Origin of the sequence: Actinopolymorpha alba DSM 45243, assembly GCF_000373925.1 — a bacterium.
Lineage (GTDB): Bacteria > Actinomycetota > Actinomycetes > Propionibacteriales > Actinopolymorphaceae > Actinopolymorpha > Actinopolymorpha alba.
On sequence record NZ_KB892746.1, the window covers coordinates 230,553 to 284,073 of the forward strand.

Genomic DNA, 53,521 nt, shown 5'->3' on the forward strand with positions numbered 1-53,521 from the left:
CACCGAGTGCGACGTTCGACGCCGGGCACACCTCCAGCGGCACGCCCCGCGCGGCGATCTGGTCCATCAGCGCGGGATCCTCCGCCGACCGGACGCCGTGACCCACCCGGGTGGCGCCCAGCGCGTCGAGGCAGCCCCGCACGCTGTCGGGTCCGCACAGCTCCCCACCGTGCGGCATGCTCCCGAGGCCGGCTCGCGCGGCGATCGTGAACGCCCGGGCGAACTCCTCCGGTCGCCCGCGGCGTTCGTCGTTCGACAGCCCGAATCCGACTACGCCGCGACCGGCGTACTGCGCCGCGAGCCGGGCCAGCGTGCGGGCGTCCAGGGGGTGCCGCGTGCGGTTCGCCGCGATGACGACGGCCACGCCCACACCCGTCCGTTCGGAGGCTTCCCGCGTCGCGTCGAGGACGAGATCGGTGAACGCCGTGATCCCGCCGAACCGCCCGCCGTATCCGGAGGGGTCGACCTGGATCTCCAGCCAGTCGGACCCCTCGGCCGCCTCGTCCTCGACGGTCTCGCGCACCAGCCGGCGTACGTCCGACTCGCCGCGCAGGACGGATCGGGCGACGTCGTACAACCGCTGGAAGCGGAACCACCCCTTCTCGTCGGTCGCGAGCAGGTGCGGCGGCCAGTGGTCGCGCAGCGCGTCGGGCAGGCGTACGCCGTGCAGGTCGGCGAGTTCGACCAGCGTCTCGTGCCGCATCGACCCGGTGAAGTGCAGGTGCAGGTGCGCCTTCGGCAGGGTCTCGACCGGCCGGATCGGTGACTTCGGGTGCGGCGCCGAGCCGTCCGGGTTCGCGGTCACGGCTCTCACGACCGGCTTCCCCGGGCCCGCCCGGAGATGACGCGGGGTCCCCGGATTCCCCAGAACTTCCTCGGCATCAGCCGACCCTAGAGGTCTCCCAGAACGACGCGTCGCCGGGGTCGGACGCCGTGTGACGGCGGCCCGGCCCCGGCGAGCGAGCGAACCTTCCTCAGAGGTCGCGTGACCTCTCAGCTCTGCGCCTCCGAGAGCAGCTTCTGGATCCGGGTGATCCCCTCGACCAGGTCGTCGTCGCCCAGCGCGTAGGAGAACCGCAGGTAGCCCGGAGTCCCGAACGCCTCGCCCGGAACGGCGGCGACCTCGGCCTCCTCGAGGATCAACTCGGCCAGCTCGGCGGAGGTCGCCGGCCGGCGGCCACGGATGAGCCGGCCGAGCGCGCCCTTCACCGAGGGGTAGGCGTAGAAGGCGCCCTGAGGCGTGGGGCAGGTGAACCCCGGCACGTCGGAGAGGAGCCGCACGATGGTCTTGCGCCGCCGGTCGAACGCCTCCCGCATCGTGGCCGCCGCCGACAGGTCACCCGACACCGCGGCGATCGCGGCCCGCTGGGCGACATTGCTGACGTTGCCGGTCGCGTGCGACTGCAGGTTGGCGCCGGCCTTCACGACGTCGGCGGGGCCGATCAGCCAGCCGACCCGCCAGCCGGTCATGGCGTAGGTCTTGGCGACGCCGTTGACGACGATGCACCGGTCGGCGATCTCGGGCACCTCGACGGGGATCGACGCGGACTTCACGCCGTCGTAGGTGAGGTGCTCGTAGATCTCGTCGGTGATGATCCACAGGCCGTTGTCGTACGCCCAGCGGCCGATCTCGCGGAGCCGCTCGGCGGGGTAGACCGAGCCGGTCGGGTTGGACGGCGAGCACATCAGGAGCACCTTGGTCCGCGGCGTCCGCGCGGCCTCGAGCTGCTCGATGGTCACCAGGTAGTTCTGTGCCTCGTCGGTGACCACCGGCACCGACACGCCGCCGGCGAGGGCGATCGACTCGGGGTAGGTCGTCCAGTACGGCGCGGGAAGCAGCACCTCGTCGCCTGGGTCGAGCAGCACCGCGAAGGCTTCGTAGACCGCCTGCTTGCCGCCGTTGGTGACGAGGACCTGGCTCGCCTTCACGGCGTACCCGGAGTCGCGCGCGGTCTTGGCGGCGATCGCCTCCCGCAGCTCGGGCAGGCCGCCCGCGGGGGTGTAGCGGTGGTTGCGCGGGTCGCGGCAGGCTTCGACCGCGGCCTCGACGATGTAGTCGGGGGTCGGGAAGTCGGGCTCACCCGCGCCGAAGCCGATGACCGGGCGCCCGGCGGCCTTCAGCGCCTTCGCCTTCGCATCGACCGCGAGCGTCGCGGATTCGGCAATCGCGCCGATCCGGGCGGAGATGCGAGCCCGGTCGACCTGGGTGGGAGCGTCGGGGGAGGCGTCTGCGGCCGGCTGGAGGGGGCCGCCGTCGGTGCTGGTCATGACGCTTATCGTGGCACTTGTCTGGCCTTCGGGGCCGCGCGCCCCCCGCACTCCAGCGCGCCCACGAGGTTGGGGCGGTTCGACCACCTTGCCTATGACCCCGTACACTCATGCTTCTGGTGGTCGTAGGACCTCTCCGAGGTGTGCCCGGCGTGCGTTCCACGCGGGGGATATGGGAGGGTTTCTCGGGCCTCCGGAGGGCAGTGGCTCAATTGGTAGAGCACCGGTCTCCAAAACCGGCGGTTGGGGGTTCGAGTCCCTCCTGCCCTGCTGATTTCGGCCTGACGGTCGGAGTCGCGTGCGTCGCCCGAGGCGGGCGATGTGCGAGAAGCCGCACTGACGGGGACGCTCGTTCGTTCTTCCTTCAGGTGCGACCTCTCAGCCCGGCGGAGTGTCCGGCCGGGTCCGAAGACCGGTGAGGACGAACAGTGACGGAGACGCGCGGATCGACCGCGACCCCGGAGCGTGCTCGCCCGGCGAGGAAGGGTGAAGCCGGCGGGCCACTTGCGCGTGCCAGCCTCTTCTATCGCCAGGTCGTCGCCGAGCTGCGCAAGGTCATCTGGCCGACCCGCGAGCAGCTCACGACGTACTGGCTTGTCGTGCTCGTCTTCGTGCTGGTAGTGATCGCGATCGTCTCCCTTCTCGACCTGGGGATCGGCTGGGCGATGTTCAAGGTCTTCGGCTGACACCCGACCCGGCTTGATCGGACCCGATACCGACGGGGCGCCGCCAGAGGTCAGTGCCGTACGACCACAATGGATGTACGACCACATAGAACTGCTGCGAGAGAGAAGACGGAGTGCCAATAGTGTCCGACCTCGACGACGAGATCCGCGGCTCGCACGGCGCGGAGTCGGAGCAGGCGGCTGACGTGCCTGCCCACGAGGCCTCCGCTGACGATGCCGGTGACGTCGAGGAGGCCGGCGCGGAATCCGCCGCGCCAGGGGACCTCGACGACACCGAAGGTGCCGCCGACACCACGACCGCCGATGCCGACGAGACCGCCGGCGAGCCTGACGAAGAGTCGGCCGGCGAGCCTGACGAAGAGTCGGCCGAGGGTGACGACATCCTCGCCGAGTTCCGCGCCACGCTGCGGTCCAAGCCTGGCGACTGGTACGTCATCCACACCTACTCAGGTATGGAAAACCGGGTCAAAGCCAACCTCGAGAACCGCATCCAGTCCCTCAACATGGAGGACTACATCTTCGAGGTGGTCGTCCCTCAGGAAGAGGTCGCGGAGATCAAGAACGGCCAGCGCCGGATGGTCCGGCGTACCGTCCTGCCCGGTTATGTACTCGTCCGGATGGATCTCACCGACGAGTCCTGGGCCGCCGTACGCCACACGCCGTCGGTGACCGGATTCGTCGGCCACGCCCACCAGCCGGTCCCGCTCAGCCTCGACGAGGTCGAGAAGATGTTGGCGCCTGTGGTCGTCGAGGCCAAGGAGCCCGACAAGAAGAAGAAGGCCGAGGTCGTCGACTTCGAGGTGGGCGACTCGGTCATGGTGGTCGACGGACCGTTCGCGACGTTGCACGCCACGATCACCGAGCTCAACCCCGACGCTCAGAGGGTCAAGGCCCTCGTCGAGATCTTCGGCCGGGAGACCCCCGTGGAGCTGTCGTTCACGCAGATCCAGAAGGTCTGATCGGCCCGCCGACTCACCTTTCCACCCGCCCAGAGGACCCGAAGAATGCCTCCTAAGAAGAAGATCGCCTCCGTTCTCAAGCTCCAGCTGCAGGCTGGTGCCGCGACGCCCGCCCCGCCCGTGGGTACGGTGCTCGGCCCGACCGGCATCAACATCATGGAGTTCACGAAGGCCTACAACGCCGCGACCGAGTCGATGCGGGGCAACGTCATTCCCGCTGAGATCACGATCTACGAAGACCGGTCGTTCAGCTTCGTCACCAAGACGCCGCCGGCGGTCGAGCTGATCAAGAAGGCCGCTGGCCTCAGCAAGGGCTCGCCGACGCCGCACTCGGCCAAGGTCGCCTCGATTTCCCGTGACCAGGTGCGCGAGATCGCCCATGTCAAGATGCCCGACCTCAACGCCAACGACGTCGATGCCGCGATGAAGATCGTCGAGGGCACCGCGCGTTCGATGGGCGTCACCGTCAACGACTAGTACGTCAGGCCTGGTGCGCAGCCGCGCACCAGCCGTGGAAGGGCCACGCGCTGGCCCGCACCACAACTCCCATCCACACCGAGGAGAACCATGAAGCGCAGCAAGTCCTACCGCGCGGCAGCGGAAAAGATCGACCAGGCGAGCGTCTACGCTCCGCTCGAGGCGATCCAGATGGCGAAGCAGAGCGCCAGCAAGAAGTTCGACGAGACCGTCGACGTCGCCATCCGGCTCGGAGTCGACCCCCGCAAGGCTGACCAGATGGTCCGCGGCACCGTCAACCTCCCACACGGCACCGGCAAGACCGCACGGGTCCTGGTCTTCGCCACCGGCCAGAAGGCTGACGATGCTCGCGCCGCCGGCGCCGACTTCGTGGGGTCAGACGACCTGATCGAACGCATCAACGGCGGCTGGCTCGACTTCGACGCCGTAGTCGCGACGCCCGACCTGATGGGTAAGGTCGGCCGGCTCGGCCGGGTCCTGGGCCCGCGCGGCCTCATGCCGAACCCCAAGACCGGCACCGTCACCCCTGACGTCACCAAGGCCGTGACCGACATCAAGGGCGGCAAGATCGAGTTCCGTGTCGACCGGCACGCGAACCTCCACTTCATCATCGGCAAGGCGTCGTTCAGCGAGCAGCAGCTGACCGAAAACTACGGCGCGGCGCTCGACGAGGTGCTCCGGCTCAAGCCGTCGTCCTCGAAGGGGCGCTACGTTCGCCGCGTGACGGTCTCGACCACGATGGGCCCCGGCATTCCGGTCGACCCCAACAAGGTGGTCGTGACCGCCGACGCCGCGAGCTGATCGGGCAACCCCAGCCAGGCTCACAACCGAACGCCCCCGACGCACACAGCGCTCGGGGGCGTTCGGCATTTGTTTGTCCGGACGTTCGTACGAAGCAACCGTGGCCGTCGGTGTGGCGTCCTAAGCTACGAGATCGGCGCTTTCGGGTGTCGGTCACGTTCTGTTAGCGTAGGCCAGCTTTGTCTCTGGGGCGGAGACATGCGATCGCCATTGGGGGTTCGAGGTCGTGCGGGTAACGGTGGGGCGCGCCGTGGCGGCAGCCGTGGCACTGGGATTGGCATTGTCAGCGTGTGGGACCGGCTCGCCCGAGCCGACCTCGCTTCAGACGTCATCCGAAAGCGCGACCGCCACCCCCTCGCCGACACCAACTCCCACCCCGACCGCTTCCGCCAGCACCACCAAACCCGGTCGGGTCGAAATCACCAAGGGGCCAGGACCCACCGGGCCGGACGTCGAGGCGGTCAAGGCGTTCGTGGCTGGCTATTTCAGTGGAATCAACAAGGCCATCGAGACCGGTAAGGTCGGCGGCGTCCGTTCGATGTACACCAGCGGATGCCTCGACTGCGTACAACTTGTCTCGAGTATTCGATCCACTTACGGCAGCGGCGGCAAGTTTGTCGGCGGGCTCTACACGCAGAACCAGATCGACGTCGTTGCGCTATCTGGGAAGACCTACATCGTGCACGTCACGTCGCTCGCGACCGCCTGGAAGCAGTACAACCGGGCCGGAAGTGTCGTCAACCAGGGCCCAGCCGAGAGGGTTACCTATTCCTACGGCGTTCAGAAGATCAACAACCGCTGGCAGTTGACAGCCGGAGGGAAGCGATGAGACGCGTCGTTGGTGTCGCTGTGAGTGGGCTCGTGCTCGCGGGCTTCGGCCTGTTGGCGCCGATCGCGCGAGCGGAAGTCCCACGCGGCAGCGTGGGCTGGCAGTACAGCGAATCGGGGAGGGGTTATTACCAGCCTCCGCAGGGCGAACCAGCTCCGTCGCAGCCGCCTGGTCCGAATGACTGGGTCGAGCAGGTGCTCATCAACCAGCCAGAGTGGGATTGCCAAGGTGCTGGGATTGGTAACTGCGACCCCCTTTCCATCTGGTGCAACCCAGACCTGACGCCCGACGTCCGCCAACCGATCTATGTGCGATCCGTGCTCCGCTATCAGTGGAAGGATCGCGACGACCGCGCGAAGTGGCAGGGGACCGCGGACTGCTACCCGACCCCTGAATGGGTGCCCATCGAGCAGATCAGCTACGACTTCAAGTACGAGATCCAGCGAGAGCTCCCCGCGCCGACAATTGAGCTTCGCCCTAACCCAAAGACGTTCGTCAACCTGCCGACCATTGTGTCGGCGCCTGATCCAGGGCCTCAGGATTTCGAGATTGTCGTGCCACCATCGCAAGGCCGGACCTTCCCGTTGCGTGGGCAGATCCACGCCGAACCCGACTACACCTGGACCTTCGAGGGCGGTAAGACTGTGAAGGGCCCAGGCAGGCCGTTCGACGGCACGCTTCCAGAGGATCGGCCCGGCTACTACGTGACGAACACGTTCAGCACGACTGGCCAAAAGAATGTTCATCTGCGAGTTCGGTGGACCGGTACGGTAACCGTGGACACTCTCCCACCCGAGCCAATCCTGCCGGTCGAATTCGAGGCCAACACGACGATCGACGTCGTTGAAGCCAAGTCGGTGCTGGAGCGCTAGGTCCCACTGAACGTACGCGAAAGCACTTACGCCTGGACGGCGCCCTGTTTCTCTACGCGCGCAGGTCTTTGGTCACGGACGGTGGCCTGTCACGAACCCTCGGTGGGGTGCCGGCTGCCGTCGTACCGGCCGCTAGGATGCGCGGACGTGCCATGGCGGCCGGTCATCCCCGTAGCCCACTGAACGCCACGGCATCGGTGTAGCTCAGCTGGGAGGGGACGACGCGGTAACGCTCGTCCAGGGCTGATTCCTTGTGTTGTCCATCGGGGGCTAGCACGACAATCGGAGGTTTCTCGAATGGATCTGCGGCGCTTTGCCGTAAGCGCGGGCGCGCTTTCCCTGGCGTTCACCATGGCGGCCTGCGGTGGGGGTGACTCCACTGAGGGCACCGCCACCACGAAGCCCGACACGAGCGCGGCGGCCAGCGCGAGCCCGACGAAGTCCCCGGCGGACGACTCGACGCAGGGTAATGGCTCCGACAACGCGGCGAGCCCAGCCAAGGGTACGAAGGTTGATGCCACTGCCCTCACCACCACGATGCTGGCCGCCGCTGAGGCGAAGAAGACCGCCAAGATCAAGTCGGGTTCGGCGGGTACGCCGATGGGCGACCTCACTGGCGAGGTGCGCATGGGCGGGGCCTCGAACGTCGCGGCAAAGCTGGAGATGGGCTCCGGAGCCACCAAGACTGGCATGATCATCCTGCCGGACGCGCTTTACATGAAGACTCCGGGAATGACCACGGATCCCCAGAAGCCGTGGGTCAACCTCGAGGCCGCCGGCGACAGCCCAAGCGCGAAGATGCTCGCGACCTCGATGGCCCAGATGCGCCAGAACATGGACCCGACCTCGCAGTTCGAGGTCATCAAGTACGCGACCATCACCTCGGAAGGCCCTGACCAGGTGGAGGGATCGGCCGCCACGAAGTACGCCGTGTCGGTGAACGTCAGCGACGTCGCGAAAGCGCAGCCTGACCTCAAGGAGGCCTACCAACTCCTGGAGTCGCAGGGCATCAAGGAAATCAAGTACAGCCTCTGGCTCGACGACGAATCGCTGCCGGTGCGGGTGAGCATGCAGCTCCCGGGCGCTGCCGGCGGCATGGACCTCGTCTACTACGACTGGGGAAAGCCGGTCGACATCTCGGCACCGCCGGCCAGCCAGGTCGGGAAGCTCAAGGACACCAATCAGTGACGCTGACGGCCTAACTTGAAAGGGCCCTGGACCAGCCACTGGTCCAGGGCCCTTTGGTTCGACGCAGTGGTCTGCCGGTCTGCCCGCGATATGAGAAGGGCGCGTCCCTGGCGATGCTCGCCGCGGTCCCCAACCCGTCCGGTTCGCGAGGCAAGCTGGCCACCGCGGGAACCCCGGCGCGGAGCGATGGCGTTGTGAGCATGCCGCATGGGGAAATGCTCCACTGCCTTGCCCGACCGGGGCAGTCGTCGCGACACTCACCCGCCAGCTCCACACGACTCCGGCGTGCCACCCCTCGCGCCGAGGTGCCGGTTTGGCTGGGGCGTACGCCATCCCGTATGCTGGCCGCTGCCGAAGACCGCTGGTCGCTACCTCTCGGGGTGGTCGAAGGTCCCACAGTGTGGGCGGCCCGCGCAGGCGTGACGAGGTAGCTCTACCGGTGACCTTGGGCGTACACCCCAGGAATGTCCGGATTCGGAGTGGTTCGCCCCGTGCGTCTGCACGGGGCTTTTCGCATGTGGGGTCCCTTTCAGGCCGGTACGGTCCCAGGCCTTTCAGAGTGGAAGGAGACCCATGGCGAGGCCGGACAAGGCAACCGCCGTCGCAGAGCTCACGGACCAGTTCCGCGACTCGACCGGCGCGGTCCTGACCGAGTACCGCGGGCTCACCGTGAAGCAGATGCGCGAACTGCGCCGCTCGCTCGGTGAGAACGCCAGCTACGCCGTGGTGAAGAACACGCTGACCAAGATCGCGGCGAAGGACGCGGGTGTCGATCTGCCTGACGACATGTTCGTCGGCCCTTCGGCCATCGCGTTCATCAGCGGCGACCCGGTCGAGGTCGCCAAGGGTCTGCGTGACTTCGCCAAGGCCAACCCGAATCTCGTCATCAAGGGCGGCGTGCTCGAGGGCAAGTCCCTCGCCGTCGACGAGATCACCAAGCTCGCTGACCTCGAGTCGCGTGAGGTTCTCCTCGCCAAGCTCGCCGGGGCGATGCAGGCATCCCTCGCGAACGCCGCGTCGCTGTTCCAGGCGCCGCTTTCGCAGGCTGCCCGGCTCGCCGAGGCGCTGCGCAAGAAGGTCGAGGAGGAGGGCCCGGCGGCCGCAACCGCCGAAGCCACCTCCGACGCCGGCGCGGAGGCAGCGGCCGAGGAATCGAACGCCGACGCGTCGAACGCCGACGAGTCCAGCGAGTCCTGACGTAGGACAACCGGTCACCACAGCATCACACACGGAAGGTAAGTGCCACTCATGGCGAAGCTCAGCACTGACGAGCTGCTCGACGCGTTCAAGGAGATGACGCTTCTCGAGCTCAGCGAGTTCGTCAAGCAGTTCGAGGACACCTTCGGCGTGACCGCGGCCGCTCCGGTCGCCGTTGCCGCTGCTCCCGCGGTCGGCGGTGCCGGCGCCGCGGCCGAGGCCGAGGAGGAGAAGGACGAGTTCGACGTCATCCTCGAGTCCGCTGGCGACAAGAAGATCCAGGTCATCAAGGAGGTTCGCGCCCTCACCAGCCTCGGCCTCAAGGAGGCCAAGGACCTCGTCGAGGGCGCCCCGAAGCCGGTCCTCGAGAAGGTCAACAAGGAGGCCGCCGAGAAGGCCAAGGAAGCCCTCGAGGGCGTCGGCGCCAAGGTCACCCTCAAGTAAGTAAGTACGACGGCGAACGCGACGAGAGTCGCGAGAACGCCCGTACTGCCCAAGGGCGGTCACCCCAGACGGGGTGGCCGCCCTTCAGCGTTCGAGGGCTCGCAAAGGAGCGGGCCCTTAACTCCCACGTAACCTCGCGCCACGCTGATCGTTGGGTGTGGTCGGGGGAGTGCTGGCAGCGGTCGACAGGGAAAACGCCCAGGCGGTCGTCGCGCGCCTCCCTGAATTCGAGGCCGTGCGACCAGCATTCCGTGGGAGTGGAGTCATATGGGCGTCGAGATCCGGGTGGAGGGGCTCACCAAATCCTTTGGTGGGCAGGTGATCTGGCGCGACGTCACGCTCACCCTTCCCTCCGGCGAGATCAACGTCATGCTCGGCCCCTCCGGCACCGGCAAGTCTGTCTTTCTCAAATGCCTGGTTGGCCTACTCAAGCCTGACCGCGGTCATATTTATATCGAGAGTCACGATCTTGCGACGTGCGGTGAGCGGGAGCTGTACGAGGTTCGCAAGTTGTTCGGGGTGCTTTTCCAGGATGGTGCGCTCTTCGGGTCGATGAACCTCTACGACAATGTGGCGTTCCCGCTCCGCGAGCACACCCGCCGGTCCGAAAGCGAGATCCGCTCCATTGTCATGGAGAAGATCGAGCTGGTCGGTCTCCTTGGCGCCGAACGCAAGCTGCCCGGTGAGATCTCCGGTGGCATGCGCAAGCGTGCCGGTCTGGCCCGTGCCCTCGTCCTCGACCCGCAGATCATGCTCTTCGACGAGCCCGACTCCGGCCTGGATCCGGTGCGTACGGCGTACCTCAACCAACTCATCGTCGACCTCAACCAACAGACCGGCGCGACGTTCCTCATCGTCACCCACGACATCAACACCGCGCGGACCGTCCCCGACAACATCGGGTTGCTCTATCACCGCCATCTTGCGATGTTCGGTCCGCGCGAGATGTGCCTGTGTTCGGAGGAACCCGTCGTCAGGCAGTTCCTGAACGCCCAGCGCATCGGCCCGATCGGGATGGCCGAGGAGAAGGACGCCGACGAACTCGCGGCCGAGGCCGCGTCGGGTGCCGCTCTGCCGCCGCTCCCGCCGATTCCGTTGCAGTTGGAGCCCTCGAACGGTCTACCGAGGTACACCCAGCGCCCAGCGGGCCAGTGGTGCCTCGCGCATGGTGTGAAGCCGCCGCCCGGATCGTTCCAGCCCAACGTCTCCACCGCGCCGGGCGCGGCATTCGCGGCGGAGCGAGGACGCGCATGAGCGAGCGCAGCGAGCGAGTCATTCAACACAGCGCTTTGGGTGCCTCATGCGTGTCCGCGGCGGAGCGAGGATGCGCATGAGCGAGCGGAGCAGCTGGCAGCCGACCGCGCCGCTGCGGGCGACCGGAAACCTTTTCGGGTTCGCGCTCGACGTGTTCCGGGCGCTGCCCCGCCGTCCTTTCCAGTGGCGGGAGTTCCTCCAGCAGGCGTGGTTCCTCGCCAGCGTGACGATCGTGCCGACCGCGTTGGTGGCGATTCCGTTCGGTGCGGTGATCGCGCTGCAGGTCGGTGGCCTGATCAAGCAGTTCGGGGCGCAGTCGTTCGCGGGCGCGGCGATGGTCCTCGCGGTGGTGCGGGAGGCGGCGCCGATCGCGACCGCTCTCCTGATCGCCGGCGCGGGCGGATCCGCGATCTGCGCCGACCTCGGCTCGCGCAAGATCCGCGAGGAGCTGGACGCCATGCGGGTGCTCGGCATCGACCCGCTGCATCGGCTGGTGGTCCCGCGGGTGCTGGGCGCGATGTTCGTCGCGTTCTTCCTCAACGGCCTGGTCAGTGTCGTCGGGGTGATCGGCGGCTACATCTTCAACGTCATCCTGCAGGGCGGCACCCCCGGCGCTTACCTCGCGTCGTTCACCGCACTCGCGCAGTTGCCGGACCTGTGGGCAGGTGAGATCAAGGCGCTGGTCTTCGGCCTGATCGCGGGGATTGTCGCGTCGTACAAGGGGATGAACGCCGGTGGTGGACCCAAGGGTGTCGGCGATGCCGTCAACCAGTCCGTGGTCATCACGTTCATGCTGCTGTTCTTCGCCAACTTCGTCATGCAGGCGATCTACTTCCAGGTCGTCCCGCCGAAGGGGGCTTGACCGGGATGGCACAGGTCGACGGCACCCGAGCCGGCGTGGTGATGCGGACCGCCGGGCGTCCGCTCCGGGCGCTTGACGCTCTGGGTGGTCAACTCGCCTTCTACCTAAGGGCGATCGCCTGGACGCCGCGCACCATCCGGAGATACCGCCGGGAAGTTCTCCGCCTGCTCGCCGAGGTCAGCTTTGGCACGGGCGCGCTGGCCGTTGTCGGCGGCACCGTCGGTGTCATCGCGTTCCTGGCGTTCTTCACGGGTACGGAAGTGGGCCTGCAGGGGTACGCCGCACTCAACCAGCTGGGCACCTCTGCCTACACCGGCTTCGTTTCTGCGTACTTCAACACCAGGGAAATCGCGCCCCTTATCGCGGGTATCGCCCTCGCGGCCACGGTGGGATGTGGCTTCACCGCACAGTTGGGCGCGATGCGGATCAGCGAGGAGGTCGACGCGCTGGAAGTCATGGCGGTGCCGTCGTTGCCGTTCCTCGTGACCTCGCGCATCATCGCTGGCCTGATCGCAGTTACCCCGCTCTATGTGATCGGCCTGTTCTCGTCCTATTTCGCGACCCGGCTGATCGCGACCGGCTATTACGGCCAGAGTGCCGGCACCTACGACCACTATTTCCAGCTGTTCCTGCCACCGCACGACGTGCTCTGGTCGTTCGGGAAGGTGCTGGTCTTCGCGGTCGTGATCATCCTGATCCACTGCTATTACGGCTACCACGCGTCGGGCGGACCGGCGGGTGTGGGCGTGGCGGTAGGCCGGGCCGTGCGGACGTCGATCGTCGCGGTCAACGTGGTCGACCTGCTGCTGTCGATGGCGGTGTGGGGTGCCACCACCACGGTGCGGTTGGCGGGGTAGCGGGCGATGGCTGGACGTCCTTCGGTCAGGAGAGCCGCCGGTGTGGCCGGGCGGCGGACGCTCGGCGTCGTATTCCTCGTCACACTGGTCTTCTTCGGCTGGTTGACGTACGCCTTCTTTTCCAAGGCGTTCATCCGCACCGCCGATGTGACGCTCGAAACCTCACACGTCGGCCTGCAGCTCAGCAAACAGGCAGACGTCAAGCTGCGCGGCCTGATCGTCGGTGAGGTACGCGGTGTGACGTCCGACGGCACCACCGCCCGGGTCGAGCTCGCACTCAAACCAGACGCGATCGGGTCGATACCCGCCAACGTCACGGCCCGGATCCTGCCCAAGACGTTGTTCGGTGAGAAGTACGTCGACCTCGTGGTGCCGCCCAGGCCGTCGCCCCGTCCACTCGCCGCGGGCGACGTCATCAGCCGGGACCGGTCCAGCGTCGGGATCGAACTCGAAGCCGTGCTGGACGACGTGTATCCGTTGCTCCGCACCCTGAAGCCGGCCGACCTCAACACGACCCTGTCCGCGCTCTCGACCGCACTCGAAGGGCGCGGCGAGGAGATCGGTGCCAACCTCGAACGCCTGAACGCCTATCTCGCCGAGCTCAACCCCCACCTGCCGGCTCTGACACACGACGTGTCCGCTCTGGCGGACGTCGCCGACACTTACGACGACGTGACACCCGACCTTGCCCGGCTGCTGGCCAACGCCACCCGGACCGGTGACACCGTGGTGCTCAAGCAGCAGGTCCTCGAGGATTTCCTCACCGACCTCGCTGGGACGAGCGCGACCGCCCGGGAGTTTCTTGATGACAACGAGGCCGCCCTCATCCAGGTGGGGGAGGTGAGCCGGCCCACGCTCGACCTGCTCGCGACGTACTCGCCCGAATACTCCTGTCTCCTCGAAGGAATGGCGAAGTGGGTGCCGCGGTTCTCCGATGCCTTCGGTGGCGGCCAGCACGTCCGGGGCAGCGCCCCGGCTCTGCACCTCACGCTGGAAATCGTCAACCAGAACCGCGGCTACACCAGGGACGACCGGCCGGCGTTCCTCGACGATCGTGGTCCGGGTTGCCGGACGCTGCCGAACCCGCCGTACTCACAGGAGAATCCCGCGCCGGCCAGCAAGGTCCGCGACGGTGTGGGCAACCAGCCGGGGCCGGGTTCGCGGGTGCCGTCGGCCACCGAGCGGCGGCCGGTGTTCGACGTCACGAGTGGGTACGCCGGCACGGCCGCTGAGCAAGAGGTGGTTGACGCGCTCGTCGGTCCGGTCATGAAGACGTCCCCGCGCGACGTTCCGGATATCGCCACCCTGCTGTTCGGGCCGCTCGCCCGCGGAACTGAGGTGAGCGTGAAATGACCGGCGCGGAGAAGGTGGGTGCGCGATGAGTCCGCGTTCGCTCGACCGGCCCACCATCGCGGCCGGCTTCAAGCTGACGGTCTTCGTCGCCGTGACGACGGTGGCGACAACCTTGCTCGCGCTCACGATCGCCAATGTCGGGCTCGGCCGGACCCAGGAATACCACGCCATCTTCACCGACGTCACCGGCGTCGAGAAGGGCGACGACGTGCGGATCGCCGGTGTGCGGGTGGGTGAGGTACGCCGGATCCGGGTCGTCGAAGGACCTGGCGGCGGCTCCGCCCGCGGCGAAGGCGAAGGCACGCTGCTCGCCGAACTGACGTTCACCGTCGATGCCGACCAGACGCTCGCGCGGAGCACGCATGCCGCGATCCGCTTCCGCAACCTGGTCGGCCAGCGCTACCTCGCCCTCACCGAGGCCCCTGGTGCCCCCGAATCCCTTCCCGCCGGTGGCACCATTCCAGTCACGCAGACCCAACCCGCACTGGATCTCACGGTGTTGTTCAACGGGTTCAAGCCGTTGTTCGCCGCGCTGTCGCCGCAGGACGTCAACAAACTGGCGTACGAAATCATTCAGGTACTCCAGGGCGAGGCCGGCACTGTCGAAAGCCTCCTCGCCCGCACGGCTTCGCTCACCAACACCCTGGCTGACAAGGACAAGGTGATCGGTGACCTGATCGACAACCTCACGACGGTGTTGACCACAGTCGCCCAGCGCGACCGGCGCCTGTCGGAGCTCGTGGTGGAGCTGCAGCGGTTCATCTCCGGGCTCTCGGCGGACCGCAAGGCGATCGGTGACTCGCTCGGCTCCATCGTCGCGCTCAACCAGCAGACCGCCGACCTCCTCGAGGATGGCCGCGGTGATCTCAAAACCGACATCGCCGAGCTCGGTAAGGTCGCCGGCACGCTGGACGACAACGCCTCGATCGTCGAACGCACGCTGCGCACCATGCCGCCCAAGCTCACGACGCTCACCCGCACGGCGTCGTACGGCTCGTGGTTCAACTTCTACCTCTGCGACTTCGACGGCCGGATCGTTCTGCCCACCGGACAGGAGCTGCCGCGGGCCGCGCTCCATGTGACCGACGCGAGGTGCCAGCGATGAGGCGCCAGAGCTGGAGGCGGGCATGAGCCGCCGCCGCGAACGCAATCCCGTCACCGTCGGCGCGGTCGGGCTGATCCTGCTCGCCGGTCTCCTGTACGCCGCCTTCAACGCCTCCGACCTGCCGCTGATCGGCGGTGGCACGACCTACGCCGCGCGGTTCAGCGAGGCCGGCGGCCTCCGGGTCGCCGACGAAGTACGCGTCGCCGGGGTCAAGGTCGGCGAGGTACGCGCGGTGGAGCTGGCCGGCGACCACGTCCGCGTGGAGTTCCGGGTCGACGGCGACGGGCCACGGTTGGGCGAACGCACCGGCGCGGCGATCCGGATCAGGACCCTGCTCGGCCGCAAGTACCTCTCGCTCGAACCAGCCGGACCGGGCCGACTCGATCCCGCGACCGAGATCCCGCTGTCCCGCACGGTCGCGCCGTACGACGTGGTCGAGGCGTTCAGCGACCTCACCACCACCACCGAACGGATCGACACGGCCCAGCTGGCCAAGGCCCTCGACACCCTGAGCGCGACGTTCGCCAACACCCCGGAGGAGGTCCGCGGCTCCCTGGAGGGCCTGTCCCGGCTGTCGCGCACGATCGCATCCCGCGACGCGCAGCTCCGCACCCTGCTCGCCCGGGCCAACACCGTCTCGAAGGTGCTCTCTGACCGCGACCAGGAGCTGGTCAAGCTGCTCCGCGACGGCGACCTTCTGCTCAAGGAGATCCGGGCCCGGCGCGAGCTGATCCACCAGCTGCTCGTCACGACACAGGAACTGTCCACCCAGGTGTCCGCGTTGGTCGCCGACAACCGCGCCCAGCTCGAACCCGCGCTCAAGCGGCTGGCGTCGGTGGTCGCGCTACTCCGCGACAACCAGGAGAGCCTCGACAAGAGCATCGAGCTGCTGGCGCCATTCGTGCGGGTTTTCGCCAACACCCTCGGCACCGGCCCGTGGTTCGACACCTACATCCCCAACCTGGTGCCCCTGCCGGCGACACCGCGACTGCCCGCGTCGCCCGACTCCTCGCGCCAGACCGGTGGTGGCCGATGACGCCGCACCTCACCCTCACGTCCGGCTCAGCGGTGCTCGCCCGGGTCGCGCGCGGCACCCGCGTCCTCGCCCTGCTCGTGGCGCTGTCGGTGATCGCGACCACGACGTACGCCCTGTGGCCCGACCCGCCGCGCAAGACCCTTGTCGCGTCGTTCCCGCGCACGATCGGCCTTTACGTGGGGTCCGACGTCCGCGTCCTCGGCGTACCCATCGGGCGGGTCGACCGCATCACCCCGCAGGGCACGTCGGTGCGGGTCGAGATGTCGTACGACGCCGAGCAGAAGGTGCCTGCTGGTGCCAAGGCGGTGGTGGCGGCGCCGTCCATCGTCGCCGACCGGTACGTCCAGCTCACGCCCGTCTACACGAGCGGTCCGGTGCTCGCGGACGGCGCCGAACTCACCCTCGAGCGGACGGCGGTGCCAGTGGAGCTCGACCGCATCTACGAAAGCCTCGACGACCTCGCGGTCGCGCTCGGCCCGCACGGCGCCAACCAGGACGGCGCGCTGTCCCGGCTGCTCAGGACCGGCGCGGACAACCTCGACGGGCAGGGCGGGCGGCTGCACGACACCGTCGGCGAGCTGGCCGACGCCTCGGAGACGCTCGCCGGTGGGCGTGAGGACCTCTTCGCGACGGTACGCCAGCTGCAGGCGTTCACCAGCACGCTCGCGGCCAGCGACGCGCAGGTCCGGGAGTTCAACACCGACCTCGCGAGCGTCGCCGACCAGCTGGCGGGGGAGCGGGCCGACCTGCAGAAGGCGCTCGACAACCTGGCGGTGGCCCTGACGGACATCTCGTCGTTCGTACGCGACAACCGCGAAGAGGTGCGGGCCAACGTCGACGGGCTCACCGAGCTCTCCAAGACGCTCGTGAAGCAGCAGGACGCCCTGCGCGAGGTGCTCGACACCGCCCCGGTCGCACTCGCGAACCTCGACCGCACCTACAACCCTCGGACCGGCACCCTCGACACCCGCGACAACTTCGCCCAACTTGACGACCCGGGTCTCTACCTCTGCTCGCTCCTCCTGCAGGCCGGCCAGCCGCAGTCGGTGTGCGACGAGCTGCGGCAGGTGCTCGACGACCTGCCGCTCCCGCAGCTTCCTGGTGGTCCTGCCGGCGCGTCACCGAGCCGCGACCTCACTCTGGGCGGGATCCTGCGATGAGGAACCCTGGTCACGTCGTACGCCTCGTACGCCTCGTACGCCTGATCGCCGCCGTCGCGGCGGTGGCGAGCGTCCTCGCCGGCTGCGGCTTCTCCGTGTACGCCCTGCCCCTGCCCGGTGGTGCGGGTGCGGGCGCGGACAACTACCGCGTCATCGCGGAGTTCCGTGACGTCCTCGACCTGGTGCCGCGCTCGTCGGTCAAGGTCAACGACGTGAACGTCGGCGAGGTCGAGAAGGTCTGGCTGGACGGCTTCACCGCGAAGGTCCGCCTTCGGCTCGACCGGTCAGTCAGGCTCCCCGACAACGCGACGGCACAGATCCGCCAGACCAGCCTGCTCGGCGAGAAGTTCGTCTCCCTCGCCGCCCCGGGTGGCGGTCAGCGCGGCTACGGTCGCCTCTCCGACGGCGACGTGATCCCGCTCATTCGCACGGGCCGCAGCGTCGAGGTCGAGGAGGTCCTCTCCGCGCTCTCGCTGCTCCTGAACGGCGGCGGCGTGGCCCAGCTCAAGACGATCAACGTCGAGCTCACCAAGGCCCTGGACGGGCGCGAGACCGACGTCCGCGAACTCCTCGGCCGGCTCGAGACCTTCGTCGGGGAGCTGGACCAGCACAAGCGCGAGATCACCCGCGCGATCGAGAGCCTCGACCGGCTCTCGGCGTCCCTGGTGAAGCAGAAGCAGACGATCGCGACCACGGTCGAGCGACTCCCGGCGGCCCTGGCCGTGCTGGCGGACCAGCGGGAGAACCTCACAAAGATGCTGGTGGAGCTGTCCAAGCTCGGGAAGGTCGGCGCCGAGGTCATCGAGGCGACGAAGGCGGACCTGCTGGCCAACCTGCGGACGCTCGCACCGATCCTCACCGAGCTCGCAAAGGCCGGTGACAACCTGCCCAAGTCGCTCGAGGTGCTCTTCACCTATCCGTTCGCCGACTCGGCGGCGAACGCGGTCCGCGGCGACTACACCAACCTGCAGCTCACGCTCGATCTCGACCTGCGGGGCCTGTTGGACGGGCAGACTCCACCGCCCCTTCCGCTGCCCACGCTCCCGCCGCTCCCGACCTCGCTGCCGACGCTGCCCACGGCGCTCCCGACTGTGCGGCTACCGACCGCCCTGCCGTCCGTGCCGCTGCCGACTCTGCCGCCGCTTCCACTGCCGACGGGTGGCTCGTCGCCCGGCCTCCCGACGCTCTGCCTGCCCCCGCTGACCTGCGCGGATAGTGCATCGGGGGCGCAGAGCGGGTCGCCGGCGCGGAGTCCTGGGCGGGTCGCATACGACCCGGACCTCGCCGTCCTCCTGATGGGAGGCCTTCGATGATCACGCGTACGATCCGCGTCCAGCTGGTGATCTTCGTGGCGCTGACGCTGGTGGGGGTGACGGTCGCGGGCGTGCGGTACGCCGGCCTCGGACGGCTGCTGTTCGGTGACGGCTACACGGTCCGGGCCAACTTCGCCGATGCCGGCGGGATCTTCGAGGGGGCCGAGGTCACCTATCGCGGGGTGGCTGCCGGCCGGGTCGAGCGGCTGACGCCGACCAAGGACGGTGTCGAGGTCCGGCTGGCTCTCGAGGAGGACACGCGCATCCCCGCCGACACCCTCGCCGTGGTCGCCAACCGTTCGGCCATCGGGGAGCAGTACGTCGACCTCCAGCCACGCCGTTCCACCGGCCCATACCTTCGGGACGGCTCCACCATCGCCCGCGCCCACACCCGCACCCCGCTGCCGACGACAACGCTGCTCCTCGACCTTGACCGGCTCGTCGACTCCGTACCCCAGCAGGACCTGGTGACCGTGCTCGACGAGTTGGGTACGGCGTTCCGGGGGTCGGGCCGCGACCTGTCCCGCCTCATCGACTCCGGGAACGTCCTGATCGAGAGCGCCGACGCCAACCTGCGGCAGACGATCGACCTCATCGAGGATGGCCGGACGGTCCTCGACACCCAACGCGCCTCCGGTGGTGCGATCCGGAGCTTCGCGTCTGATCTTGCGGACCTCTCCGACACGCTCGTCGCGGCTGACCCTGACCTGCGGACCGTCCTCGACTCCGGGGTCGTGACCGCCGAGCAGCTGCGGGGCCTGATCGACGAGAACGCCGGCGACGTCCCCGTACTCCTCGCCAACCTGGTGACCAGCGGCCAGATCGTGCGGGCCCGGCTCAGGGGCGTCCAGCAGGTCCTGATCCTCTACCCCTACGTCGTACGCGGTGGTTACACCGTGATCGCACCCGATCCCAAGACCGGGCACTACACCGCGCACTTCGGGCTGCAGTTGGCGCTCGAACCCGGGTCGTGCCGGAAGGGCTACGAGGGGACCCGACGACGGGCGCCGCAGCAGGTCGCGCCCACACCAGCCAACACCGCCGCGAAGTGCGCGGACCGTACGACGACGATGCGCGGCGCCCAGAACGCACCCGGCCCGGCGCCCCCTCGGGACACGGCGGCCGGGTCGGCTGCGTATGACCCGAGCAGCGGTGAGGTCCGGCTTCCGGACGGCGGCTCGGCGCGGCTCGGCTCGCTCGGTGGACAGCAACGGGCATTCGGAGAGGACTCGTGGAAGTGGCTACTGATCGGTCCGTTGACACAGTGAACAGCCCTGTCGAAGCAGCGGAGAGCCCTGTCGACAAGGCGGAGAGCCCCGTCGACATGCCGGCGAACGCGGGGGCCGGCTACCCGCCCGCGGCCCGCGATCCCGGGGAGGCGCCGCTGTCGCGCCGGGCCCGCGGCTACCTGGTCGCCGCGCTCCTGGTGGTGCTCGTGGCGGCGGTCGTCGCCTCAGTCTTCCTCGCTGTCGAGGTGACGCGGGCGAGCGCCGAGGAGCGGCTCCGCGGCGAGGCGTTGCGCACCGCGCGGCAGCTCGTCCTCAACTTCACCACTGTCGACTACCGGGCGTTCGACCGGAGCCGGTCGGGGGTGCTCGCGCTCTCCTCGGGCGACTTCCGCGAGCAGTACTCCCGAGCCATGAAGGACCTCGAGAACCTCGTGAAACAAAACGAAACCGTCTCTCGGGGCAAGATTCTCGACGCGGGGATCGTGAGCTTCGACGGCGACTCCGCGCAGGTCCTGGTCGCGGCCGACGCCGACGTGACCAACGTCGCGGCGAAGACGCCGGCCCTCCGGACGTACCGCCTGCAACTCGACCTTGCCCGCGACAGTCGTGGCTGGCGCGTGGTCGAGCTTCAGTTCGTGGGGTGATCACTCGTGACCCGGGTGGGAGTGGAGCAACGATGACTGACACGGACACGCGACCGGGATCCTCGGAGCGCGGGCCTGAGCCGGCGGCGGCTCGTTTCGGAGGTGGCCGCACGATGGTCGCCGTGCTCGGGGGCTTCCTGGTCGTCGCCCTGGTGACGGTCGCCGCGCTGGGGTACCGCGCGTACGCCATCCGTCCGGTCGAGGCGGCGCGCTCGCAGGCCCTGAGCACCGCTCGTACGACGGCCTCGGTGCTCCTCGCGTACGACTACCGGCACCTCGACCGCGACTTCGCCCGGAGCGAGAAGCTGCTGACGGGTGACTTCCGGACGAAGTATCTCGAGACCACCAAGAGCGTGATCAAACCCTCCGCCACCCAGACCCGGGCGGTGGTGGTCGCCGATGTCCGCGCCGCCTCGGTGATCTCGGCGACGCCGGAGCGCGCGGTGACGCTGCTCTTCGTCAATCAGACGACCACGAGCAATCGCGCGAGCCAGCCGAGAACCGACCTGAACCGCGTCCGGATGACGCTCGAGCGGGTCGGCGACCAGTGGCTCGTGAGCAAGGTCGAGGCCCTCTGAGGGATCGTCGACCCCGGCGTACTCCCCACTCAGATGGGTGTCGATCCTTCGGACACGTCTACGATTGGCTCAGTTCAGGGGGTTCGGAACGGCATGAATCGGGGCAAAACCAGACAGGAATCCGCCTTTACGGCGGGCCATTCACTCGGAAAGATGGGCGAACTGTCGAACGGATGCTTGACTCGGCCTCCGACTGGGGCCATGCTCCTGGAAGGTCGTGTGGGGACCGCCAAGAAGCGCTGTACCCCGCTGGTGGCGACGAGGCCGCGGCGGTGGGATCCACAGAATCCGACGGGACTAGACAGCAGTGGGCCCTACGGCTACACTGTCGCTTTGCCCTGCCTTCCGACCGCGCCTGGGAGCTTCTTAGGTCGGTCCGGCATGTGAGAGACGAGTCCGCAAGCCTCGGAAGGACCCCTCTTGGCCGCCTCGCGCACCATTGCGTCCACCACGTCCACCCGCCCGTCCGACTCCAACCGCGTCGCACCACCGCGCCGCGTGTCGTTCGCCAAGATCAAGGAGCCTGCCGAAGTTCCCGACCTGCTCGCGTTGCAGGTTGACAGCTTCGACATCCTTGTCGGCAACGAGCGCTGGAAAGCGCGTGTGGAGAAAGCCCTCGAAGAGGGCCGGACGGATGTTCCCGACAAGTCAGGTCTCGAGGAGATCTTCGAAGAGATCTCCCCGATCGAGGACTTCTCGGGGACGATGTCCCTCTCGTTCCGTGATCACCGGTTCGAGCCTCCGAAAAACTCCGTTGACGAGTGCAAGGACCGCGACTTCACCTACGCCGCTCCCTTGTTCGTCACCGCGGAGTTCATGAACAACGAGACTGGCGAGATCAAGTCCCAGACCGTGTTCATGGGCGACTTCCCGCTCATGACCGACAAGGGGACGTTCGTGATCAACGGCACCGAGCGTGTCGTGGTCAGCCAGCTCGTGCGTTCGCCTGGCGTCTACTTCGAACGATCGCTCGACAAGGCGACCGACAAGGACGTCTTCACCGCCAAGATGATCCCCTCGCGGGGCGCTTGGCTGGAGTTCGAGGTCGACAAGCGCGACCTCGTGGGCGTCCGCCTCGACCGTAAGCGCAAGCAGCACGTCACGGTTCTCCTCAAGGCGCTCGGCTGGACCGACGCGCAGATCCTCGAGGAGTTCGGTGAGTACGAATCCATGCGTCTGACCCTGGAGAAGGACCACACCTCCGGGCAGGACGACGCGCTGCTCGACATCTATCGCAAGCTCCGCCCCGGCGAGCCGCCCACCCGGGAGGCCGCCCAGGCGCTGCTGGAGAACTACTACTTCAACCCGAAGCGGTACGACCTCGCCAAGGTCGGTCGCTACAAGATCAACAAGAAGCTCGGGTTGACGCTCCCGCACAATCAGTCGGTTCTCACGATCGATGACATCGTGGCGACGATCCGCTACATCGTTGCCCTCCACGAAGGCCGGACGGAGCTCGAGGCTCCGCAGGGCCAGATCGTGGTCGAAGAGGACGACATCGATCACTTCGGCAACCGTCGCCTGCGCACGGTCGGCGAGCTGATCCAGAACCAACTCCGCACCGGCCTCGCCCGGATGGAGCGGGTGGTCCGCGAGCGGATGACGACCCAGGACGTCGAGGCGATCACGCCCCAGACCCTGATCAACATCCGGCCCGTGGTGGCGGCGCTGAAGGAGTTCTTCGGCACGTCCCAGCTCAGCCAGTTCATGGACCAGACCAACCCGGTCGCCGGCCTGACGCACAAGCGGCGTCTGAACGCGCTCGGCCCCGGTGGTCTGTCCCGTGACCGGGCCGGCATGGAGGTCCGTGACGTCCACCACTCGCACTACGGCCGGATGTGTCCGGTGGAGACGCCGGAAGGGCCGAACATCGGTCTGATCGGCTCGCTCGCCACCTACGGCCGGGTCAACCCGTTCGGGTTCGTTGAGACGCCCTACCGCAAGGTCGTCGAGGGCCGGGTCGCCGACCAGGTCGACTACCTCACGGCCGACGAGGAGGACCGTTACGTCATCGCGCAGGCGAACGCCCTGCTCAACGCCGACGGCACGTTCGCCGAAGACCGGGTGCTGGTCCGTAAGCGGCACGGTGAGGTCGACGCCATTGCTGCCGCCGACGTCGACTACATGGACGTCTCGCCGCGACAGATGGTCTCGGTCGCGACCGCGATGATCCCGTTCCTCGAGCACGACGACGCCAACCGCGCGTTGATGGGTTCCAACATGCAGCGCCAGGCGGTGCCGCTGATCCGTTCGGAGTCCCCGCTGGTGGGCACCGGGATGGAATACCGCGCCGCCGTCGACGCCGGTGACGTCGTGACCGCGGAGAAGCCAGGTGTGGTCCGGGAGGCCTGCGCCGACTTCGTCGAGGTCGCGTGCGACGACGGTACGTACCAGACGTACCGCCTGGCTAAGTTCCGTCGTTCCAACGCCGGCACCAGCATCAACCAGCGGCCGCTGGTCTCCGAGGGGGACCGGGTCGAGGTCGGTACGGTCATCGCCGACGGTCCCTGCACCGACAACGGCGAGATGGCGCTCGGCCGCAACCTGCTGGTCGCGTTCATGTCGTGGGAAGGCCACAACTACGAGGACGCGATCATCCTGTCCCAGCGGATCGTCCAGGAGGACGTCCTCAGCTCGATCCACATCGATCGGCACGAGACGGACGCCCGTGACACCAAGCTGGGTCCGGAGGAGATCACCCGGGACATCCCGAACGTCGCCGAGGAGATGCTCGCCGACCTCGACGAGCGCGGGATCATCCGGATCGGCGCCGAGGTGGTGCCGGGCGACATCCTCGTCGGCAAGGTGACCCCCAAGGGTGAGACCGAGCTGACACCGGAGGAGCGCCTGCTCCGCGCGATCTTCGGCGAGAAGGCCCGGGAGGTCCGCGACACCTCGCTCAAGGTTCCCCACGGCGAGAGCGGCACCGTGATCGGTGTTCGCGTCTTCGACCGCGAGGAAGGCGACGAGCTGCCGCCGGGTGTCAACCAGCTGGTCCGCGTCGACGTCGCCCAGAAGCGGAAGGTCCAGGACGGTGACAAGCTCGCCGGCCGGCACGGCAACAAGGGCGTCATCGCCAAGATCCTCCCGGTCGAGGACATGCCATTCCTCGAGGACGGCACGCCGGTCGACATCATCCTCAACCCGCTCGGTGTTCCGGGCCGGATGAACGTCGGCCAGGTCCTGGAGACCCACCTCGGGTGGGTGGCCAAGGCCGGCTGGAAGATCGAGGGCGACGACGAGGAGTGGAAGACCCGACTCACGGTCATCGGGGCCGATGAGGCGGAGCCCGGCACCAACGTCGCGACGCCGGTCTTCGACGGTGCCCGCGAGGAGGAGATCACGGGTCTCCTGGCGTCGACCTACCCCAACCGCGACGGCGACCGCATGGTCGGCCAGGACGGCAAGGCCATGCTGCTCGACGGGCGCACCGGCGAGCCGTTCCCCAAGCCGGTGGCGGTGGGCTACATCTACATGTTGAAGCTCAATCACCTGGTCGACGACAAGATCCACGCGCGTTCCACCGGTCCGTACTCCATGATCACCCAGCAGCCGCTGGGTGGTAAGGCTCAGTTCGGTGGTCAGCGTTTCGGTGAGATGGAGGTGTGGGCGCTCGAGGCCTACGGCGCGGCCTATGCGCTCCAGGAGCTCCTCACCATCAAGTCCGACGACGTCACAGGCCGGGTCAAGGTCTATGAGGCCGTTGTCAAGGGCGAGAACATCCCTGAACCCGGCATTCCGGAGTCGTTCAAGGTCCTCGTCAAGGAAATGCAGGCGCTCTGTCTCAACGTCGAGGTCCTCTCCAGCGACGGCATGGCCGTGGAGATGCGGGACAGCGACGAGGACGTCTTCCGCGCCGCAGAAGAGCTCGGGATCGACCTGTCCCGGCGCCCAGGTGAGGGCGTGAGCAGCGTCGAGGAGGTCTGACGCAGGGTCCGGGCGGGTCGCCGCACCCATGGGCGCGGCAGCCCGTCCGGACCCCGCTACCGCCAACCCAGCCAGTGACAACATTTGGGGAAGAGAACACGTGCTCGACGTCAACTTCTTCGACGAGCTTCGCATCGGCCTCGCGACGGTCGACGACATCCGGCAGTGGTCACACGGTGAGGTAAAGAAGCCGGAGACCATCAACTACCGCACCCTCAAGCCCGAGAAGGACGGCCTCTTCTGCGAGAAGATCTTCGGGCCGACCCGGGACTGGGAGTGCTACTGCGGTAAGTACAAGCGCGTCCGCTTCAAGGGCATCATCTGCGAGCGGTGCGGCGTCGAGGTGACTCGCGCCAAGGTACGCCGGGAGCGGATGGGTCACATCGAGCTGGCCGCGCCGGTCACTCACATCTGGTACTTCAAGGGCGTGCCGAGCCGGCTCGGTTACCTGCTCGACCTCGCTCCGAAGGACCTCGAGAAGGTCATCTACTTCGCGGCGTACATGATCACGAACGTCGACGACGAGGCACGCACGCGCGACCTGCCGTCGCTCGAGGCGCGGATCGACGTCGAGCGCAAGCAGATCGAGCAGCGTCGTGACAACGACGTCGAGCAGCGGATGAAGAAGCTCGAGGAGGACCTCGCGCAGCTCGAGGCCGAGGGTGCCAAGGCCGACGCGCGGCGCAAGGTCAAGGAGTCCTCGGAGCGGGAGATCCGACAGCTCCGCGACCGTGCCCAGCGCGAGCTCGACCGGCTCGAGGAGGTCTGGACCCGGTTCAAGAACCTCAAGGTCCAAGACCTCGAGGGCGACGAGATTCTCTACCGCGAGATGCGGTCCCGCTTCGGCAAGTACTTCACCGGCGACATGGGTGCTGCCGCGATCAAGCAGCGCCTCGAGTCGTTCGACCTCCGGGCCGAGGCGACGAACCTCCGCGACATCATCCGCAACGGCAAGGGCCAGAAGAAGACCCGCGCGCTCAAGCGGCTGAAGGTTGTGTCGGCGTTCCTCACGACCAGCAACAGCCCGCTCGGCATGGTGCTCGACTGTGTGCCGGTCATCCCGCCGGACCTGCGCCCGATGGTGCAGCTCGACGGTGGTCGGTTCGCGACGAGCGACCTGAACGACCTCTACCGCCGGGTGATCAACCGGAACAACCGGCTCAAGAGGCTGCTCGACCTGGGCGCGCCCGAGATCATCGTCAACAACGAGAAGCGGATGCTGCAGGAGGCCGTCGACGCACTGTTCGACAACGGTCGCCGCGGCCGTCCGGTCACCGGACCGGGCAACCGTCCGCTCAAGTCGCTGTCCGACATGCTCAAGGGCAAGCAGGGTCGGTTCCGCCAGAACCTCCTCGGTAAGCGGGTCGACTACTCCGGCCGTTCGGTCATCGTCGTCGGTCCGCAGCTCAAGCTGCACCAGTGTGGTCTGCCGAAGGGCATGGCGATCGAGCTGTTCAAGCCGTTCGTCATGAAGCGTCTGGTCGACCTCAACCACGCCCAGAACATCAAGTCCGCCAAGCGGATGGTCGAGCGTGCTCGACCGGTGGTCTGGGACGTGCTCGAAGAGGTCATCGCCGAGCACCCGGTGCTGCTCAACCGCGCACCGACGCTGCACCGCCTCGGTATCCAGGCGTTCGAGCCGCAGCTGATCGAGGGTAAGGCGATCCAGATCCACCCGCTCGTGTGTACGGCGTTCAACGCCGACTTCGACGGTGACCAGATGGCGGTGCACCTGCCGCTGTCGGCCGAGGCGCAGGCCGAGGCCCGGATCCTGATGCTCTCGACCAACAACATCCTCAAGCCGGCCGATGGCCGTCCGGTGACGATGCCGACGCAGGACATGATCATCGGCATCTTCTTCCTCACCATGCAGCGCGATGGTCTGCTCGGTGAGGGTCGGGCGTTCAGCTCGGCGGCCGAGGCGCTGATGGCGTTCGAGCGGCACGAGATCGAGATGCAGAGCCGGATCAAGATCCGGTTCAAGGACATAGTCCCGCCTGCCGGTTGGACGGCTCCCGAAGGTTGGGAGTCAGGTCAGCCGGTGATGCTCGACACCACCCTGGGTCTGGCGCTGTTCAACGAGGTCCTGCCGGCCGACTACGCCTACGTCGACTACGAGGTGGGCAAGAAGCAGCTCGGTGTGATCGTCAACGACCTCGCTGAGCGCTACCCCAAGGTCGAGGTCGCGGCCTGCCTCGACGGCCTCAAGGACGTCGGGTTCCGCTGGGCGACCCGTTCTGGTGTGACGATCTCCATCGGTGACGTCATCACGCCGGCGCGCAAGCCCGAGATCCTCGCGGGTTACGAGGAGAAGGACGCCAAGGTCCAGAAGCAGTTCGACCGTGGTCTGATCACTGACGAGGAGCGCCGCCAGGAGCTCATCGAGATCTGGACGCAGGCGAAGGCTGAGGTCGTCAAGGAGATGGAGGATGGTTTCACCAAGACCAACCCGATCTACATGATGGTCCACTCCGGCGCCCGCGGAAACATGATGCAGGTCAGCCAGATCGCCGCTATGCGTGGTCTGGTGGCCAACCCGAAGGGTGAGATCATCCCGCGGCCGATCAAGTCCAACTACCGCGAAGGCCTGTCCGTGGTCGAGTTCTTCATCGCGACCCACGGTGCCCGTAAGGGTCTGGCCGACACGGCTCTGCGGACCGCCGACTCGGGTTACCTCACCCGGCGGCTCGTCGACGTCAGCCAGGACGTCATCGTCCGCGAGGAGGACTGCGGCAGCGAGCGCGGGCTGATCAAGCGGATCGCGGTCCGGCAGCCGGACGGCACGCTGCGCAAGGCGGACAACGTCGAGACGGCGGCGTACGCCCGGGTGCTGGCCGAGGAGGTCCGCGGCGCCAACGGCGAGGTCGCCGCCCCGGCCGGGACCGACCTCGGCGACGTGGTGATCGACCAGTTGGTCGTCGCGGGGGTCGAGGAGATCCGGGTCCGCAGCGTTCTCACCTGTGACTCGCGGGTCGGTGCCTGCGCCGCGTGCTACGGCCGTTCGCTGGCGACCGGCAAGCTGGTCGACGTCGGTGAGGCGGTCGGCATCATCGCGGCCCAGTCCATCGGTGAGCCTGGTACGCAGCTGACGATGCGTACCTTCCACACCGGTGGTGTCGCGGGCGAGGACATCACCCACGGTCTGCCTCGTGTCCAGGAGATCTTCGAGGCTCGCCAACCCAAGGGGAAGGCGCCCATCGCCGAGTCCGCGGGCCGGGTCCGGATCGAGGATTCGGAGAAGAGCCGCAAGATCGTGGTCATCCCCGACGACGGCAGCGAGGAGATGGGCTACCCCGTCTCCAAGCGGTCCCGGTTGCTGGTTGAGGAAGGCACCCACGTCGAGGTCGGCCAGCAGCTCACCCACGGCACTCCGGACCCGCAGGACGTTCTCCGCGTCCTCGGTGTCCGGAAGGTCCAGGAGCACCTGGTCGACGAGGTGCAGGAGGTCTACCGCTCCCAGGGCGTGGCGATCCACGACAAGCACATCGAGACGATCGTGCGGCAGATGCTGCGCCGGGTCACCGTCATCGAGTCGGGCGACTCGGAGCTGCTGCCGGGCGAGCTCGTCGAACGGATGCGGTTCGAGGAGGAGAACCGCCGGGTCGTCGCCGAAGGCGGCACCCCGGCCTCCGGGCGTCCAGTGCTGATGGGGATCACCAAGGCCTCGCTGGCCACCGAGTCGTGGCTGTCGGCCGCGTCCTTCCAGGAGACCACGAAGGTCCTCACGGAGGCCGCGATCAACGGCAAGAGCGACTCGCTGCGGGGTCTGAAGGAGAACGTCATCATCGGGAAGCTCATCCCGGCTGGTACCGGCGTGGACCGTTACCGCAACATCCGGGTCGAGCCGACCGAGGAGGCGAAGGCCGCGATGTACTCCATGGTGGGGTACGAGGGCTACGACGCCGACTACTCGTTCGGCGCCGGGTCCGGCGAGGCCGTCCGTCTGGAGGACTTCGACTTCGGCGGCTACACCAGCTGATCGCATCGCGTGACGCGCGAGGCGGCGGCTACCCCTCACGGGGTGGCCGCCGCCTCCGTCGTACGGGCGCGCCGGAGGCGGCGGCGTTGGCGCGAACGCATGGAAACCCGGCATACGGAGCGCCCGGAAGCCTGCTGGCCCGAGCGTTGTGGCGTACCCACCCAGTTGTGGCGTATCCAGCCAGCGGCCAATTCCTCGCGAAGGGGGCGGGCAGCCGGCGCCGCACTGGCGCTACCAGCCAGGGGGTATGGTGGTGGGCCCGGGAGTATCCGTATCCGTTTTGACCTTAGCCGGACGGACGGGTAAGGTTCGACGTCGTGCCCGGCCGTGGCTGGGCATTCACGTGTGCCGCTTCCCGGATGCACGTGAGGGTCTTCAGACTCCGTGGTTCGAGCTCAAAGCTCGGCGATCGGACCCCGTGGCGACACACCCGACCGCGGGGGCCGTGCGGTGGAGCCTAAGGGACGCTACCGCCTCGAAGACAGTCACACCGGAGAGATAGTCCACCGAAGAGATAAGGGAACGACGCGGTGCCCACGATCCAGCAGTTGGTCCGCAAGGGCCGCAAGGACAAGGTGTCCAAAAACAAGACGCCTGCGCTCAAGGGGTCGCCCCAGCGGCGCGGTGTGTGCACGCGCGTTTACACCACAACTCCTCGTAAGCCCAACTCCGCGCTTCGCAAGGTGGCCCGCGTCCGCCTGACGAGCCAGATCGAGGTGACGGCTTACATCCCCGGCGTCGGCCACAATCTCCAGGAGCACTCGATGGTGCTCGTGCGCGGTGGCCGGGTGGCGGACCTCCCCGGTGTCCGTTACAAGATCGTCCGCGGCTCCCTCGACACCCAGGGTGTCAAGGGACGCAAGCAGGCGCGCAGCCGTTACGGCGCGAAGAAGGAGAAGAGCTAATGCCGCGCAAGGGCCCAGCTCCGAAGCGTCAGCCGATCGTGGACCCCGTCTACGCGTCGCCGCTGGTGAGTCAGCTGATCAGCAAGGTGCTCCGGAGCGGTAAGAAGCAGCTCGCTCAGCGGATTGTTTACACCGCGCTCGAGGGTTGCCGTGACAAGACCGGCACTGACCCGGTGATCACGCTGAAGCGTGCGCTCGACAACGTCAAGCCGACCCTCGAGGTTCGCAGCCGGCGAGTCGGTGGCGCGACCTACCAGGTCCCGGTCGAGGTTCGCCCGTCCCGGTCGACCACCCTGGCCCTGCGGTGGCTGGTGAGCTACGCCCAGTCGCGGCGGGAGAAGGCCATGGCCGAGCGGCTGATGAACGAAATCCTGGACGCCTCCAACGGTCTCGGCGCGAGTGTGAAGCGGCGCGAGGACACCCACAAGATGGCGGAGTCCAACAAGGCGTTCGCGCACTACCGCTGGTAGGCCTGACGCATACGCCAAGGGCAGGAGAGCCGCCCCGCCGGCCGAGCACCCTGCGCCAATCTGCCAACTGCCGAGAACCCACGAAAGACCGACTAGCCTGATGGCGACCGACCTTCGCACCGTCGACCTGGCCAAGGTCCGCAACATCGGAATCATGGCCCACATCGACGCGGGCAAGACCACGACGACCGAACGCATCCTGTTCTACACCGGCATCACCTACAAGATCGGTGAGGTCCATGAGGGCGCGGCCACCATGGACTGGATGGAGCAGGAGCAGGAACGCGGTATCACGATCACCTCGGCCGCGACGACCGTCCACTGGAAAGACCACCAGATCAACATCATCGACACCCCCGGCCACGTCGACTTCACGGTCGAGGTGGAGCGCAACCTCCGGGTGCTCGACGGTGCGGTGGCAGTGTTCGACGGCGTCGCTGGCGTCGAGCCGCAGTCGGAGACCGTGTGGCGGCAGGCCGAGAGGTATGGCGTGCCGCGGATGTGTTTCGTCAACAAGATGGACCGTGTGGGCGCCGAGTTCCACCGCTGCGTCGACATGATCTCGGACCGGCTGGGTGCTACTCCGCTCGTGGTGCAGATCCCTCTGGGCGCCGAGGCCGACTACATCGGCGTCGTCGACCTGGTACGCATGCGGGCGCTGACCTGGCGTGGCGAAACCAAGAAGGGCGAGGACTACGCCGTCGAGGAGATCCCCGCGACCCACGCGGAGGTCGCTCAGGAGTGGCGTGACCGGCTCTTCGAGACGTTGGCCGAGGCCGACGACGAGATCATGGAGCTCTACCTCGAGGGCATTGAGCCGACCGTCGAGCAGCTCGATGCGGGTATCCGCCGGGCGACGATCGCTAACAAGCTGACGCCCGTCCTCAACGGCACGGCGTTCAAGAACAAGGGCGTCCAGCCGCTCCTCGACGCGGTCCTGGCCTACCTCCCGTCGCCGCTCGACATCGGCAACGTCAAGGGTCTCTCGATGCGTAACGAGGAGGAGATCCTCGAGCGTGCTCCCGAGGAGGACGCGCCGCTCTCGGCCCTGGCGTTCAAGATCATGAGCGACCCCCACCTCGGCAAGTTGACCTACCTCCGGATCTACTCCGGCACGCTCACCGCCGGCACCCAGGTGCTCAACAGCACCAAGGACCGCAAGGAACGGATCGGCAAGATCTACCGCATGCACGCCAACAAGCGTGAGGAGATCGAGAAGGCTTCGGCCGGACAGATCGTCGCCGTCATGGGCCTCAAGCAGACCACGACGGGTGAGACGCTGTGCGGGCCCGAGGCGCCGATCATCCTGGAGTCGATGAACTTCCCGGCGCCGGTCATCTCGGTCGCGATCGAGCCCAAGACCAAGAGCGACCAGGAGAAGCTCTCTGGCGCCATTCAGCGGCTCGCCGAGGAAGACCCGACGTTCCAGGTGCGCACCGACCAGGAGACCGGTCAGACGATCATCTCCGGTATGGGCGAGCTGCACCTTGACATCCTGGTCGACCGGATGAAGCGGGAGTTCCGGGTCGAGGCGAATGTCGGTAAGCCGCAGGTCGCCTACCGCGAGACAATCCGCAAGAAGGTCGAGAAGGTCGAATACACCCACAAGAAGCAGACGGGTGGTTCGGGCCAGTTCGGCCGCGTCATCATCGACCTGGAGCCGACCGGCGGCGAGGGCGACGGCGGGTACGAGTTCGTCAACGCCGTCAGCGGTGGTCGAATCCCGAAGGAATACATTCCGGCGGTCGATGAGGGCATCCAGGAGGCCATGGAGTTCGGCGTCCTCGCCGGCTACCCGATGGTCGATGTCAAGGTGACCTTGAAGGACGGCGCCTACCACGATGTCGACTCCTCAGAGCTGGCCTTCAAGATCGCCGGTTCGATGGCGTTCAAGGAAGCGGCCCGCCGCGCGGGCCCGACCTTGCTCGAGCCGATCATGAAGGTTGAGGTCACGACGCCCGATGACTATCTGGGTGATGTGATCGGTGATATCAACAGCCGCCGGGGCCACGTCCAGAAGATGGACGAGGCAGCTGGTAACCGCGTCGTCACCGCCCTGGTGCCGTTGTCGGAGACCTTCGGGTACGTTGGCGACTTGCGAAGCAAGACACAGGGTCGTGCCGTACCCCACATGGAGTTCCACTCGTACGCCGAGGTTCCGAGAACCGTCGCCGACGAGATCGTTAAGAAGGCACGGGGCGAATAAGCACCCGAGCCGTTAGTCCCGTAAAAAGTTCCGCGCCTAATCTGTACGGCGTAGATAGCAAGAAACCAGGAGGAGCCCGAAGTGGCGAAGGCGAAGTTCGAGCGCACTAAGCCGCACGTCAACATCGGCACCATTGGGCACATCGACCACGGCAAGACGACGCTCACCGCGGCGATCACCAAGGTGCTGCACGAGAAGATGCCGGATGTGAACCCCTTCTACGCCTTCGACCAGATCGACAAGGCGCCGGAAGAGAAGCAGCGCGGTATCACGATCACGATCGCGCACGTCGAGTACCAAACGGAGAAGCGCCACTACGCGCACGTCGACTGCCCGGGTCACGCCGACTACATCAAGAACATGATCACCGGTGCGGCCCAGATGGACGGCGCGATTCTCGTGGTCGCCGCCACCGACGGGCCGATGCCGCAGACGCGTGAGCACGTCCTGCTCGCCCGTCAGGTCGGCGTTCCCTATATCGTCGTTGCCCTCAACAAGTCCGACATGGTTGACGACGAGGAGATCCTCGAGCTGGTCGAGCTCGAGGTTCGGGAGCTGCTCACGTCGCAGGAGTTCCCCGGCGATGACGCTCCGGTGGTCCGGGTCTCGGCTCTCAAGGCTCTCGAGGGTGACCCCGAGTGGGCCGAGAAGATCATGGAGCTGATGAACGCGGTCGACGAGTTCGTGCCGGAGCCGGTGCGTGAGATCGAGAAGCCGTTCCTCATGCCGGTTGAGGACGTCTTCACGATCACTGGTCGAGGCACCGTTGTCACCGGCCGCGTCGAGCGTGGCGTCCTCAAGGTCAACGAGGAGGTCGAGCTCGTCGGTATCCGTACCGGCCCGGCGCCCAAGACGACCGTCACCGCGGTCGAGATGTTCCGCAAGATCCTCGACGAGGCTCGCGCGGGTGAGAACGTCGGCCTGCTGCTTCGTGGCATCAAGCGCGAGGACGTCGAGCGTGGCATGGTCATCGTCAAGCCGGGCTCGAACACCCCGCACACGGAGTTCGAGTCGCAGGTCTACGTGCTGTCCAAGGAGGAGGGTGGCCGTCACAAGCCCTTCTTCAACAACTACCGCCCGCAGTTCTACTTCCGCACCACGGACGTCACCGGTGTCGTGCACCTGCCGGAGGGGACCGAGATGGTCATGCCGGGCGACAACACCGAGATGCGGGTCGAGCTGATCCAGCCGATCGCGATGGAGGATGGCCTCAAGTTCGCGATCCGCGAGGGTGGCCGCACCGTTGGTGCGGGCCGGGTCATCAAGATCCTCAAGTAAGTTCCAGTGCAGGCGGGGTGGGCCGCGTCATCGCGGCCCACCCCGCCTGGCTGAGAGGGCCCGGATTGGTCAAGAACCGGGCACTCTGGCATACTGGCGCAGTTGCCTACGGCGGGCCGCCGAGGCGTGCGCGCGTGGAAGTTCGTCTTCCGCCAGCACCGCCGATCCGGAGACCCCGCCCTGTTCCCGGGATGACCCCGAGAGGCTGGACCGAGACTGGTCGGGCCTTTGGGGCGAATCACGGGACAACTTCGCGCTCGGCTTGGCCGGGCCTCTGATCTCCCTCGTGGATTCCAGAACATGGGATTCATGCGGCCTGGGTATGCGACACACCCGACCGCGGGGGTCGGAGACCGCAGTCGAACGTGAACTCGCGGGGCTCCACCCGGAGCCTCACGAGCCATCCGGGCCGCGGCCATCCGGAAGCTTCCGGGCGGCACTCGGGGGCCGACCAGCTCCCGGCGTACGAGAGAAGGACGCGAAACAGCCATGGCGGGACAGAAGATCCGCATCAGGCTCAAGGCCTACGACCACCAGGTCATCGACACCTCGGCGCGCAAGATCGTCGACACGGTGACCCGGACGGGCGCGAAAATCGCCGGGCCGGTGCCGCTGCCCACCGAAAAGAACGTCTTCTGCGTCATCCGCTCGCCGCACAAGCACAAGGACAGCCGCGAGCACTTTGAGATGCGGACGCACAAGCGACTCATCGACATCATTGACCCCACGCCCAAGACAGTCGACTCGCTCATGCGGCTCGACCTGCCGGCGGGTGTCGACATCGAGATCAAGCTCTGAGGGACGCACCTATGAGCAGCGTGAAGAGTGTGCAAGGCGCGGCGCGCGAGGTACGCGGCCTGCTGGGCGAAAAGGTCGGCATGACGCAGGTCTGGGACGACCAGAACCGCCTCATCCCGGTGACCGTCGTCAAGGCGGGCCCCTGTGTCGTCACCCAGGTACGCACGCCCGCGAGGGACGGCTACTCGGCGGTCCAGATCGCCTTCGGCGCCATCGACCCTCGCAAGGTCAACAAGCCCGACCAGGGGCACTTCGCCAAGGCAGGCGTGACGCCTCGCCGCCACGTGGTTGAGCTCCGGACGGCCGACGCGGCCTCCTACACCGCGGGCCAGGAGATCACCGCTGAGGTGTTCGAGGTCGGCGAGAAGGTCGACGTGACGGCGACGAGCAAGGGCCACGGATTCGCGGGCGTCATGAAGCGCCACGGCTTCCACGGCCTGCGGGCGAGCCACGGTGTGGAGCGCAAGCACCGCTCCCCGGGCTCCATCGGCGCGTGCGCCACCCCAGGCCGGGTGTTCAAGGGCCTGAAGATGGCCGGCCGGATGGGCGGCGTCCGGGTGACGACGCAGAACGTCACGGTGCAGGCGGTGGACGCTGAGAAGGGCCTCGTCCTGCTCAAGGGCGCGGTTCCGGGTGCCCGCGGTGGCCTGGTGCTCATCCGCAACGCGGTGAAGGGATAGGCCAAAGTGACAGCGAGCATCGACGTACTCGACAACGCCGGCGCCAAGGCTGGCAGTCTCGAGCTCCCGGCGGACATCTTCGACGTCCAGGTCAACGTGCCGCTCATCCACCAGGTCGTCGTTGGTCAGCTGGCGGCAGCCCGTCAGGGCACGCACGCCACCAAGAGCCGCGGCCAGGTGTCCGGCGGCGGCGCGAAGCCTTACCGCCAGAAGGGCACCGGTCGGGCCCGGCAGGGTTCGCGGCGGGCGCCGCAGTTCGCCGGCGGTGGCATAGTGCACGGCCCGCAGCCGCGCTCCTACAACCAGCGGACGCCCAAAAAGATGAAGGCGGCGGCACTTCGCGGCGCACTTTCTGACCGTGCTCGCCACGGACGGGTGCACGTGGTGACGTCCCTCATCGAGGGCGACGTCCCATCGACCAAGCAGGCGTTGGCGGTCCTGCGCAAGGTGTCGTCCAGCAGCCACGTGCTGGTCGTTCTCGAGCGGGGCGACGAGCTGACCTGGCTGAGCCTGCGCAACGCTCCGGAGGTCCACCTCCTCGTCGCTGACCAGCTCAACACCTACGACGTGTTGACGTCCGACGAGGTGATCTTCACGACCGGGGCGTACGCGGCCTTCACGGGTGCCGAGGCGGACAGCGGCGCCGCAGAGGCGAAGAAGTCGACAGACGCAGGGGAGGCTGACGCATGAGCAACCTTCACAAGGACCACCGCGACGTCCTCGTCGCGCCGGTGATCAGCGAGAAGAGCTACGGCCTCCTCGACCAGAACAAGTACACCTTCCTGGTGGCGCCGGGCGCCAACAAGACCGAGATCAAGATCGCGGTCGAGAAGGTGTTCAACGTCAAGGTCACGGGTGTCAACACGCTCAACCGTCAAGGCAAGCGCCGCCGTACCCGCTATGGCTGGGGCCAGCGTGCGGCCACCAAGCGGGCGGTCGTGACCGTGGCTGACGGTCAGCGGATCGACATCTTCGGCGGACCGGTTTCGTAGGGCTAAGGACTGACGAATGGCAATCCGTAAGTACAAGCCGACGACGCCGGGCCGTCGTGGCGCGAGCGTCTCGGACTTCGCAGAGATCACGCGAACGAGTCCCGAGAAGTCGCTGCTGCGTCCCCTTCCCAAGAAGGGCGGCCGTAACAACCACGGTCGGGTGACGACGCGGCACCAGGGCGGCGGTCACAAGCGGGCCTACCGCCTGATCGACTTCCGTCGGTACGACAAGGACGGCGTTCCGGCCAAGGTCGCTCACATCGAGTACGACCCCAACCGCACGGCGCGGATCGCGCTGCTCCACTACGTGGACGGCGAGAAGCGCTACATCATCGCGCCGGCGCGGCTCAACCAGGGCCAGCGGGTCGAGAGCGGTCCGGGTGCCGACATCAAGCCGGGTAACAACCTGCCGCTGCGCAACATCCCGGTCGGCACCACCGTGCACGCGATCGAGCTCCGTCCCGGTGGCGGCGCCAAGATCGGCCGGTCGGCGGGTGCGAGCGTCCAGCTGGTCGCCAAGGAGGGCGCGATGGCGTCGCTCCGGATGCCTTCCGGTGAGATCCGGATGGTCGACGTCCGGTGCCGCGCGACCGTCGGCGAGGTCGGGAATGCCGAGCAGAGCAACATCTCGCTCGGCAAGGCCGGCCGGGCCCGCTGGAAGGGCAAGCGGCCGTCGGTCCGAGGCGTCGCGATGAACCCCGTCGACCACCCGCTCGGTGGTGGCGAGGGTAAGTCCTCCGGTGGTCGCCACCCGGTGTCGCCGTGGGGTAAGCCCGAGGGTCGTACCCGCCGGCGTAAGCCAAGTGATCGACTGATCGTCCGTCGTCGCAAGAGCGGCAAGCAGCGGTAGAAGGAGCCTGAACGATGCCACGCAGCCTCAAGAAGGGCCCCTTCGTGGATGACCACCTGATCAAGAAGGTGCTCGTCCAGAACGACAAGGGGACCAAGCAGGTCATCAAGACCTGGTCGCGCCGCTCGATGATCGTGCCAGCCATGCTCGGCCACACGATCGCCGTTCACGATGGGCGCAAGCACGTACCAGTCTTCGTGACCGAAGCGATGGTCGGGCACAAGCTCGGCGAGTTCGCGCCGACCCGGACCTTCCGTGGCCACGAGAAGGATGACCGAAGGAGCCGGCGCCGGTGACCGCGACAGTCAGGAGTGACGAGATGGAAGCGGCCGTGGAAGCACGCGCCGTGGCTCGGTTCGTCCGTATGACGCCCAGCAAGGTGCGACGGGTGGTCGACCTTATTCGCGGCCTGCGGGCCGAGGAGGCGGTGAACCTCCTGAGGTTCGCACCCCAGGCGGCCAGCGAGCCGGTTCGCAAGGTGCTCGAGAGCGCCATGGCGAACGCCCAGAACAACCTCCAGCTCAACCAGAGCACGCTGCGGGTCGCTCGGGCGTACGTCGACGAGGGCCCGACCATGAAGCGCTGGCGGGCGCGCGCGCAGGGCCGACCGGGCCCGCTGCAGATGCGCACCTGCCACATCACGGTGGTCGTCGAGCCCGGTGAGGACCAGGCGCCTGCCACCCAGAAGAGGAACAGGAGGGCCCGATAGTGGGACAGAAGGTCAACCCGCACGGGTACCGCCTCGGTATCACCACCGACCACAAGAGCCGGTGGTACGCCGACAAGCTCTACAAGGACTACGTCGCCGAGGACGTCAAGATCCGGCGCCTGCTCACCAAGGGCATGGACCGGGCCGGCATCTCCAAGGTGGAGATCGAGCGCACCCGCGAGCGGGTCCGCGTCGACATCTACACCGCGCGTCCGGGCATCGTGATCGGCCGGCGCGGCGTCGAGGCTGACCGCATCCGCGGCGAGCTGGAGAAGCTCACCGGCAAGCAGGTGCAGATGAACGTCCTCGAGGTGAAGAACCCCGAGGTCGACGCGCAGCTGGTCGCCCAGGGCGTGGCCGAGCAGCTGGCCAGCCGGGTGGCGTTCCGTCGTGCCATGCGTAAGGCGCTGCAGAGCGCGAACAAGGCCGGCGCGCTGGGGATCAAGGTCCAGTGCTCGGGTCGCCTAGGTGGCGCCGAGATGTCGCGGTCGGAGTTCTACCGCGAGGGCCGGGTTCCGCTGCACACGCTGCGCGCCGACATCGACTACGGCTTCTACGAGGCCCGTACGACGTTCGGCCGGATCGGCGTCAAGGTCTGGATCTACAAGGGCGAGGTCCCGGTGTCGCGCGCTGAGCGTGAGGCCCAGCGGGAGGCCGCGGCTCGTGCGGCCGCGCAGCGCCGTCCTGGTGGCGAGCGTCCGCCGCGCGGCGGCCGTCGTGGCGGTGAGCGTCGTGGCGGTGAGCGGCGTGAGGGCCGCCAGCCCGCGGCTGCGGCCGCGGAGACCACGGCGTCCGAGTCGGCTGGTGGGTCGTCCGGAACCCCAAGTGCGGGACAGGAGGGCTGAGGATGCTTATCCCCCGGAAGGTCAAGCACCGCAAGCAGCACAGCCCCAAGCGCAGTGGTATGGCGAAGGGCGGCACCTCGGTGTCGTTCGGTGAGTACGGCATCCAGGCGCTGGAGGCCCACTACGTCACCAACCGGCAGATCGAGTCAGCGCGTATCGCCATGACCCGGCACATCAAGCGTGGCGGCAAGGTGTGGATCAACATCTTCCCTGACCGTCCGCTGACCAAGAAGCCCGCCGAGACCCGGATGGGTTCCGGTAAGGGTTCGCCGGAGTGGTGGATCGCCAACATCAAGCCCGGTCGGGTGATGTTCGAGCTGTCCTACCCGAACGAAACGGTGGCTCGTGAGGCGCTGCTGCGGGCGATCCACAAGCTGCCCATGAAGTGCCGCATCGTGAAGCGCGAAGCAGGTGAAGGCTGATGGCCATGACGTCGAAGGCCACGGAGCTGCGCAACCTCGGCGAAGAGGAGCTTGCCGACAAGCTGCGTGAGGCGAAGGAAGAGCTGTTCAACCTTCGTTTCCAGGCGGCGACCGGCCAGCTCGAAAGCCACGGTCGGCTGCGTACTGTCAAGCGGGAGATCGCGCGGATCTACACGGTGATGCGGGAGCGTGAGCTCGGCATCATCAGTCCGGTCGAGCCCGAGCCGACGGCTGAGGGAGCGGCATGAGCACGAACGAAGAGGTGGGATCGGTGGCCGCCCAGGCAAGCGCCGAGACGACCGGCCAGAAGCGTGGCTTCCGTAAGTCCCGCGAGGGTCTCGTCGTCAGCGACAAGATGAACAAGACCGTCGTGGTCGAGGTTGAGGACCGCGTCAAGCACGCCCTGTACGGCAAGGTCATGCGCCGCACCAACCGGCTCAAGGCCCACGACGAGGCCAACGAGTGCGGCGTGGGCGACCGGGTGCTGCTGATGGAGACCCGGCCTCTGTCGGCAACCAAGCGGTGGCGTGTCGTCGAGATTCTCGAGAAGGCCAAGTAACGAAGGACTCGACCGGCGCGCCCGGTCGTTCGAATGGGAGAACTGCCGTGATCCAGCAGGAGTCGCGACTGAAGGTCGCCGACAACACGGGTGCTAAGGAGATCCTGTGCATCCGTGTGCTCGGTGGCTCCGGTCGGCGCTACGCCGGGATCGGTGACGTCATCGTCGCCACCGTCAAGGACGCCATCCCCGGTGGAAACGTCAAGAAGGGCGAGGTCGTCAAGGCCGTCGTCGTGCGCACCGTGAAGGAGCGCCGCCGTCCGGACGGGTCTTACATCCGCTTCGACGAGAACGCCGCGGTTCTGCTGAAGAACGACGGCGAGCCGCGCGGGACTCGTATCTTCGGGCCGGTCGGTCGCGAGCTTCGCGAGAAGCGCTACATGCGGATCATTTCGCTCGCCCCGGAGGTGCTCTGACCATGACACAGGTCAAGAAGTCGTTGCACATCAAGAAGGGTGACGTCGTACGCGTCACGGTCGGTCGCGACCGCGGCGTCGAGGGCAAGGTCATCGAGGTCGACCCGGCCCGCGGCCGAGTGTTCGTCGAGGGCGCCAACCGCGTCAAGCGGCACACCAAGGTTGTGCAGGGGAGCGGGCGCCAGGGCACCACGGGCGGCATCGTGACCCAGGAGGCGTCGATTCCGGTCTCCAACGTCACGCTGCTCGTCGAGGTCGACGGCAAGAAGGTGCCGACCCGGGTGGGTTATGAGCGGCGTGAGGTCGAGAAGCGCCGCGCCGACGGTTCGACGTACACCGGCTACCGCAGTGTGCGGATCGCGCGGAAGACCGGCGAGGAGATCTGAGATGACCGCTACAACCGATCAGCGGGTGGCGCCGCGGCTCAAGCTGCGCTACCGCGGCGAGGTCGCGCCGGCACTGCGTGAGCAGTTCGGTTTCGGCAACCCGATGCAGGTGCCGACGGTGACGAAGGTCATCGTCAACATGGGTGTCGGGGAGGCCGCGCGCGACTCGAAGCTCATCGAGGGCGCGGTGCGTGACCTCACCGGCATCACGGGACAGAAGCCGACCGTGACCCGGGCGCGCAAGTCGATCGCGCAGTTCAAGCTGCGTGAGGGCATGCCGATCGGCGCGCACGTGACCTTGCGTGGCGACCGGATGTGGGAGTTCCTGGACCGCCTAGTGTCGCTCGCGCTGCCCCGTATCCGCGACTTCCGCGGACTGTCGCCCCGGCAGTTCGACGGTCGTGGCAACTACACGTTCGGTCTCACGGAGCAGGTGATGTTCCACGAGATCGACCCTGACAAGATCGACCGGTCGCGCGGCATGGACATCACCGTCGTGACGACCGCGTCGAACGACGCGGAGGGGCGCGCTCTCCTCCGGCAGCTCGGCTTCCCGTTCAAGGAGTCCTGACGTGGCAAAGACCGCCCTGATCAACAAGGCGAAGGCCAAGCCGAAGTTCTCGGTGCGTGCCTACACCCGCTGCCAGCGCTGCGGGCGACCGAAGGCAGTGTTCCGGAAGTTCGGGCTCTGCCGGATCTGCCTGCGTGAGATGGCGCACCGTGGCGAGCTGCCCGGCGTCACCAAGAGCAGCTGGTAGTCCACCACACCGCCTTCGGGACCCTTCTAGTCGCCGTAGGTCCGATCAGTCGGAAACCACGGCGGGAAAGTAGCGAGACCAATGAGCATGACCGATCCGATCGCAGACATGCTGACTCGTCTGCGCAACGCCAACCAGGCGTACCACGACACCGCGTCCATGCCTTACAGCAAGCTCAAGTCGGGTATCGCGGAGATCCTCCAGCAGGAGGGTTACATCGCCGGCTGGCGCGTGGAGGAGCCGGAGGCGGGCGCCGTCGGCAAGACACTTGTGCTGCAGCTGCGCTTCGGCCTCAGCCGTGAGCGGTCGATCGCGGGCATCCGGCGGATCTCCAAGCCGGGCCTGCGGGTCTACGCCAAGTCGACGGGGCTGCCCAAGGTGCTCGGTGGTCTGGGCATCGCGATCATTTCGACGTCGCAGGGTTTGCTGACCGACAAGCAGGCCAGCAAGCGTCGCGTGGGCGGCGAAGTCGTCGCCTACGTGTGGTGACGGGAACGGGAAGGAGGAAGGACGCCACATGTCCCGCATCGGAAAGCTCCCGATCCCGGTGCCTTCGGGTGTCGACGTGGCCGTCGACGGCCGCACTGTCACCGTGAAGGGCCCGAAGGGCAGCCTCGCGCACACGGTCGCGGACCCCATCGAGGTGCACCAGGGCGACGGAGAGCTCGAGGTCAAGCGCCCCAATGACGAGCGCAAGAGCAAGGAGCTCCACGGGCTCACTCGGACGCTCATCGCCAACATGATTACAGGCGTGACACAGGGCTACGAACGCAAGCTCGAGATCGTCGGCGTCGGTTACCGCGTGGTGCCGAAGGGCCCGACACAGCTCGAGCTCTCGCTCGGATACAGCCACTCCATCACCTTCGACGCGCCTGAGGGTGTGTCGTTCACGGTGGAGTCCGCCACCAAGTTCTCGGTGTCCGGGATCAACAAGCAGCAGGTCGGCGAGGTCGCCGCCAATATCCGGAAGCTCCGGAAGCCGGAGCCCTACAAGGGCAAGGGCATTCGGTACGCGGGCGAGCAGGTCCGCCGCAAGGTCGGAAAGGCTGGTAAGTAACCGATGGCCGCCAGTCTCAGCACACACAGGTCGACGAGCCCCAAGACGCGCTCCCGGCTCCGCAGGCAGCTGCGGGTTCGTAAGAAGATCACGGGTACGCCGGAGCGTCCCCGTCTGGTCGTCACCCGGTCCGCACGCCACGTCGTCGTGCAGGTTGTCGACGACACGGTGGGCCGCACGCTGGTGTCGGCGTCTACCCTTGAGGCCGACCTGCGGACGTTCGCCGGCGACAAGTCCGCGCGCGCCCGAGAGGTCGGGTCGCGGGTCGCCGAGCGGGCGAAGGCCGCCGGCGTCTCCGCCGTGGTGTTCGACCGTGCGGGCAACCGTTACCACGGGCGCATCGCTGCGCTCGCGGACGCCGCCCGTGAAGCCGGACTCGAGTTCTGACGTTCGACCAGGAGAAGAGAGGTAACCATGGCTGGACCCCAGCAGCGCCGCGGGAGCGGCACTGGTGACCGCCGGGACCGCCGGGACGAGCGTCGGGGCGGCTCCGTTGCGGAGAAGACCGCCTACATCGAGCGGGTTGTGTCGATCAACCGGGTCGCGAAGGTCGTCAAGGGCGGCCGGCGCTTCAGCTTCACCGCGCTCGTGGTGGTGGGCGACGGTGACGGCACCGTAGGTGTCGGCTACGGCAAGGCCAAGGAGGTGCCCGCGGCGATCGCCAAGGGCGTCGAGGAGGCCAAGAAGCACTTCTTCAAGGTGCCGCGTATCCAGGGCACGATCCCGCACCCCGTCCAGGGGGAGAAGGCCGCGGGCGTCGTACTCCTTCGCCCCGCCTCGCCCGGTACCGGCGTGATCGCCGGCGGTCCGGTGCGTGCGGTCCTGGAGTGCGCAGGTATCCACGACGTGCTGTCCAAGTCGCTCGGTTCGTCCAACGCAATCAACATCGTCCACGCGACGGTCACCGCGCTGCGGATGCTCGAGTCGCCCGAGCGGGTGGCCGCCCGGCGTGGCCTGCCCGTCGAGGATGTCGCTCCCGCGGCGCTGCTGCGGGCGCGGGCCGAGGTGAGCGCCTGATGGCCGGACGACTGAAGGTACGCCAGGTCCGATCCAAGATCGGCTGCAAGCAGAACCAACGGGACACCCTCCGTTCTCTCGGGCTCAAGCGCCTGAACGACGTTGTCGTCAAGGAGGATCGTCCTGAGATCCGGGGCATGATCGCGACGGTTTCGCACCTTGTCGCGGTCGAGGAGGTCGACTGACGATGGCGACGCAGACCAAGGCCACGAAGGCCGAGGGCGCGGCTACCGGCACCCCGCTGCGGGTGCACCACCTGCGCCCGGCGCCGGGTGCCAAGAAGGCGCGTACCCGCGTCGGTCGTGGTGAGGGCAGCAAGGGCAAGACCGCTGGGCGCGGTACGAAGGGCAGCAAGGCACGCAACAACGTGCCCAGCACCTTCGAGGGTGGCCAGATGCCGCTGCACATGCGGATCCCGAAGCTCAAGGGATTCAGGAACCCCTTCCGGGTTGAGTACCAAGTGGTCAACCTTGACCGGCTTACGGAGCTCTACCCGAACGGTGGCGACGTGACCGTCCAGGACCTGGTCGCCAAGGGCGCCGTACGGCCGGGTCGTCCGGTGAAGGTTCTTGGCACCGGCGAAGCGACCGTGGCCCTGCGGGTGCAGGTACACGCGTTCTCCCAGAGCGCCACTGACAAGATCACGGCGGCCGGCGGCACAGCCTCCGCTTTGTAGCACGCGCGTGAGCGGCACGTGGGGCGCTCCGGGCATCTGGTTCGGAAGGACCGGCCCGGGCGCCCCTTGCGCCGTCACATGCCACAGCGGGCTGTTATTGTCCGAGGAAACTGTCAGGGGACCGGGGCCGGGTGTCGCATCGGCAGCCCGTGGGTCCACCAACCACGACGATCCGCCCTGAGGCGGAACGCAGGAGGACTGGGTGCTCACCGCGTTCGTCAACGCGTTCAAGACGCCGGACCTGCGGAAGAAGCTGCTCTTTACGCTCTTCATCATCGCGTTGTTCCGGGTTGGTTCGGTGTTGCCCACCCCCGGCGTCGACGCGGCGGCCGTGCGGCGCTGTCTCGATCCGGTGCTGCAGGGCGGCAGCGGCAACAGCATCTACGGGATGCTGAATCTGTTCTCCGGTGGCGCGCTGCTGCAGCTTTCGGTCTTCGCGCTCACGATCATGCCGTACATCACGGCGAGCATCATCATCCAGCTGCTCACGGTGGTGATCCCGCGGCTGGAGGCCCTCAAGAAGGAGGGCCACGCGGGTACGCAGAAGATCACGCAGTACACCCGCTATCTCACCATCGGCCTGGCGATCCTGCAGTCCACCACGATTGTGGCGTTGGCGCGGTCCGGGCAGATGTTCCAGGGCTGCAACGAGACGATCATCCCCAACGACGGCATCCTCACGCTGGCGACGATGGTGCTGACGATGACCGCCGGCACCGGCGTGATCATGTGGTTCGGTGAGCTGATCACCGACCGCGGAGTCGGTAACGGCATGTCCGTGCTGATCTTCGTCTCGATCGCGGCCGCGTTCCCGACCTCCCTGGAGGCGATCCGTCGCCAGCAGGGCTGGGGCACCTTCATCATCGTCCTCGCCATCGGCCTCGTGATCATGGCGGCGGTCATCTACGTCGAGCAGGCGCAGCGGCGGATCCCCGTGCAGTACGCCAAGCGGATGCTCGGGCGCCGCGCCTACGGCGGGAGCTCGACCTACATCCCGCTCAAGGTCAACCAGGCCGGCGTGATCCCGGTGATCTTCGCCTCCAGCCTGCTCTACCTCCCGGTCCTGGCGGCACAGTTCAACCAGAACGCCGGCTGGGCGCAGTGGATCAACGCCAACATCGCCCGCGGCAGTCACCCGGTCTACATGATCGGCTTCTTCCTGCTGATCGTGGCGTTCACGTACTTCTACGTCGGGATCACCTTCAACCCGACCGAAGTCGCGGACAACATGAAGAAGCATGGCGGTTTCATTCCGGGCATCCGGGCAGGTAAGCCAACGGAGGACTACCTCCACTACGTCCTGTCCCGGATCACCGCACCCGGCTCGCTCTACCTCGGCCTGGTGTCACTCATTCCGCTGATCGCGCTGGTGCTGATCAACGCCAACCAGAACTTCCCCTTCGGAGGTACATCCATTCTGATCGTGGTCGGTGTGGGCCTCGACACCGTGAAGCAGATCGAAAGCCAGCTGCAGCAGCGGCACTACGAAGGGTTCCTCCGTTGATGCGACTGCTCATCATGGGGCCGCCCGGCGCGGGGAAGGGCACCCAGGCGAAGGAGATCGCGAGACGTCTGCAGATCCCGGCGATCTCGACCGGCGAGATCCTACGGGCGAACGTCGAGGCCCGTACGCTGCTCGGTCGTGAGGCGTCGCGCTATCTCGACGCCGGCGAGCTCGTCCCTGATGAAGTCATCAACGGAATGGTCCGGGCGCGACTCGACGAGTCGGACTCCGCCGGAGGATTCCTGCTCGACGGGTATCCCCGCACGCTGGCTCAGGTCGATCAGCTCGACAAGATCCTCGCCGACAAGGGCGTCTCGCTTGACCGGGTGCTCGTCCTCACCGTCGAACAGGACGAGCTGGTGTCGCGTCTCCTCGGGCGGGCTGAGCAGGACGGCCGCAGTGACGACAGCGAGGACGTCATCCGGCGCCGGCTCGAGGTCTACCGCGAGCAGACCGAGCCGCTGCTCGACGTCTACGCCCAGCGGGGACTCCTCGTCATCGTCAACGGCATGGGCGACATCAACGACGTGACCGACCGCGTCGTCGCGGCCCTCGAGGGCTAGCGTCCTCAGGTGTCAGGACGATTGGGGCAAGTTGTTCCAGGACCGCAGGATCCACCTGAAGAAGCCCAACGAGATCGCGCTGATGAGGGCGGCTGGGCTGGTCGTCGGGCGCACGCTCGAAGTGTTGCGGGCCGCTGTGAAGCCCGGCGTCACGACCGCCGACCTCGACGCACTGGCCGAGGAGCACATCAGGGCGAGCGGTGCCACGCCGTCGTTCAAGGGCTACCACGGCTATCCGGCGTCCATCTGTACGTCGGTCAACGACGAGGTGGTCCACGCCATCCCGTCCCCTGATCGCACGCTGCGCGAGGGCGACCTCGTCTCGATCGACTGCGGCGCGATCGTGGACGGCTGGCATGGCGATGCCGCGATCACCGTGGCCGTCGGTGAGGTGACCCCAGACCTGCAGGAGCTCACCCGCACCTGCGAGGAGGCCATGTGGCGTGGGATCGCCGCGATGCGCCGGGATGGCCGATTGAGCGATGTGTCGGCGGCGGTCGAGACCTATGTCCGTGGCCGTGGCGACTACGGCATCGTCGAGGACTACGTGGGGCACGGCATCGGGACGCAGATGCACCAGCCGCCCAATGTTCCCAACGTCGGACGGCCGGGCAAGGGCCCGCGGCTCGTGCCGGGCCTCGCGATCGCGATCGAGCCGATGATCACCCTGGGCTCCAACCAGACCGACGTTCTCGACGACGACTGGACCGTCGTGACGCGAGATGGTGCGTACGCCGCACATGTGGAGCACACGGTCGCTCTGACAGACAAGGGGCCGTGGGTGCTCACCGCTCTGGACGGTGGCGCGGCCAAGCTCGCCGAGCTGGGCGTGCCTGCCGGCAGTCTCGCGGAGTCGAAGTAGGGACATCCCTCGGAAGGTTTCGGGGGCGTCCCGGATACACAATGGGGGTTGGTCGAGGCAGACTATGACCGTGCCGTACGGACCGGAAATGCGCGCCTCTGACAACGACCGGGAGAAGATCGCCTCCCGCCTCCGTGATGCGCACGCGGAGGGCAGGCTCTCCATCGACGAGTTCCAGGATCGCCTGGACGTGCTCTACAAGGCGAACACCTACGGCGAACTCGAGCCCCTCGTGCGTGACATCCCCGTCACCCGCACGCCTAACAAGGCGCCAGCCGCCCCGCAGAGCGCACCTGCTCAGGCGCCGGCCACGCCCCAGAAGCGCACGGGCGGCGACAGGGCGATGGCGGTCCTGTGGACCATCTGGGCCTGCGCGGTGAGTGTCAACCTGGTCGTGTGGGTTATGACCTCCGCCACGAACGGCAAGCTCGAGTACTTCTGGCCGATTTGGGTGGCCGGTCCCTGGGGGGCGATCCTCCTGTCGATCACCGTGATGCGTCGGCAGTTCCGCGACTGAGCGACGCGATCCTCGCCGGGAGCCCGCACGCCGGGCCAGGGGAGCCCGATTCAGGCGGGCTTGGGCGAGGTCCGGTATGCCTTCACACCGATTTCGCATCTTGACGTGGGGTGACGTAGACTTCGACGTCGGTCTTTGCTCTGCCCAGCGGCGTCCTGCCATGCGTAGGGCAGGGCTTCCGTGTGCGGGATGCCGCCGACATAGGCTCCCGTGAGGTATCAAACAAGCCAGGCGAAGTGCGGAGGACATGCCGAAAAAGGAAGGTGTCATCGAGATCGAGGGCACGGTGGTCGAGGCGCTCCCCAACGCGATGTTCCGCGTGGAGCTCCAGAACGGCCACAAGGTCCTCGCGCACATCAGTGGCAAGATGCGGCAGCACTACATCCGGATTCTTCCCGAAGACCGTGTGGTTGTGGAGTTGTCGCCGTACGACCTGAGCCGTGGGCGGATCGTCTACCGCTACCGCTAAGCCGAGTCGCGGGGCGCCCCGTCCCGTGCATCCCCGAAAACACCACGCGGGGCCGAGCCCGTCGATTCGGCGGATGGGAGCCCCGGTCCGGCACCGGAGAAAGCCATGAAGGTCCAGCCCAGCGTCAAGAAGATTTGCGACAAGTGCAAAGTGATCCGGCGTCACGGTCGGGTCATGGTGATCTGCGAGAACCCGCGCCACAAGCAGCGCCAGGGCTAGTCGCCCAGGAGTGGCCGGGGCCGGAGAGATCACCGACCCCACAAGAACGCGACCGCTCGCCAGCGCACCCGCGCTGGTGTCGCCCCCGGTCGGAGGCCGGGGCCCTGTCGGGTCCGTGGGTCCTCAGGACCCACGATCCAGGGCAGACAGGGACGCGGCGCGTGCGCAGACCTCCGCGAACCGAAAGGACAACTGCCCCAGATGGCACGTCTCGTCGGCGTTGACCTCCCGCGCGACAAGCGCATCGAGGTAGCGCTCACCTACATCTTCGGTATCGGGCGTACCCGCGCCCTTGAGACGCTGGACGCGACCGGGGTTAACCCCGATCTTCGCGTCCACGAGCTCGGTGACGAGGAGATCGTCAAGCTCCGCGACTGGATCGACGCCAACTACCGGGTCGAGGGTGACCTCCGCCGTGAGGTCGCGGCCGACATCCGGCGCAAGATCGAGATCGGTTGCTACGAGGGCCTGCGGCACCGTCGCGGTCTTCCTGTCCGTGGTCAGCGCACCCGGACCAACGCTCGCACCCGTAAGGGTCCGAAGAAGACCGTGGCCGGCAAGAAGAAGCCGGGCAAGAAGTAAACCCGGCGCCCGCACGGCCCCTATTACGTAACCCAGCCGGGAACCCTCGTTCCCGCCTCGATCTCAGGAGTTCGCTAACCCAATGCCTCCCAAGAGCAGGACCGCGGGCGCCAAGAAGGTGCGCCGCAAGGAAAAGAAGAACATCGCCTTCGGGCACGCGCACGTCAAGAGCACGTTCAACAACACGATCGTGACGATCACGGACCCGACCGGTGCGGTGATCGCGTGGGCCAGCTCCGGCACGGTCGGCTTCAAGGGTTCCCGGAAGTCGACGCCGTTCGCCGCGCAGATGTGCGCCGAAGCGGCCGCTCGCCGGGCGATGGAGCACGGCATGAAGAAGGTCGACGTCTTCGTCCGTGGCCCGGGTTCGGGCCGCGAGACCGCGATCCGCTCCCTCACGGCCACCGGCCTCGAGGTGGGCACGATCCAGGACGTCACCCCTGTGCCCCACAACGGCTGCCGCCCGCCGAAGCGGCGCCGGGTCTGACCCGACCAGCGCGTCAAAGAAGGAGTACGACCAGACATGGCCCGTTACACCGGTCCTATGACCAAGAAGTCGCGCCGACTCGGGACTGACCTCGTCGGCGGCGACAAGGCGTTCGAGCGCCGCCCGTACCCGCCCGGCCAGCACGGCCGGGGGCGCCCGAAGGAGAGCGAGTACCTCCTCCAGCTTCGGGAGAAGCAGAAGGCGCGTCTTTCGTACGGCGTTCTCGAGAAGCAGTTCAGCCGCTACTACCAGGAGGCCCACCGGCGTCCCGGCAAGACCGGTGACAACCTGCTGCGGTTGCTCGAATGCCGGCTCGACAACGTGATCTACCGGTCGGGCATCGCCCGCACCCGACGGCACGCGCGCCAGCTCGTCGTCCACGGCCACTTCCTCGTCAACGGCAGGAAGGTCAACGTCCCGAGCTACCAGGTGAGCGCCCACGACGTCATCGACCTGCGGCAGAAGTCGCGTGAGATGACGCCGTTCCTCATCGCTCGGGAAACCCACGGCGAGCGGCCGGTTCCGGCCTGGATGGAGATCCTTCCGGGCAGCCTGCGCGTGCTCATCCACCAGCTCCCGGTTCGGCAGCAGATTGACATTCCGGTCCAGGAGCAGCTGATCGTCGAGTACTACTCGAAGGTCTGAGACATCCCCCGGGGTGGTCCCGGGGGTACGCGGAGTTGGCCCTCCGCGAAGTTCGCGACCGTCATATGGCGGGCGGCGCGGAAAGGAAAGAAACACCATGCTCATCGCTCAACGTCCCACCCTCGCAGAGGAAGTTGTCGACGAGTTCCGCTCGCGCTTCGTGCTCGAGCCGCTCGAGCCGGGATTCGGCTACACGCTGGGCAACTCCCTCCGGCGTACCCTCCTCTCGTCGATCCCGGGCGCGGCTGTCACCAGCGTCAAGATCGACGGGGTGCTGCACGAGTTCTCCACGATCCCGGGTGTCAAGGAAGATGTCACCGAGGTCGTGCTGAACCTCAAGGAGCTCGTCGTCTCCAGCGAGCACGACGAGCCCGTGACCATGTACCTCCGCAAGCAGGGACCGGGTGAGGTCACGGCCGCCGACATCGCGCCGCCGGCCGGCGTGGAGGTGCACAACCCCAACCTCGCCATCGCCACGCTCAACAGCAAGGGCAAGCTCGAGATGGAGCTGGTCGTCGAGCGTGGTCGTGGCTACGTCTCCGCGGTGCAGAACAAGCGTGCGGACGCCGAGATCGGCCGGATCCCGGTCGACTCGATCTACTCGCCGGTGCTCAAGGTCACCTACAAGGTCGAGGCGACCCGAGTTGAGCAGCGGACCGACTTCGACCGGCTCATCGTCGACGTCGAGACCAAGCCGAGCATGCGGCCGCGGGACGCGGTCGCGAGCGCCGGCAAGACGCTCGTGGAGCTCTTCGGTCTGGCCCGCGAGCTCAACGTCGACGCGGAGGGCATCGACATCGGCCCGTCGCCGGTCGACGCTCAGCTGGCCGCGGACCTGGCCCTGCCGGTCGAGGACCTCAACCTCACGGTCCGGTCGTACAACTGCCTCAAGCGGGAGGGCATCCACACGGTGGGTGAGCTCATCTCCCGCAGCGAGCAGGACCTGCTCGACATCCGCAACTTCGGCGCCAAGTCGATCGACGAGGTGAAGCAGAAGCTCGCCGGCATGGGGCTCGCGCTCAAGGACAGCGCGCCTGGGTTCGACCCGAGCGCCGCGGTCGACTCCTTCGACGAAGAGGACGAGAGCTTCGCGGAGACCGAGCAGTACTAACCCTCAACACAGTCCGCAACAACCGCCCCAACCGGTACCTCACACGGCCGGACTGATACCGGTACCTCATACGGCCGGTGCAGGAAGGAGAACTGCCTGATGCCCAGGCCACCCAAGGGACCACGCCTCGGCGGAAGCCCAGCGCACGAGCGCCTGATGCTCGCCAACCTCGCCACCTCGTTGTTCCGCCACGGGCGGATCACGACGACGGAGACGAAGGCCCGGCGGCTGCGCCCGTACGCCGAGCGACTCATCACCAAGGCCAAGCGTGGTGACCTGCACGCGCGCCGCCAGGTGCACTCCGTGATCCGCGACAAGGACATCGTCCACACGCTGTTCGCGGAGATCGGGCCGCTGTACGCCACTCGGCCCGGCGGCTACACCCGCATCACGAAGGTCGGCCCGCGCAAGGGTGACAACGCGCCGATGGCGGTGATCGAGCTGGTCGAGGCGATGCCCGCTGCTGTGGCGTCGGCGGCACCAGCCGCCGCGGCTGAGACGAAGCCGGCGGAGGCTGAGGCGGCCGAAGCGACCGAAGCTCCGGCGGAGAAGGTCGAGGCCGAGGCGAGCGCCGACGAGAAGGCGGCCGACGCTGAGGCAGCCGGCGACGACAAGGACGGTAAGTCCTGACGGCCGCTGGCCCGCGTACGCAAGAGCCCGCTGAGCCTTCCTTCGGGGAGGGCAGCGGGCTCTCGCGCACCCAGGAGGTTCCGATGGTGCGCCTCCGGCTGGACCTGGCGTACGACGGCACGGACTTCGCGGGGTGGGCGACCCAGCCCGGGCTCCGTACCGTCCAGGGCGTCCTCGAGGAGGCTCTGGTCCAGGTCCTGCGGCTTTCCGAGCGGGTCGCGATCACCTGCGCCGGGCGTACCGACTCCGGCGTCCACGCCCGGGGACAGGTCTGCCACGTCGACGTTCCCGAACGGGCGTACGCCGAGGTGCCGGGCCGGAGCAGCCGGCCGCCCGCCGACGCGCTCACCCGCCGGCTGGCGGGAGCGCTGCCACCTGACGTACGCGTCCGGCAGGTGCGGTTGGCGCCGGACGGGTTCGACGCGAGGTTCTCGGCCAGCTGGCGGCGGTACGCCTACCGCGTGTGCGACGACCTGGCGGCCGCGGACCCCCTCCGCCGCTGGGAGGTGCTCAACTATCCGCGGCCGCTGGATCTCGCGGCGGTGAACGCCGCGGCGCAGCGGCTGCTGGGGGAGTGGGACTTCGCCGCGTTCTGCCGCCGGCGCGAAGGAGCCACGACGATCCGGACCCTGATGGAACTCCACTGGGACCGCGACGGCTCAGGAGTTGCGGTGGGCCGGGTGGTGGCCGATGCGTTCTGCCACTCGATGGTGCGGGCGCTCGTCGGCGCGCTGCTGCTGGTCGGCGAGGGCAAGCGTCCGGTCGAGTGGCCCGCGCGGGTGCTGGCGGGGAAGGAACGTGATTCGGCGGTCAACGTCGTACCCCCGCACGGTCTGACACTGGAGGAGGTCGGCTATCCGTCCGACAGCGAGCTCGCGGCTCGCGCGGAGGTGGCCCGGCGGATGAGGACTCTCGAGGATGGCTGAGCACTACTTCTCCGAGCAGCCCGGCTCGAAGGCGGCGCCGCGTACCGTCGTCTTCGCCTCCCACGGGCGTGAGTACTCCCTGGTGTCCTCGACAGGCGTCTTCTCCGGTGACCGTCTGGACCTGGGTACGTCGGTCCTCCTTCGGGAGGCGCCGCTTCCGGCGACCGCTGGGACGTTCCTCGACCTGGGATGCGGCTACGGTCCGATCGCGTCCGTGCTGGCGACGCAGGTGCCCGGCGCCACGGTCTGGGCCGTCGACGTCAACAGCCGCGCGCTCGATCTGGCCAGGCAGAACGCCGACCACCTCGGGGTCGGCGCGCGAGTGCGGGTGGCCGCTCCGGACGACGTTCCGGAGGACGTGCGTTTCGACCAGATCTGGTCCAACCCCCCGATCCGGATCGGTAAGCCGGCCTTGCACGCGCTGCTGGAGCGGTGGCTCTCGCGGCTGAACGACGACGGGGTGGCCTGGCTGGTGGTCTCCAAGAACCTCGGCGCCGACTCGTTGCAGCGCTGGCTGATCGACCAGGGCTGGCGGTGTGACCGGCACGCGAGCGCCAAGGGGTTCCGGGTGCTGGCGGTTCGCCGCACCTAGACGAGTGATTCCTAACTCTGTTCGGTGTGGCTGCTGGGATCTTGACGCAGCGGAGGGTATCGATGTCGTTTTGTGACGAACAACCTCGATACCCTCCTCACCGCACTGTATGTGTACATCGATGATCACGTGGTGGAGGCGCACCAGCGGACGCCGGGTCGGCCGAAGAGACTGACTGATGCCGAGCTGGTCTGTCTGGCGGTTGCCCAGGTTCTGTTGGGTTACCCGTCCCAGCATCACTGGCTGCGCGCCTGCTACGGCCGGCTCGGGCACCTGTTCCCGTACCTGCCCAAACAGCCTGGCTACAGCAAACGGATCAAGGCAGCCGGGCCACTGATCGCCAAAGTGCTCGACTATCTGGCGCGGGAGGTG

62 protein-coding genes, 1 tRNA gene and 1 pseudogene (1 of these 64 running past the window's edge) are annotated in these 53,521 nt (G+C 67.4%); 62 read left to right on the forward strand and 2 right to left on the reverse strand.

Translation table 11 applies throughout. The features are described 5' to 3' along the window. Together B141_RS0112490 and B141_RS0112495 are read right to left on the reverse strand one after the other, a co-directional pair. A protein-coding gene (locus B141_RS0112490) for an adenosine deaminase (RefSeq protein WP_020575506.1) crosses the window boundary here: on the reverse strand, positions 1 to 805 show its 5' portion. 254 nt of this gene lie to the left of the window's left edge; only the first 805 of its 1,059 coding nucleotides appear in the window; the start codon lies at positions 803 to 805; the stop codon falls past the left edge of the window. 188 nt (positions 806 to 993) lie between these two features. Then, positions 994 to 2,268: a pyridoxal phosphate-dependent aminotransferase gene (locus tag B141_RS0112495; protein ID WP_020575507.1), complete on the reverse strand. Its 1,275-nt coding sequence runs from the start codon at positions 2,266 to 2,268 to the stop codon at positions 994 to 996. Between the two features lie 197 nt (positions 2,269 to 2,465). On the opposite strand from B141_RS0112495, the gene B141_RS0112500 reads away from it, so the two are divergent. The 62 genes and pseudogenes from B141_RS0112500 to B141_RS0112805 form a co-directional block, all read left to right on the forward strand. Beyond that, positions 2,466 to 2,538, forward strand: a tRNA-Trp gene (locus B141_RS0112500). A 158-nt stretch (positions 2,539 to 2,696) separates the two neighbouring features. Next, entirely contained in the window at positions 2,697 to 2,954 is a 258-nt protein-coding gene (gene secE / locus B141_RS0112505) for a preprotein translocase subunit SecE (protein ID WP_020575508.1), read from the forward strand. A 122-nt stretch (positions 2,955 to 3,076) separates the two neighbouring features. After that, positions 3,077 to 3,913, forward strand: a complete 837-nt coding sequence (nusG, locus tag B141_RS0112510) for a transcription termination/antitermination protein NusG (RefSeq protein WP_020575509.1) — start codon at positions 3,077 to 3,079, stop codon at positions 3,911 to 3,913. A gap of 45 nt (positions 3,914 to 3,958) precedes the next feature. Continuing rightward, positions 3,959 to 4,390 carry a 50S ribosomal protein L11 gene (gene rplK, locus B141_RS0112515; RefSeq protein ID WP_020575510.1) on the forward strand — a complete coding sequence of 144 codons (432 nt, stop codon included), beginning with the start codon at positions 3,959 to 3,961 and terminating at the stop codon, positions 4,388 to 4,390. A 90-nt stretch (positions 4,391 to 4,480) separates the two neighbouring features. Further along, positions 4,481 to 5,191: a 50S ribosomal protein L1 gene (rplA, locus tag B141_RS0112520; protein ID WP_020575511.1), complete on the forward strand. Its 711-nt coding sequence runs from the start codon at positions 4,481 to 4,483 to the stop codon at positions 5,189 to 5,191. Between the two features lie 226 nt (positions 5,192 to 5,417). Continuing rightward, positions 5,418 to 6,020: a hypothetical protein gene (locus B141_RS0112525; protein WP_157180972.1), complete on the forward strand. Its 603-nt coding sequence runs from the start codon at positions 5,418 to 5,420 to the stop codon at positions 6,018 to 6,020. Between the two features lie 32 nt (positions 6,021 to 6,052). Continuing rightward, the gene (locus B141_RS0112530) at positions 6,053 to 6,892 is read left to right on the forward strand and encodes a hypothetical protein (protein WP_157180973.1); all 840 of its coding nucleotides are present in this window, start codon (positions 6,053 to 6,055) and stop codon (positions 6,890 to 6,892) included. 297 nt (positions 6,893 to 7,189) lie between these two features. Beyond that, positions 7,190 to 8,080: an SCO4651 family lipoprotein gene (locus B141_RS0112535; RefSeq protein WP_020575514.1), complete on the forward strand. Its 891-nt coding sequence runs from the start codon at positions 7,190 to 7,192 to the stop codon at positions 8,078 to 8,080. Between the two features lie 573 nt (positions 8,081 to 8,653). After that, on the forward strand, positions 8,654 to 9,277 hold the full coding sequence (gene rplJ, locus B141_RS0112540) for a 50S ribosomal protein L10 (RefSeq protein ID WP_020575515.1): 624 nt from the start codon (positions 8,654 to 8,656) through the stop codon (positions 9,275 to 9,277). A gap of 51 nt (positions 9,278 to 9,328) precedes the next feature. After that, the gene (rplL, locus tag B141_RS0112545; protein WP_020575516.1) at positions 9,329 to 9,721 is read left to right on the forward strand and encodes a 50S ribosomal protein L7/L12; all 393 of its coding nucleotides are present in this window, start codon (positions 9,329 to 9,331) and stop codon (positions 9,719 to 9,721) included. Between the two features lie 267 nt (positions 9,722 to 9,988). Beyond that, on the forward strand, positions 9,989 to 10,975 hold the full coding sequence (locus tag B141_RS40350) for an ABC transporter ATP-binding protein (RefSeq protein WP_020575517.1): 987 nt from the start codon (positions 9,989 to 9,991) through the stop codon (positions 10,973 to 10,975). A gap of 76 nt (positions 10,976 to 11,051) precedes the next feature. Then, positions 11,052 to 11,837, forward strand: coding sequence for an MlaE family ABC transporter permease (locus B141_RS0112555; RefSeq protein ID WP_020575518.1), 786 nt, complete (start codon positions 11,052 to 11,054; stop codon positions 11,835 to 11,837). A 5-nt stretch (positions 11,838 to 11,842) separates the two neighbouring features. Next, positions 11,843 to 12,694, forward strand: a complete 852-nt coding sequence (locus B141_RS0112560) for an MlaE family ABC transporter permease (RefSeq protein ID WP_020575519.1) — start codon at positions 11,843 to 11,845, stop codon at positions 12,692 to 12,694. A 6-nt stretch (positions 12,695 to 12,700) separates the two neighbouring features. After that, positions 12,701 to 14,047 carry an MCE family protein gene (locus B141_RS0112565; protein WP_051114050.1) on the forward strand — a complete coding sequence of 449 codons (1,347 nt, stop codon included), beginning with the start codon at positions 12,701 to 12,703 and terminating at the stop codon, positions 14,045 to 14,047. 25 nt (positions 14,048 to 14,072) lie between these two features. Beyond that, complete coding sequence (locus B141_RS0112570) at positions 14,073 to 15,152, forward strand: MCE family protein (RefSeq protein ID WP_020575521.1); 1,080 nt, start codon at positions 14,073 to 14,075, stop codon at positions 15,150 to 15,152. Between the two features lie 22 nt (positions 15,153 to 15,174). Beyond that, on the forward strand, positions 15,175 to 16,188 hold the full coding sequence (locus B141_RS0112575; RefSeq protein ID WP_020575522.1) for an MCE family protein: 1,014 nt from the start codon (positions 15,175 to 15,177) through the stop codon (positions 16,186 to 16,188). Further along, the gene (locus B141_RS0112580) at positions 16,185 to 17,348 is read left to right on the forward strand and encodes an MCE family protein (protein ID WP_020575523.1); all 1,164 of its coding nucleotides are present in this window, start codon (positions 16,185 to 16,187) and stop codon (positions 17,346 to 17,348) included. Before B141_RS0112575 ends, B141_RS0112580 begins: the two co-directional genes overlap by 4 nt. Continuing rightward, on the forward strand, positions 17,345 to 18,661 hold the full coding sequence (locus tag B141_RS0112585; RefSeq protein WP_020575524.1) for an MCE family protein: 1,317 nt from the start codon (positions 17,345 to 17,347) through the stop codon (positions 18,659 to 18,661). Before B141_RS0112580 ends, B141_RS0112585 begins: the two co-directional genes overlap by 4 nt. Next, positions 18,658 to 19,929 carry an MlaD family protein gene (locus B141_RS0112590; RefSeq protein WP_020575525.1) on the forward strand — a complete coding sequence of 424 codons (1,272 nt, stop codon included), beginning with the start codon at positions 18,658 to 18,660 and terminating at the stop codon, positions 19,927 to 19,929. Before B141_RS0112585 ends, B141_RS0112590 begins: the two co-directional genes overlap by 4 nt. Beyond that, positions 19,926 to 20,534, forward strand: coding sequence for a hypothetical protein (locus B141_RS0112595; protein WP_020575526.1), 609 nt, complete (start codon positions 19,926 to 19,928; stop codon positions 20,532 to 20,534). The genes B141_RS0112590 and B141_RS0112595 overlap by 4 nt, the downstream gene beginning before the upstream one ends. Before the next feature lie 32 nt (positions 20,535 to 20,566). After that, complete coding sequence (locus tag B141_RS40355; RefSeq protein ID WP_020575527.1) at positions 20,567 to 21,112, forward strand: hypothetical protein; 546 nt, start codon at positions 20,567 to 20,569, stop codon at positions 21,110 to 21,112. Positions 21,113 to 21,550: 438 nt separating this feature from the next. Then, complete coding sequence (rpoB, locus tag B141_RS0112605) at positions 21,551 to 25,039, forward strand: DNA-directed RNA polymerase subunit beta (protein ID WP_169512929.1); 3,489 nt, start codon at positions 21,551 to 21,553, stop codon at positions 25,037 to 25,039. A gap of 100 nt (positions 25,040 to 25,139) precedes the next feature. Continuing rightward, the gene (locus B141_RS0112610) at positions 25,140 to 29,018 is read left to right on the forward strand and encodes a DNA-directed RNA polymerase subunit beta' (protein WP_020575529.1); all 3,879 of its coding nucleotides are present in this window, start codon (positions 25,140 to 25,142) and stop codon (positions 29,016 to 29,018) included. 530 nt (positions 29,019 to 29,548) lie between these two features. Next, on the forward strand, positions 29,549 to 29,923 hold the full coding sequence (gene rpsL, locus B141_RS0112615; RefSeq protein WP_020575530.1) for a 30S ribosomal protein S12: 375 nt from the start codon (positions 29,549 to 29,551) through the stop codon (positions 29,921 to 29,923). After that, complete coding sequence (gene rpsG, locus B141_RS0112620; protein ID WP_020575531.1) at positions 29,923 to 30,393, forward strand: 30S ribosomal protein S7; 471 nt, start codon at positions 29,923 to 29,925, stop codon at positions 30,391 to 30,393. The genes rpsL and rpsG overlap by 1 nt, the downstream gene beginning before the upstream one ends. Before the next feature lie 100 nt (positions 30,394 to 30,493). After that, positions 30,494 to 32,599: an elongation factor G gene (gene fusA, locus B141_RS0112625; protein WP_020575532.1), complete on the forward strand. Its 2,106-nt coding sequence runs from the start codon at positions 30,494 to 30,496 to the stop codon at positions 32,597 to 32,599. Positions 32,600 to 32,680: 81 nt separating this feature from the next. Continuing rightward, a complete protein-coding gene (gene tuf, locus B141_RS0112630; RefSeq protein ID WP_020575533.1) occupies positions 32,681 to 33,877 on the forward strand; it encodes an elongation factor Tu in 1,197 nt (398 codons plus the stop codon). A 489-nt stretch (positions 33,878 to 34,366) separates the two neighbouring features. Continuing rightward, positions 34,367 to 34,675 (forward strand): 30S ribosomal protein S10, encoded by a 309-nt coding sequence (gene rpsJ / locus B141_RS0112635; protein WP_020575534.1) that lies wholly within the window; start codon positions 34,367 to 34,369, stop codon positions 34,673 to 34,675. A gap of 11 nt (positions 34,676 to 34,686) precedes the next feature. Continuing rightward, on the forward strand, positions 34,687 to 35,355 hold the full coding sequence (gene rplC / locus B141_RS0112640) for a 50S ribosomal protein L3 (RefSeq protein WP_020575535.1): 669 nt from the start codon (positions 34,687 to 34,689) through the stop codon (positions 35,353 to 35,355). A 6-nt stretch (positions 35,356 to 35,361) separates the two neighbouring features. Next, entirely contained in the window at positions 35,362 to 36,045 is a 684-nt protein-coding gene (rplD, locus tag B141_RS0112645; protein ID WP_020575536.1) for a 50S ribosomal protein L4, read from the forward strand. Further along, positions 36,042 to 36,347 carry a 50S ribosomal protein L23 gene (gene rplW / locus B141_RS0112650; RefSeq protein WP_020575537.1) on the forward strand — a complete coding sequence of 102 codons (306 nt, stop codon included), beginning with the start codon at positions 36,042 to 36,044 and terminating at the stop codon, positions 36,345 to 36,347. Before rplD ends, rplW begins: the two co-directional genes overlap by 4 nt. A gap of 16 nt (positions 36,348 to 36,363) precedes the next feature. Then, entirely contained in the window at positions 36,364 to 37,197 is an 834-nt protein-coding gene (gene rplB, locus B141_RS0112655; protein ID WP_020575538.1) for a 50S ribosomal protein L2, read from the forward strand. 14 nt (positions 37,198 to 37,211) lie between these two features. After that, entirely contained in the window at positions 37,212 to 37,493 is a 282-nt protein-coding gene (gene rpsS / locus B141_RS0112660; protein WP_020575539.1) for a 30S ribosomal protein S19, read from the forward strand. Continuing rightward, positions 37,490 to 37,906, forward strand: a complete 417-nt coding sequence (rplV, locus tag B141_RS0112665; RefSeq protein WP_020575540.1) for a 50S ribosomal protein L22 — start codon at positions 37,490 to 37,492, stop codon at positions 37,904 to 37,906. Before rpsS ends, rplV begins: the two co-directional genes overlap by 4 nt. Continuing rightward, positions 37,906 to 38,751 (forward strand): 30S ribosomal protein S3, encoded by an 846-nt coding sequence (gene rpsC, locus B141_RS0112670; protein WP_020575541.1) that lies wholly within the window; start codon positions 37,906 to 37,908, stop codon positions 38,749 to 38,751. Before rplV ends, rpsC begins: the two co-directional genes overlap by 1 nt. Before the next feature lie 2 nt (positions 38,752 to 38,753). After that, complete coding sequence (gene rplP / locus B141_RS0112675) at positions 38,754 to 39,173, forward strand: 50S ribosomal protein L16 (protein WP_020575542.1); 420 nt, start codon at positions 38,754 to 38,756, stop codon at positions 39,171 to 39,173. Beyond that, on the forward strand, positions 39,173 to 39,421 hold the full coding sequence (rpmC, locus tag B141_RS0112680; RefSeq protein WP_020575543.1) for a 50S ribosomal protein L29: 249 nt from the start codon (positions 39,173 to 39,175) through the stop codon (positions 39,419 to 39,421). Before rplP ends, rpmC begins: the two co-directional genes overlap by 1 nt. Beyond that, positions 39,418 to 39,732, forward strand: a complete 315-nt coding sequence (gene rpsQ, locus B141_RS0112685; protein WP_020575544.1) for a 30S ribosomal protein S17 — start codon at positions 39,418 to 39,420, stop codon at positions 39,730 to 39,732. Before rpmC ends, rpsQ begins: the two co-directional genes overlap by 4 nt. 47 nt (positions 39,733 to 39,779) lie before the next feature. After that, positions 39,780 to 40,148: a 50S ribosomal protein L14 gene (gene rplN, locus B141_RS0112690; RefSeq protein ID WP_020575545.1), complete on the forward strand. Its 369-nt coding sequence runs from the start codon at positions 39,780 to 39,782 to the stop codon at positions 40,146 to 40,148. Positions 40,149 to 40,150: 2 nt separating this feature from the next. Then, entirely contained in the window at positions 40,151 to 40,534 is a 384-nt protein-coding gene (gene rplX, locus B141_RS0112695; RefSeq protein ID WP_020575546.1) for a 50S ribosomal protein L24, read from the forward strand. Position 40,535: 1 nt separating this feature from the next. Next, a complete protein-coding gene (gene rplE, locus B141_RS0112700; protein WP_020575547.1) occupies positions 40,536 to 41,105 on the forward strand; it encodes a 50S ribosomal protein L5 in 570 nt (189 codons plus the stop codon). A gap of 1 nt (position 41,106) precedes the next feature. Beyond that, positions 41,107 to 41,292, forward strand: a complete 186-nt coding sequence (locus tag B141_RS0112705) for a type Z 30S ribosomal protein S14 (RefSeq protein WP_020575548.1) — start codon at positions 41,107 to 41,109, stop codon at positions 41,290 to 41,292. A gap of 81 nt (positions 41,293 to 41,373) precedes the next feature. Then, positions 41,374 to 41,781, forward strand: coding sequence for a 30S ribosomal protein S8 (gene rpsH / locus B141_RS0112710; RefSeq protein WP_020575549.1), 408 nt, complete (start codon positions 41,374 to 41,376; stop codon positions 41,779 to 41,781). 28 nt (positions 41,782 to 41,809) lie between these two features. Next, positions 41,810 to 42,349, forward strand: a complete 540-nt coding sequence (rplF, locus tag B141_RS0112715; protein WP_020575550.1) for a 50S ribosomal protein L6 — start codon at positions 41,810 to 41,812, stop codon at positions 42,347 to 42,349. A 3-nt stretch (positions 42,350 to 42,352) separates the two neighbouring features. After that, complete coding sequence (gene rplR, locus B141_RS0112720) at positions 42,353 to 42,736, forward strand: 50S ribosomal protein L18 (RefSeq protein ID WP_020575551.1); 384 nt, start codon at positions 42,353 to 42,355, stop codon at positions 42,734 to 42,736. 27 nt (positions 42,737 to 42,763) lie between these two features. Continuing rightward, a complete protein-coding gene (gene rpsE, locus B141_RS0112725) occupies positions 42,764 to 43,366 on the forward strand; it encodes a 30S ribosomal protein S5 (protein ID WP_020575552.1) in 603 nt (200 codons plus the stop codon). Further along, entirely contained in the window at positions 43,366 to 43,551 is a 186-nt protein-coding gene (gene rpmD, locus B141_RS0112730) for a 50S ribosomal protein L30 (protein ID WP_020575553.1), read from the forward strand. Before rpsE ends, rpmD begins: the two co-directional genes overlap by 1 nt. A gap of 2 nt (positions 43,552 to 43,553) precedes the next feature. Next, positions 43,554 to 44,042, forward strand: a complete 489-nt coding sequence (gene rplO, locus B141_RS0112735) for a 50S ribosomal protein L15 (RefSeq protein ID WP_020575554.1) — start codon at positions 43,554 to 43,556, stop codon at positions 44,040 to 44,042. A gap of 202 nt (positions 44,043 to 44,244) precedes the next feature. Then, positions 44,245 to 45,546 carry a preprotein translocase subunit SecY gene (gene secY / locus B141_RS0112740; protein ID WP_020575555.1) on the forward strand — a complete coding sequence of 434 codons (1,302 nt, stop codon included), beginning with the start codon at positions 44,245 to 44,247 and terminating at the stop codon, positions 45,544 to 45,546. Continuing rightward, positions 45,546 to 46,109 (forward strand): adenylate kinase, encoded by a 564-nt coding sequence (locus tag B141_RS0112745; RefSeq protein ID WP_020575556.1) that lies wholly within the window; start codon positions 45,546 to 45,548, stop codon positions 46,107 to 46,109. The genes secY and B141_RS0112745 overlap by 1 nt, the downstream gene beginning before the upstream one ends. A gap of 31 nt (positions 46,110 to 46,140) precedes the next feature. After that, positions 46,141 to 46,971, forward strand: coding sequence for a type I methionyl aminopeptidase (gene map, locus B141_RS0112750; RefSeq protein WP_020575557.1), 831 nt, complete (start codon positions 46,141 to 46,143; stop codon positions 46,969 to 46,971). A 70-nt stretch (positions 46,972 to 47,041) separates the two neighbouring features. Beyond that, the gene (locus tag B141_RS0112755) at positions 47,042 to 47,488 is read left to right on the forward strand and encodes a DUF1707 SHOCT-like domain-containing protein (RefSeq protein ID WP_157180974.1); all 447 of its coding nucleotides are present in this window, start codon (positions 47,042 to 47,044) and stop codon (positions 47,486 to 47,488) included. Between the two features lie 247 nt (positions 47,489 to 47,735). Continuing rightward, a complete protein-coding gene (gene infA, locus B141_RS0112760; protein ID WP_020575559.1) occupies positions 47,736 to 47,957 on the forward strand; it encodes a translation initiation factor IF-1 in 222 nt (73 codons plus the stop codon). 105 nt (positions 47,958 to 48,062) lie between these two features. Further along, on the forward strand, positions 48,063 to 48,176 hold the full coding sequence (rpmJ, locus tag B141_RS0112765) for a 50S ribosomal protein L36 (protein WP_020575560.1): 114 nt from the start codon (positions 48,063 to 48,065) through the stop codon (positions 48,174 to 48,176). Positions 48,177 to 48,377: 201 nt separating this feature from the next. Next, complete coding sequence (gene rpsM / locus B141_RS0112770; protein ID WP_020575561.1) at positions 48,378 to 48,758, forward strand: 30S ribosomal protein S13; 381 nt, start codon at positions 48,378 to 48,380, stop codon at positions 48,756 to 48,758. Positions 48,759 to 48,840: 82 nt separating this feature from the next. Next, positions 48,841 to 49,245 (forward strand): 30S ribosomal protein S11, encoded by a 405-nt coding sequence (rpsK, locus tag B141_RS0112775; RefSeq protein ID WP_020575562.1) that lies wholly within the window; start codon positions 48,841 to 48,843, stop codon positions 49,243 to 49,245. Between the two features lie 36 nt (positions 49,246 to 49,281). Beyond that, entirely contained in the window at positions 49,282 to 49,890 is a 609-nt protein-coding gene (gene rpsD, locus B141_RS0112780) for a 30S ribosomal protein S4 (RefSeq protein ID WP_026257164.1), read from the forward strand. 97 nt (positions 49,891 to 49,987) lie between these two features. Next, positions 49,988 to 51,001 (forward strand): DNA-directed RNA polymerase subunit alpha, encoded by a 1,014-nt coding sequence (locus tag B141_RS0112785; protein WP_020575564.1) that lies wholly within the window; start codon positions 49,988 to 49,990, stop codon positions 50,999 to 51,001. A 99-nt stretch (positions 51,002 to 51,100) separates the two neighbouring features. After that, a complete protein-coding gene (rplQ, locus tag B141_RS0112790; RefSeq protein WP_026257165.1) occupies positions 51,101 to 51,631 on the forward strand; it encodes a 50S ribosomal protein L17 in 531 nt (176 codons plus the stop codon). 83 nt (positions 51,632 to 51,714) lie between these two features. Further along, positions 51,715 to 52,557 (forward strand): tRNA pseudouridine(38-40) synthase TruA, encoded by an 843-nt coding sequence (gene truA / locus B141_RS0112795; RefSeq protein WP_020575566.1) that lies wholly within the window; start codon positions 51,715 to 51,717, stop codon positions 52,555 to 52,557. Next, positions 52,550 to 53,149 (forward strand): class I SAM-dependent methyltransferase, encoded by a 600-nt coding sequence (locus B141_RS0112800; RefSeq protein ID WP_020575567.1) that lies wholly within the window; start codon positions 52,550 to 52,552, stop codon positions 53,147 to 53,149. The genes truA and B141_RS0112800 overlap by 8 nt, the downstream gene beginning before the upstream one ends. 72 nt (positions 53,150 to 53,221) lie before the next feature. Beyond that, positions 53,222 to 53,521: pseudogene (locus B141_RS0112805) on the forward strand (IS982 family transposase); the annotation flags it as partial.

What these genes read in the sequence shown, in the direction of transcription:
- rplL (WP_020575516.1), top strand. Translation starts at nt 9,329, where the DNA reads ATGGCGAAGCTCAGCACTGACGAGCTGCTCGACGCGTTCAAGGAGATG.
- rplB (WP_020575538.1), top strand. Translation starts at nt 36,364, where the DNA reads ATGGCAATCCGTAAGTACAAGCCGACGACGCCGGGCCGTCGTGGCGCG.
- B141_RS0112585 (WP_020575524.1), top strand. Translation starts at nt 17,345, where the DNA reads ATGAGGAACCCTGGTCACGTCGTACGCCTCGTACGCCTCGTACGCCTG.
- rplW (WP_020575537.1), top strand. Translation starts at nt 36,042, where the DNA reads ATGAGCAACCTTCACAAGGACCACCGCGACGTCCTCGTCGCGCCGGTG.
- B141_RS0112565 (WP_051114050.1), top strand. Translation starts at nt 12,701, where the DNA reads ATGGCTGGACGTCCTTCGGTCAGGAGAGCCGCCGGTGTGGCCGGGCGG.
- fusA (WP_020575532.1), top strand. Translation starts at nt 30,494, where the DNA reads ATGGCGACCGACCTTCGCACCGTCGACCTGGCCAAGGTCCGCAACATC.
- B141_RS40355 (WP_020575527.1), top strand. Translation starts at nt 20,567, where the DNA reads ATGACTGACACGGACACGCGACCGGGATCCTCGGAGCGCGGGCCTGAG.
- B141_RS0112580 (WP_020575523.1), top strand. Translation starts at nt 16,185, where the DNA reads ATGACGCCGCACCTCACCCTCACGTCCGGCTCAGCGGTGCTCGCCCGG.
- B141_RS0112570 (WP_020575521.1), top strand. Translation starts at nt 14,073, where the DNA reads ATGAGTCCGCGTTCGCTCGACCGGCCCACCATCGCGGCCGGCTTCAAG.
- rplC (WP_020575535.1), top strand. Translation starts at nt 34,687, where the DNA reads ATGAGCAGCGTGAAGAGTGTGCAAGGCGCGGCGCGCGAGGTACGCGGC.
- rpsK (WP_020575562.1), top strand. Translation starts at nt 48,841, where the DNA reads ATGCCTCCCAAGAGCAGGACCGCGGGCGCCAAGAAGGTGCGCCGCAAG.
- rplF (WP_020575550.1), top strand. Translation starts at nt 41,810, where the DNA reads ATGTCCCGCATCGGAAAGCTCCCGATCCCGGTGCCTTCGGGTGTCGAC.
- rpmD (WP_020575553.1), top strand. Translation starts at nt 43,366, where the DNA reads ATGGCCGGACGACTGAAGGTACGCCAGGTCCGATCCAAGATCGGCTGC.
- infA (WP_020575559.1), top strand. Translation starts at nt 47,736, where the DNA reads ATGCCGAAAAAGGAAGGTGTCATCGAGATCGAGGGCACGGTGGTCGAG.
- rplJ (WP_020575515.1), top strand. Translation starts at nt 8,654, where the DNA reads ATGGCGAGGCCGGACAAGGCAACCGCCGTCGCAGAGCTCACGGACCAG.
- rpmC (WP_020575543.1), top strand. Translation starts at nt 39,173, where the DNA reads ATGGCCATGACGTCGAAGGCCACGGAGCTGCGCAACCTCGGCGAAGAG.
- rplO (WP_020575554.1), top strand. Translation starts at nt 43,554, where the DNA reads ATGGCGACGCAGACCAAGGCCACGAAGGCCGAGGGCGCGGCTACCGGC.
- rpsS (WP_020575539.1), top strand. Translation starts at nt 37,212, where the DNA reads ATGCCACGCAGCCTCAAGAAGGGCCCCTTCGTGGATGACCACCTGATC.
- rplA (WP_020575511.1), top strand. Translation starts at nt 4,481, where the DNA reads ATGAAGCGCAGCAAGTCCTACCGCGCGGCAGCGGAAAAGATCGACCAG.
- B141_RS0112785 (WP_020575564.1), top strand. Translation starts at nt 49,988, where the DNA reads ATGCTCATCGCTCAACGTCCCACCCTCGCAGAGGAAGTTGTCGACGAG.
- rpsM (WP_020575561.1), top strand. Translation starts at nt 48,378, where the DNA reads ATGGCACGTCTCGTCGGCGTTGACCTCCCGCGCGACAAGCGCATCGAG.
- B141_RS0112555 (WP_020575518.1), top strand. Translation starts at nt 11,052, where the DNA reads ATGAGCGAGCGGAGCAGCTGGCAGCCGACCGCGCCGCTGCGGGCGACC.
- rplR (WP_020575551.1), top strand. Translation starts at nt 42,353, where the DNA reads ATGGCCGCCAGTCTCAGCACACACAGGTCGACGAGCCCCAAGACGCGC.
- rpsH (WP_020575549.1), top strand. Translation starts at nt 41,374, where the DNA reads ATGAGCATGACCGATCCGATCGCAGACATGCTGACTCGTCTGCGCAAC.
- B141_RS0112745 (WP_020575556.1), top strand. Translation starts at nt 45,546, where the DNA reads ATGCGACTGCTCATCATGGGGCCGCCCGGCGCGGGGAAGGGCACCCAG.
- B141_RS0112800 (WP_020575567.1), top strand. Translation starts at nt 52,550, where the DNA reads ATGGCTGAGCACTACTTCTCCGAGCAGCCCGGCTCGAAGGCGGCGCCG.
- B141_RS40350 (WP_020575517.1), top strand. Translation starts at nt 9,989, where the DNA reads ATGGGCGTCGAGATCCGGGTGGAGGGGCTCACCAAATCCTTTGGTGGG.
- B141_RS0112575 (WP_020575522.1), top strand. Translation starts at nt 15,175, where the DNA reads ATGAGCCGCCGCCGCGAACGCAATCCCGTCACCGTCGGCGCGGTCGGG.
- truA (WP_020575566.1), top strand. Translation starts at nt 51,715, where the DNA reads ATGGTGCGCCTCCGGCTGGACCTGGCGTACGACGGCACGGACTTCGCG.
- rpsG (WP_020575531.1), top strand. Translation starts at nt 29,923, where the DNA reads ATGCCGCGCAAGGGCCCAGCTCCGAAGCGTCAGCCGATCGTGGACCCC.
- rplK (WP_020575510.1), top strand. Translation starts at nt 3,959, where the DNA reads ATGCCTCCTAAGAAGAAGATCGCCTCCGTTCTCAAGCTCCAGCTGCAG.
- rpsD (WP_026257164.1), top strand. Translation starts at nt 49,282, where the DNA reads ATGGCCCGTTACACCGGTCCTATGACCAAGAAGTCGCGCCGACTCGGG.
- B141_RS0112495 (WP_020575507.1), bottom strand. Translation starts at nt 2,268, where the DNA reads ATGACCAGCACCGACGGCGGCCCCCTCCAGCCGGCCGCAGACGCCTCC.
- rplE (WP_020575547.1), top strand. Translation starts at nt 40,536, where the DNA reads ATGACCGCTACAACCGATCAGCGGGTGGCGCCGCGGCTCAAGCTGCGC.
- rplQ (WP_026257165.1), top strand. Translation starts at nt 51,101, where the DNA reads ATGCCCAGGCCACCCAAGGGACCACGCCTCGGCGGAAGCCCAGCGCAC.
- B141_RS0112535 (WP_020575514.1), top strand. Translation starts at nt 7,190, where the DNA reads ATGGATCTGCGGCGCTTTGCCGTAAGCGCGGGCGCGCTTTCCCTGGCG.
- rplP (WP_020575542.1), top strand. Translation starts at nt 38,754, where the DNA reads ATGCTTATCCCCCGGAAGGTCAAGCACCGCAAGCAGCACAGCCCCAAG.
- rplX (WP_020575546.1), top strand. Translation starts at nt 40,151, where the DNA reads ATGACACAGGTCAAGAAGTCGTTGCACATCAAGAAGGGTGACGTCGTA.
- B141_RS0112560 (WP_020575519.1), top strand. Translation starts at nt 11,843, where the DNA reads ATGGCACAGGTCGACGGCACCCGAGCCGGCGTGGTGATGCGGACCGCC.
- rpsQ (WP_020575544.1), top strand. Translation starts at nt 39,418, where the DNA reads ATGAGCACGAACGAAGAGGTGGGATCGGTGGCCGCCCAGGCAAGCGCC.
- B141_RS0112590 (WP_020575525.1), top strand. Translation starts at nt 18,658, where the DNA reads ATGATCACGCGTACGATCCGCGTCCAGCTGGTGATCTTCGTGGCGCTG.
- rpmJ (WP_020575560.1), top strand. Translation starts at nt 48,063, where the DNA reads ATGAAGGTCCAGCCCAGCGTCAAGAAGATTTGCGACAAGTGCAAAGTG.
- rpsJ (WP_020575534.1), top strand. Translation starts at nt 34,367, where the DNA reads ATGGCGGGACAGAAGATCCGCATCAGGCTCAAGGCCTACGACCACCAG.
- rpsE (WP_020575552.1), top strand. Translation starts at nt 42,764, where the DNA reads ATGGCTGGACCCCAGCAGCGCCGCGGGAGCGGCACTGGTGACCGCCGG.